This is a genomic window from Faecalicatena orotica (genome assembly GCF_003149245.1).
GTDB classification, from domain to species: domain Bacteria; phylum Bacillota; class Clostridia; order Lachnospirales; family Lachnospiraceae; genus Faecalicatena_A; species Faecalicatena_A orotica.
The window spans coordinates 230,687-288,357 of record NZ_QGDL01000007.1; the positions used below are offsets into that span (position 1 = coordinate 230,687).

At 44.2% G+C, this 57,671-nt stretch carries 53 protein-coding genes, 2 pseudogenes and 1 riboswitch (1 of these 56 cut by a window edge); of the genes and pseudogenes, 43 read left to right on the plus strand and 12 right to left on the minus strand.

The window, feature by feature from the left end; translation table 11 throughout:
- Positions 1 to 100 precede the first annotated feature (100 nt).
- Together A8806_RS12815 and A8806_RS12820 are read left to right on the plus strand one after the other, a co-directional pair.
- Entirely contained in the window at positions 101 to 892 is a 792-nt protein-coding gene (locus A8806_RS12815) for a Cof-type HAD-IIB family hydrolase (RefSeq protein ID WP_109731592.1), read from the plus strand.
- Between the two features lie 38 nt (positions 893 to 930).
- Positions 931 to 1,914 (plus strand): D-isomer specific 2-hydroxyacid dehydrogenase family protein, encoded by a 984-nt coding sequence (locus A8806_RS12820; protein WP_109731593.1) that lies wholly within the window; start codon positions 931 to 933, stop codon positions 1,912 to 1,914.
- Positions 1,915 to 1,964: 50 nt separating this feature from the next.
- Here A8806_RS12820 and aroE read toward each other — a convergent pair whose 3' ends face one another.
- From aroE to A8806_RS12845, 5 genes are all read right to left on the minus strand, one after another.
- Entirely contained in the window at positions 1,965 to 2,795 is an 831-nt protein-coding gene (aroE, locus tag A8806_RS12825) for a shikimate dehydrogenase (RefSeq protein WP_109731594.1), read from the minus strand.
- A 1-nt stretch (position 2,796) separates the two neighbouring features.
- Positions 2,797 to 3,852, minus strand: coding sequence for a 3-dehydroquinate synthase (aroB, locus tag A8806_RS12830; RefSeq protein WP_109731595.1), 1,056 nt, complete (start codon positions 3,850 to 3,852; stop codon positions 2,797 to 2,799).
- Positions 3,853 to 3,941: 89 nt separating this feature from the next.
- The gene (gene aroF, locus A8806_RS12835; protein ID WP_109731596.1) at positions 3,942 to 4,955 is read right to left on the minus strand and encodes a 3-deoxy-7-phosphoheptulonate synthase; all 1,014 of its coding nucleotides are present in this window, start codon (positions 4,953 to 4,955) and stop codon (positions 3,942 to 3,944) included.
- A 140-nt stretch (positions 4,956 to 5,095) separates the two neighbouring features.
- Complete coding sequence (locus tag A8806_RS12840; RefSeq protein WP_109731597.1) at positions 5,096 to 5,335, minus strand: ribonuclease HII; 240 nt, start codon at positions 5,333 to 5,335, stop codon at positions 5,096 to 5,098.
- A gap of 91 nt (positions 5,336 to 5,426) precedes the next feature.
- The gene (locus A8806_RS12845) at positions 5,427 to 6,335 is read right to left on the minus strand and encodes an AraC family transcriptional regulator (protein WP_109731598.1); all 909 of its coding nucleotides are present in this window, start codon (positions 6,333 to 6,335) and stop codon (positions 5,427 to 5,429) included.
- 199 nt (positions 6,336 to 6,534) lie between these two features.
- Here A8806_RS12845 and A8806_RS12850 point away from each other — a divergent pair, with 199 nt between their 5' ends.
- From A8806_RS12850 to A8806_RS12905, 12 genes and pseudogenes are all read left to right on the plus strand, one after another.
- Positions 6,535 to 6,894, plus strand: a complete 360-nt coding sequence (locus A8806_RS12850; protein WP_109731599.1) for a CidA/LrgA family protein — start codon at positions 6,535 to 6,537, stop codon at positions 6,892 to 6,894.
- Positions 6,894 to 7,571 carry an LrgB family protein gene (locus A8806_RS12855; RefSeq protein ID WP_109731600.1) on the plus strand — a complete coding sequence of 226 codons (678 nt, stop codon included), beginning with the start codon at positions 6,894 to 6,896 and terminating at the stop codon, positions 7,569 to 7,571. Before A8806_RS12850 ends, A8806_RS12855 begins: the two co-directional genes overlap by 1 nt.
- A gap of 91 nt (positions 7,572 to 7,662) precedes the next feature.
- Entirely contained in the window at positions 7,663 to 9,231 is a 1,569-nt protein-coding gene (locus A8806_RS12860) for a ClC family H(+)/Cl(-) exchange transporter (protein ID WP_109731601.1), read from the plus strand.
- A 69-nt stretch (positions 9,232 to 9,300) separates the two neighbouring features.
- Positions 9,301 to 9,996 (plus strand): UMP kinase, encoded by a 696-nt coding sequence (gene pyrH / locus A8806_RS12865; protein WP_109731602.1) that lies wholly within the window; start codon positions 9,301 to 9,303, stop codon positions 9,994 to 9,996.
- Between the two features lie 14 nt (positions 9,997 to 10,010).
- On the plus strand, positions 10,011 to 10,562 hold the full coding sequence (gene frr / locus A8806_RS12870) for a ribosome recycling factor (protein WP_109731603.1): 552 nt from the start codon (positions 10,011 to 10,013) through the stop codon (positions 10,560 to 10,562).
- 87 nt (positions 10,563 to 10,649) lie between these two features.
- Complete coding sequence (locus tag A8806_RS12875) at positions 10,650 to 11,366, plus strand: isoprenyl transferase (protein ID WP_109731604.1); 717 nt, start codon at positions 10,650 to 10,652, stop codon at positions 11,364 to 11,366.
- Complete coding sequence (locus tag A8806_RS12880) at positions 11,359 to 12,168, plus strand: phosphatidate cytidylyltransferase (RefSeq protein WP_109731605.1); 810 nt, start codon at positions 11,359 to 11,361, stop codon at positions 12,166 to 12,168. The genes A8806_RS12875 and A8806_RS12880 overlap by 8 nt, the downstream gene beginning before the upstream one ends.
- Before the next feature lie 20 nt (positions 12,169 to 12,188).
- Positions 12,189 to 13,331, plus strand: coding sequence for a 1-deoxy-D-xylulose-5-phosphate reductoisomerase (gene dxr / locus A8806_RS12885; protein WP_109731606.1), 1,143 nt, complete (start codon positions 12,189 to 12,191; stop codon positions 13,329 to 13,331).
- A gap of 3 nt (positions 13,332 to 13,334) precedes the next feature.
- Positions 13,335 to 14,369, plus strand: coding sequence for an RIP metalloprotease RseP (rseP, locus tag A8806_RS12890; RefSeq protein WP_109731607.1), 1,035 nt, complete (start codon positions 13,335 to 13,337; stop codon positions 14,367 to 14,369).
- 86 nt (positions 14,370 to 14,455) lie between these two features.
- Positions 14,456 to 15,133 (plus strand): annotated as a pseudogene (locus A8806_RS12895) (carboxypeptidase-like regulatory domain-containing protein); the annotation flags it as partial.
- 524 nt (positions 15,134 to 15,657) lie between these two features.
- Positions 15,658 to 16,908, plus strand: a complete 1,251-nt coding sequence (locus tag A8806_RS12900; RefSeq protein ID WP_109731609.1) for a reverse transcriptase domain-containing protein — start codon at positions 15,658 to 15,660, stop codon at positions 16,906 to 16,908.
- A gap of 15 nt (positions 16,909 to 16,923) precedes the next feature.
- Positions 16,924 to 17,163 (plus strand): hypothetical protein, encoded by a 240-nt coding sequence (locus A8806_RS12905; RefSeq protein ID WP_109731610.1) that lies wholly within the window; start codon positions 16,924 to 16,926, stop codon positions 17,161 to 17,163.
- A gap of 531 nt (positions 17,164 to 17,694) precedes the next feature.
- Here A8806_RS12905 and A8806_RS12910 read toward each other — a convergent pair.
- Positions 17,695 to 18,039, minus strand: a complete 345-nt coding sequence (locus A8806_RS12910) for a helix-turn-helix domain-containing protein (protein ID WP_109731611.1) — start codon at positions 18,037 to 18,039, stop codon at positions 17,695 to 17,697.
- A 153-nt stretch (positions 18,040 to 18,192) separates the two neighbouring features.
- Here A8806_RS12910 and A8806_RS12915 point away from each other — a divergent pair, with 153 nt between their 5' ends.
- From A8806_RS12915 to A8806_RS12960, 10 genes and pseudogenes are all read left to right on the plus strand, one after another.
- Complete coding sequence (locus A8806_RS12915; RefSeq protein ID WP_109731612.1) at positions 18,193 to 19,047, plus strand: hypothetical protein; 855 nt, start codon at positions 18,193 to 18,195, stop codon at positions 19,045 to 19,047.
- A gap of 9 nt (positions 19,048 to 19,056) precedes the next feature.
- On the plus strand, positions 19,057 to 19,773 hold the full coding sequence (locus tag A8806_RS12920; protein ID WP_146203286.1) for a hypothetical protein: 717 nt from the start codon (positions 19,057 to 19,059) through the stop codon (positions 19,771 to 19,773).
- A gap of 22 nt (positions 19,774 to 19,795) precedes the next feature.
- Entirely contained in the window at positions 19,796 to 21,316 is a 1,521-nt protein-coding gene (locus tag A8806_RS12925; protein WP_109731614.1) for a leucine-rich repeat domain-containing protein, read from the plus strand.
- On the plus strand, positions 21,306 to 21,692 hold the full coding sequence (locus A8806_RS12930) for a hypothetical protein (RefSeq protein WP_109731615.1): 387 nt from the start codon (positions 21,306 to 21,308) through the stop codon (positions 21,690 to 21,692). Before A8806_RS12925 ends, A8806_RS12930 begins: the two co-directional genes overlap by 11 nt.
- A gap of 244 nt (positions 21,693 to 21,936) precedes the next feature.
- On the plus strand, positions 21,937 to 22,527 hold the full coding sequence (locus tag A8806_RS12935; RefSeq protein WP_109731616.1) for a recombinase family protein: 591 nt from the start codon (positions 21,937 to 21,939) through the stop codon (positions 22,525 to 22,527).
- A gap of 68 nt (positions 22,528 to 22,595) precedes the next feature.
- On the plus strand, positions 22,596 to 22,895 hold the full coding sequence (locus A8806_RS12940; protein ID WP_109731617.1) for a nucleotidyltransferase family protein: 300 nt from the start codon (positions 22,596 to 22,598) through the stop codon (positions 22,893 to 22,895).
- Positions 22,879 to 23,274: an HI0074 family nucleotidyltransferase substrate-binding subunit gene (locus A8806_RS12945; protein ID WP_109731618.1), complete on the plus strand. Its 396-nt coding sequence runs from the start codon at positions 22,879 to 22,881 to the stop codon at positions 23,272 to 23,274. Before A8806_RS12940 ends, A8806_RS12945 begins: the two co-directional genes overlap by 17 nt.
- 476 nt (positions 23,275 to 23,750) lie before the next feature.
- A complete protein-coding gene (locus A8806_RS12950; RefSeq protein WP_109731619.1) occupies positions 23,751 to 24,032 on the plus strand; it encodes a hypothetical protein in 282 nt (93 codons plus the stop codon).
- Positions 24,033 to 24,099: 67 nt separating this feature from the next.
- On the plus strand, positions 24,100 to 25,875 hold the full coding sequence (locus tag A8806_RS12955) for a recombinase family protein (protein WP_109731620.1): 1,776 nt from the start codon (positions 24,100 to 24,102) through the stop codon (positions 25,873 to 25,875).
- A pseudogene (locus A8806_RS12960) lies at positions 25,784 to 26,377 on the plus strand (peptidoglycan-binding domain-containing protein); the annotation flags it as partial. The gene A8806_RS12955 and the pseudogene A8806_RS12960, both read left to right, overlap by 92 nt.
- A 113-nt stretch (positions 26,378 to 26,490) precedes the next feature.
- On the opposite strand, the gene A8806_RS26215 reads toward A8806_RS12960, so the two are convergent.
- A complete protein-coding gene (locus tag A8806_RS26215) occupies positions 26,491 to 26,640 on the minus strand; it encodes a hypothetical protein (protein WP_181368702.1) in 150 nt (49 codons plus the stop codon).
- An 84-nt stretch (positions 26,641 to 26,724) separates the two neighbouring features.
- The gene (locus tag A8806_RS26220) at positions 26,725 to 26,901 is read right to left on the minus strand and encodes a hypothetical protein (protein ID WP_181368703.1); all 177 of its coding nucleotides are present in this window, start codon (positions 26,899 to 26,901) and stop codon (positions 26,725 to 26,727) included.
- 272 nt (positions 26,902 to 27,173) lie between these two features.
- Here A8806_RS26220 and A8806_RS12965 point away from each other — a divergent pair, with 272 nt between their 5' ends.
- The 3 genes from A8806_RS12965 (at position 27,174) to carB (ending at position 32,831) form a co-directional block, all read left to right on the plus strand.
- A complete protein-coding gene (locus A8806_RS12965) occupies positions 27,174 to 28,397 on the plus strand; it encodes a transglutaminase domain-containing protein (protein WP_109731622.1) in 1,224 nt (407 codons plus the stop codon).
- Positions 28,398 to 28,557: 160 nt separating this feature from the next.
- Positions 28,558 to 29,628 (plus strand): carbamoyl phosphate synthase small subunit, encoded by a 1,071-nt coding sequence (locus tag A8806_RS12970; RefSeq protein ID WP_109731675.1) that lies wholly within the window; start codon positions 28,558 to 28,560, stop codon positions 29,626 to 29,628.
- Entirely contained in the window at positions 29,628 to 32,831 is a 3,204-nt protein-coding gene (carB, locus tag A8806_RS12975) for a carbamoyl-phosphate synthase large subunit (RefSeq protein ID WP_109731623.1), read from the plus strand. Before A8806_RS12970 ends, carB begins: the two co-directional genes overlap by 1 nt.
- Before the next feature lie 90 nt (positions 32,832 to 32,921).
- Here carB and A8806_RS12980 read toward each other — a convergent pair whose 3' ends face one another.
- Positions 32,922 to 33,929 carry a YeiH family protein gene (locus A8806_RS12980; protein WP_109731624.1) on the minus strand — a complete coding sequence of 336 codons (1,008 nt, stop codon included), beginning with the start codon at positions 33,927 to 33,929 and terminating at the stop codon, positions 32,922 to 32,924.
- 222 nt (positions 33,930 to 34,151) lie between these two features.
- Here A8806_RS12980 and A8806_RS12985 point away from each other — a divergent pair, with 222 nt between their 5' ends.
- Genes A8806_RS12985 through A8806_RS13005 form a run of 5 tightly spaced genes read left to right on the plus strand, consistent with a single transcriptional unit; the run spans position 34,152 to position 42,100 of the window.
- Positions 34,152 to 35,045, plus strand: a complete 894-nt coding sequence (locus A8806_RS12985; protein WP_109731625.1) for a LysR family transcriptional regulator — start codon at positions 34,152 to 34,154, stop codon at positions 35,043 to 35,045.
- A gap of 27 nt (positions 35,046 to 35,072) precedes the next feature.
- The gene (locus tag A8806_RS12990; protein WP_109731626.1) at positions 35,073 to 35,822 is read left to right on the plus strand and encodes an ABC transporter ATP-binding protein; all 750 of its coding nucleotides are present in this window, start codon (positions 35,073 to 35,075) and stop codon (positions 35,820 to 35,822) included.
- Positions 35,809 to 36,732: a SufB/SufD family protein gene (locus A8806_RS12995; protein WP_109731627.1), complete on the plus strand. Its 924-nt coding sequence runs from the start codon at positions 35,809 to 35,811 to the stop codon at positions 36,730 to 36,732. The genes A8806_RS12990 and A8806_RS12995 overlap by 14 nt, the downstream gene beginning before the upstream one ends.
- 46 nt (positions 36,733 to 36,778) lie before the next feature.
- Positions 36,779 to 38,215: a DEAD/DEAH box helicase gene (locus A8806_RS13000; RefSeq protein WP_109731628.1), complete on the plus strand. Its 1,437-nt coding sequence runs from the start codon at positions 36,779 to 36,781 to the stop codon at positions 38,213 to 38,215.
- A gap of 24 nt (positions 38,216 to 38,239) precedes the next feature.
- Positions 38,240 to 42,100, plus strand: coding sequence for a PAS domain-containing protein (locus A8806_RS13005; protein ID WP_109731629.1), 3,861 nt, complete (start codon positions 38,240 to 38,242; stop codon positions 42,098 to 42,100).
- Between the two features lie 40 nt (positions 42,101 to 42,140).
- On the opposite strand, the gene A8806_RS13010 is transcribed toward A8806_RS13005, so the two are convergent.
- Positions 42,141 to 43,844 carry a sensor domain-containing diguanylate cyclase gene (locus tag A8806_RS13010; RefSeq protein ID WP_109731630.1) on the minus strand — a complete coding sequence of 568 codons (1,704 nt, stop codon included), beginning with the start codon at positions 43,842 to 43,844 and terminating at the stop codon, positions 42,141 to 42,143.
- Positions 43,845 to 44,005: 161 nt separating this feature from the next.
- Positions 44,006 to 44,114: riboswitch (TPP riboswitch) on the plus strand.
- A 51-nt stretch (positions 44,115 to 44,165) separates the two neighbouring features.
- On the opposite strand from A8806_RS13010, the gene thiE reads away from it, so the two are divergent.
- The 7 genes from thiE (at position 44,166) to A8806_RS13045 (ending at position 51,184) form a co-directional block, all read left to right on the plus strand.
- On the plus strand, positions 44,166 to 44,843 hold the full coding sequence (thiE, locus tag A8806_RS13015) for a thiamine phosphate synthase (RefSeq protein WP_109731631.1): 678 nt from the start codon (positions 44,166 to 44,168) through the stop codon (positions 44,841 to 44,843).
- A 32-nt stretch (positions 44,844 to 44,875) separates the two neighbouring features.
- Entirely contained in the window at positions 44,876 to 45,682 is an 807-nt protein-coding gene (gene thiD / locus A8806_RS13020; protein ID WP_109731676.1) for a bifunctional hydroxymethylpyrimidine kinase/phosphomethylpyrimidine kinase, read from the plus strand.
- Between the two features lie 52 nt (positions 45,683 to 45,734).
- The gene (locus A8806_RS13025) at positions 45,735 to 46,613 is read left to right on the plus strand and encodes a DMT family transporter (RefSeq protein WP_109731632.1); all 879 of its coding nucleotides are present in this window, start codon (positions 45,735 to 45,737) and stop codon (positions 46,611 to 46,613) included.
- Complete coding sequence (locus tag A8806_RS13030; RefSeq protein ID WP_109731633.1) at positions 46,610 to 47,332, plus strand: FadR/GntR family transcriptional regulator; 723 nt, start codon at positions 46,610 to 46,612, stop codon at positions 47,330 to 47,332. Before A8806_RS13025 ends, A8806_RS13030 begins: the two co-directional genes overlap by 4 nt.
- A 141-nt stretch (positions 47,333 to 47,473) precedes the next feature.
- Positions 47,474 to 48,742, plus strand: coding sequence for an alpha-L-fucosidase (locus A8806_RS13035; RefSeq protein WP_109731634.1), 1,269 nt, complete (start codon positions 47,474 to 47,476; stop codon positions 48,740 to 48,742).
- Between the two features lie 156 nt (positions 48,743 to 48,898).
- Complete coding sequence (gene tdh, locus A8806_RS13040; RefSeq protein ID WP_109731635.1) at positions 48,899 to 49,963, plus strand: L-threonine 3-dehydrogenase; 1,065 nt, start codon at positions 48,899 to 48,901, stop codon at positions 49,961 to 49,963.
- A 21-nt stretch (positions 49,964 to 49,984) separates the two neighbouring features.
- On the plus strand, positions 49,985 to 51,184 hold the full coding sequence (locus A8806_RS13045; protein ID WP_109731636.1) for a glycine C-acetyltransferase: 1,200 nt from the start codon (positions 49,985 to 49,987) through the stop codon (positions 51,182 to 51,184).
- A 155-nt stretch (positions 51,185 to 51,339) separates the two neighbouring features.
- On the opposite strand, the gene pepI is transcribed toward A8806_RS13045, so the two are convergent.
- Both pepI and A8806_RS13055 read right to left on the minus strand, forming a co-directional pair.
- Positions 51,340 to 52,221, minus strand: coding sequence for a proline iminopeptidase (pepI, locus tag A8806_RS13050; RefSeq protein ID WP_109731637.1), 882 nt, complete (start codon positions 52,219 to 52,221; stop codon positions 51,340 to 51,342).
- Positions 52,222 to 52,345: 124 nt separating this feature from the next.
- Entirely contained in the window at positions 52,346 to 53,251 is a 906-nt protein-coding gene (locus A8806_RS13055; RefSeq protein WP_109731638.1) for a LysR family transcriptional regulator, read from the minus strand.
- A gap of 101 nt (positions 53,252 to 53,352) precedes the next feature.
- Here A8806_RS13055 and A8806_RS13060 point away from each other — a divergent pair, with 101 nt between their 5' ends.
- The 4 genes from A8806_RS13060 to A8806_RS13075 form a co-directional block, all read left to right on the plus strand.
- Positions 53,353 to 54,132, plus strand: coding sequence for a class I SAM-dependent methyltransferase (locus tag A8806_RS13060; RefSeq protein ID WP_109731639.1), 780 nt, complete (start codon positions 53,353 to 53,355; stop codon positions 54,130 to 54,132).
- Positions 54,133 to 54,647: 515 nt separating this feature from the next.
- Positions 54,648 to 55,001 carry a hypothetical protein gene (locus tag A8806_RS13065; protein WP_109731640.1) on the plus strand — a complete coding sequence of 118 codons (354 nt, stop codon included), beginning with the start codon at positions 54,648 to 54,650 and terminating at the stop codon, positions 54,999 to 55,001.
- Positions 55,002 to 55,377: 376 nt separating this feature from the next.
- Complete coding sequence (locus A8806_RS13070) at positions 55,378 to 56,394, plus strand: LacI family DNA-binding transcriptional regulator (RefSeq protein WP_109731641.1); 1,017 nt, start codon at positions 55,378 to 55,380, stop codon at positions 56,392 to 56,394.
- Positions 56,395 to 56,544: 150 nt separating this feature from the next.
- Positions 56,545 to 57,671, plus strand: partial view of a sugar ABC transporter ATP-binding protein gene (locus A8806_RS13075; protein WP_330405347.1) — the 5' portion only. Its footprint extends 394 nt past the window's final position; the window shows 1,127 of its 1,521 coding nt (coding positions 1-1,127); the start codon lies at positions 56,545 to 56,547; its stop codon lies beyond the right edge, outside the window.

Sequence of the window (57,671 nt, forward strand, 5' to 3'; positions counted from 1 at the left end):
ATTTTTTGTGCGGTATAGAAATGGATTTTTTACGGAAATAGTGTTAAAGTGGTAGAGTGAGATTAAAAAATGAAAGAAAATAGGATGACAGGAGATATTTATGAAGAAGGCAGCGTTATTTTTTGATATTGACGGTACGATATTAAGTGAGATTACGAAGGAAATACCACAGAGCGCTCTGGATGCCATGCTTGCGGCAAAGAAGGCGGGGCATCTGCTTTTTATTAATACAGGACGAACACTATGCAGTATTCCGGCGCAAATAAAACAGTTTCCGTTTGATGGATTTTTATGCGGGTGCGGAACATATCTGACGTATCAGGATGAGATTCTGTTTGCAAGTTCGATTCCGGAACAAAGAGGGCGCGAAATCATCCGGAAGATGATGGAATGTAAAATTGAAGGGATTATAGAGGCAGTGGACGATGTTTACCTGCCGGAACGGATTTCCCGGTTTGACAGGCTCGAAAGTTCAAAAAGATACTTTCGAAGTGAAGGGCTGGGGATGGAAACGTATCTGGAAACAGGAAATTTTATCTACGACAAGCTGTTTGTCTACGCGGATAAAAAGAGTGATAAGGAGGCATTTTTCAAGTTTATCGAGAAGGACATTGAACCAATTGACCGGGGCGAAAATACTTATGAGTGTATTCAAAAAGGATATTCTAAGGCAACGGCATGTGAGTTTATAATGAATAAATTCAGAATGGAGCGGGAGCAGGCGTATGTGTTCGGTGACAGCACGAATGATATATCTATGTTTGAATATGCAGTGCATACAGTTGCGATGGGGAACCATGCAGAAGAACTGGACCCCTATACAGAATATGTGACGGCAAAAGTGGAAGAAGACGGGATTGCCCGGGCGGTCAGGCACTATGGATTGATGTAGAATACTAGAATCAAACACACTCCAGGGAGGGATAAGAGATGAAGATTTTTGTGTATAATTACAGGGAATTTGATGAAGCAGTGTTTTTTCAGAAATTTTCAAAAGAATATGAGGTGGAGCTTGGCATCTGCCATGATGATCCATGTATGGAGAATGCGCACCTTGCGGCAGGATATGAATATATCAGTATCATAACGACAAAGATCGATGAGGAACTGATGGCGAAGTTCCACGAATTGGGCGTCAGGATGATTTCCACAAGGACGATTGGATATGACCATATCGATCTTGGGGCGGCAAAGAAGTATGGCATGAAGGTAAGCAACGTGTCGTATTCGCCTGAGTGTGTTGCTGATTATACGGTTATGCTGATGCTGATGGCGGTCCGCAAGATGAAACGAATCATGCAGAGAGAGGAGATCAACGACTTTTCCCTTCCCGGGATACAGGGCGTGGAAATGCACAACCTGTCGGTCGGTGTGATCGGTACAGGAAGGATCGGACAGGCAGTGATCCGCGACCTGAGCGGCTTTGGGTGTAAGATATACGCCTATGATCATCATCAAAATGAGAGTGCTGCAAAATATGCAGAATATGTAGATCTGGAGACCCTTTATAGGACATGTGACATGATTACCCTTCACATGCCGTTGAATGATGATAATTTCCATATGATTGATGCAGAGGCAATTAATAAGATGAAGGACGGCGCCGTGCTGATTAACACTGCCAGAGGCGGGCTGGTCGATACAAAGGACCTGATTGACGCGCTGGAATCTGAGAAAATCGGGGCAGCGGCTATGGACGTGATCGAGGATGAGTTCGGTATGTATTATTATGACAGAAAGTCAGATATCCTGAGCAAGCGGGACCTGTATATACTCAGGGGATTCCCGAATGTGATCGTAACCCCGCACATGGCTTTTTATACGGACCAGGCGGTGAGCGATATGGTGAAGCATTCGATAGAGAGCTGTTGTATGAATGAGAAGGGGGTTAAAAATCCCTGGGAGATCGTTTGAAAATTCTGACAATGGCGCGCAAAGGGGTCTGACCCCTTTGCGCGCCATTGTCAGAATTGTTTTGCTAATTCGTCGTGAATATGATTTCCCATATTGTAATCCAGCTTTTTATTAAACCAGATTTCTTCTGATCCAATCGCCTGATCGACTAGCATCATCAGTCCGGTAACGATCTGCAGGCCTTCGTCTTTTGCGATTCTCAAAAATTCTGTTATCAGAGGATTATACACAATATCAGCAGCAGCCTTGAATTGTCTGATAACGGAAGCATCTACCGGGCTCTCACCGGCATTCGGATACATGCCGACAGGGGTGGTATTGATGAGAATGTCCCCCGCAGGAACCTGATCCAGATGACAGGTGTGTATATAAGGGAACAGGTCTTCCAGATATTGTGTTGCCTCATGGTTGCGAGCGGCGACAGTGATGTTGGAGGCCCCCTCCATGTGGAAACCGTAAATCAGGGCTTTTGCGGCGCCGCCGGACCCGAGGATGACAATATCTTTCCCGGACAGGCTGACCCCGGCCTTTTTAAACATGCTGACTACGCCGATGTAGTCTGTGTTATATCCGTAGAAAAGGCCGTCTTTCATAAAAATGGTGTTTACGGCCCCGATTTTTCTGGCATGTGGATCGAGTATGTCCACAAGGTGGTAAGCCACTTCTTTGTAGGGCATGGTTACGTTCATTCCGATGATGTTTTCCTCTTTCATGACGTCCAATATATGAAGGACTTCATTTTCATCCATCTCATATTTCTTGTAGATTCCCCGGATATTCTGTTGTTTCAGTAAGTCATAATGAATCTCGGGGGAAAGGCTGTGCCCTAATTTTTCACCCAGAACCCCGAGACGGAGTATGTTTTCATTTTCTGTATTCATATCAAATCATTCCTGCTGTTTTGAAAAAATCAAGGTTAGTCGGGTAAACATAGCTGTCACCAATGCTATGGAGGAGAACCACATTCAGATGATTATCCAGATTTTTTTTATCCAGTTTTATGGCATCTGTCAGGTCAGACACAGGCAGCCCGCACTGGAAGGGGAGCCCATATGTGTTCAGTACACTTCGTATCCTTTCGGCCTCACCTGGCACGGAAAGTCCGGCTTTCTCAGATAATCTGGTGATCTGGTACATTCCTATAGCAACAGCTTCCCCGTGGCTTTCGCGTTCATAGTGGTAATATTGTTCTATGGTATGCGCCAGTGTGTGTCCAAAATTCAGAAGCATCCGCTCCCCGGTGTCGAACTGGTCATTTTCCACCACGGCACGTTTGATGTCCACGCAGCGGTAAATGATGGAAGAGAGCTGGTCCTTCAAGTCTTCGAAAGAGTGGCGGCTGTTTAATGTCTCAAATAATGCGGCATCCCGGATGCATCCGTATTTGATCACTTCGCCCATGCCGTCAGTAATATAACGTTCCGGCAGAGTATCCAGAACATCCGGATCAATCAGGACAAGTTTTGGATGATAAAAAGCACCGACCAGGTTCTTGCCCTGAGGAAGGTCAACGGCCACTTTCCCCCCGACAGAGGAATCAACCTGTGCAAGGAGGGAGGTCGGAATCTGTACCAGTTTTACACCCCTCAGGAAGCTGGATGCCGCAAAACCTGCCAGATCGCCTATAACGCCGCCGCCCAGTGCAATCACAAGGTCACTTCGCGTAATCTGGTTCTCCAGCATAGCCGTATATATCAGGGGAAGCGTCTTAAAACTTTTTGTCGTTTCACCATGAGGAAGAACAAGATGGCTGCACGCAAAAGACGGCAGTGCCTGAATCAGTTTCTGTCCATACAGGGGAAAGACATGGTCATCCGAAATAATCATGATCCGCTTTCCACGGAAGACCTGTGTGATATATTGTTCCGCTTTCTCAAGAATTCCAGATTCAATATAAATAGGATAGCTGTTTTTATCTAAATTAACTTTTAATTCCACGAATATTCTCCTTTTTATACAAAACGGTGTTCAAAGGGGTCAGACCCCTTTGCAGAAGGGTCTGACCCCAATGGCTCCCTGCAAGTTATTTAAACGATTTTTCCGACCACGGAAGCAATTTGTTTGATTTGTTTCAGCAATTGGTCATAATTTGAGGGCTTTAATGACTGGGCCCCATCGCAAAGTGCACTCTCCGGGTCGTTATGTACTTCGACCATGAGTCCGTCGGCCCCGGCTGCCACAGAAGCCTTTGCCATTGGTTCTACGAGCCACCACTTTCCGCCGGCATGACTTGGATCTATGATGACCGGAAGATGGGTCTTCTTTTTCAGGACAGGGATGCACTGTAAGTCCAGAGTATTCCTTGTATAAGTCTCGAAGGTACGGATTCCGCGTTCACAGAGGATGACGTTCTCGTTACCGGATGCCATGATATATTCAGCGGACATAATCCATTCTTCATAGGTTGCATTTAAACCACGTTTCAGAAGGATTGGGCGGTCGAGCTGCCCGAGCTGTTTGAGCAGGTCAAAGTTCTGCATGTTTCTGGCACCGATCTGGATCAGGTCAACCTTCTCGTTGAACACATCCAGATAGTCAGGAGACATCAACTCTGTTACAATAGGAAGACCGACTTCTTCTCTTACTGCACAGAGGATATCAAGACCTTCCATTCCCAGTCCCTGGAAAGAATACGGGCTGGTCCTTGGTTTGAAGGCACCGCCCCTTAACAGATTGGCACCGGATGCTTTTGCCGCTTTTGCGATCTCCAGAACCTGATCATGGGATTCTACAGAGCAGGGGCCCGCAATCAGGGCAAGGTGGTCGCCGCCCACTTTGACGCCGGATACATCAATGATGGAATCCTCCGGGTGAAAAGCGCGGTTGGCAAGTTTGTAAGGTTCCTGCACGTGCATAACCTTGTCGACGGATGCATCGACTTCAAACAGCTTCGCGTCGATTGCGGTTGTATCCCCAATACAGCCGATAATCGTCATCTCCGCGCCTCTGACGATGTGTGTGTCCAGTCCGCGCTTCTTAATCAGGCTTTCTACACGGTTAACGTTATCTTCCGATGTGTGTGGTTTTAAAACGATGATCATATTTATTTCCTCCCAATTACAATGACTTCGCACTGTAAAATTTTAACTGTTTAAAGTGTGAAAACATATGTATCATAAAACATCCTTCGCAGAATGTCAATAAGTTTGGGGAAATAAAGTAGAAATATTTACCGGTCTCTTCAGCAGTCACCGGAGTAATAGTTTACAACATCTATGTAATCCCTTGGAACCGGGATATCGAGGCAGATTGTTGTGTATCTCTTGTTTTTCTCATGCTCTGACAGCAGGAGCTTCTGGATGCCGTATTTCTTATTGATATCAGTCTTTTTGCCATCCTGCGAGACCATATAGACGGATCCGGTACATGCGTTTACAGTTTCTAAAAATGATTTCATATTAATAATATTCATAATGATCATATTCATATCCTCCTATCCATATCTTTTACTGCAATATCATTATAGTGCATAAAAAAACAGGAAGATATCAAATTACTGTACAATCATATCATTATTCCGCCATTTTCCTGCGGTACTCCATCGGCGTGCAGCCCATGCGTTCACGAAAGACCTTTCCGAAATAACTGCTGCTTCCCAGCCCGCAAAGCTGACAGATCAGGGTAACCGGTTCGTCCGTTCCGGCCAGCATATAGCAGGCCCTCTGCATACGGTATTCCAGAATATATTCTGCGGGGGAAGTGTTCAGGCAGTTTCTGAAAAGCCGGAAGCACTCGCGCTCACTGATAAAAGCAGCTCCGGCAATTTTTGCGACGGTGATTTTATCAGCATAATGTTCGTGAATAAAAATCAGCATGGCCTTAATCTTATCATTCACTCTGTCCGAATGCATGCTCCTTATACCAGAGTCTATCAGCGGGCGGGCCGTATCAAGCAGCTTACACCACATTTCTGAAAGAATGGTGCGAAGATGCAGCTCATAATCATAGCTCTTCTCGTCCAGCGAAAAAGATCCCTTCAGCATTTCAAGCAGGTGGCTGTGTGCCGGGACCTCTGGTGACAGACGAAAGATTTCCATCTGGGAGGCGGAGGTCAGCGGCAGGACGTATTTCTGGTCAATGCGGCTGCCCTTTGATCCGCTGATCAGAACCGGATCGAATAAATGCAGCAGGGCAGTTACATTTGACTTGCTTCCGACACGGGTCATGTGCAGGACGTTGGAGTTGACGAAACCTCCTGAGCCGGCAGGGAAAAGCGTCTTTCCGCCGGGGCTGTTATATTCCACAGTTCCCTGTTCTACATAAAAAAGTTCGACTTCCTTATGCCAGTGCCACGGAGCAGAACCGCCGATGTAGCGGTCCAGTTCAACACGTGATGCAATATAAGGAAAATCTTCTGAAAAATCAGGGAGAACCTCTTCCTGGCTTCCCGGTTTTAATTCGATCCCCCGAATAATTTTCATAGCCATCCCTCCACGATAAATAAATCAGAAAAATAAGTTATTATAGAAAGAATAATCAATCATCATACGAAAAGCAAGCGAAAGTTGACAATTCCTTTCTACAGGTGTATTTTAAGTACTGTTCGTGAACACAGTCATGTACTATATTTACGATCCGCCGGCATCATACTTAAATATAAAACGAAAGAGAGTCTGAGGAATGAAAATTATTAAGCAAATCGGTATTATTTTTACAGTCTGCTGGCTGAGTCAGGTCATAGCACATTTCCTGCCGTTTGATTTTCCCGCCAGTGTGATTGGCATGATATTCCTGTTCCTGTGCCTGATGACAGGGGTGCTGAAGATCAGTCACATTCAGGAAAAATCAGATTTCCTGCTGGGGAATATGGCGTTTTTCTTTGTGCCTGCAGGAGTGAGCATTATGAACTATTTTGACCTGCTTAAAAACAGTGCGGTCAAACTGATTATTATCTGTGTTGTTTCAACAGTAATCACATTTGCGGTGACAGCATTCAGCGTCACATTTACAATAAAACTTATGAACAGGAGGAAGAAGTGATGGAAGCTTTATATACGTCCCCCTATTTTGGCGTGGCGCTCAGTGTCATTACCTTCGGGATTGGGGTGAAGCTGCAGCAGAAAACAAAATCAGCTGTCTGCAATCCACTGATTATTGCGATCGTTCTTACCATTGGAGTACTGCTCGTATTGAGAATTCCTTATGAATCCTACAATAAAGGCGGAGAGATCATCAACATGTTCCTCGCACCGGCCACGGCATGCCTCGCTGTTTCTATCTATACGAAGCTTTCTGTCTTGAAAAAATACTGGCTTCCTATTATAGTAGGATGTATAGCAGGTTCTCTTGCGTCTATGGGAAGCGTATATGTAATGTGCAGACTGTTTCGTCTGGATGAGAGCCTTACGATGTCCATGCTTCCGAAGTCTGTCACGACACCGATTGCGGTTGGCGTGGCGCAGGCCCACGGAGGCGTTATTCCGATTACGGTCGTTGCAGTTATTTTTACAGGCATTCTGGGGAGCATTATGGCCCCCATGCTTATTCGACTGTTCCGTGTGTCCGACCCGGTGGCGGCCGGCCTGGCAATCGGGTCGTGCAGCCATGCCGTAGGAACGTCGAAAGCGATCGAGATCGGGGAAATAGAGGGTGCAATGAGTGGTCTTGCAATCGGCATCTGCGGGATCGTGACGGTTCTGCTCTCCATGTTCATCTGACGATGCCGCGGGGAAAATCCTTTCCCCGGACATCATCGGGTACAGGTATTGTAAAAGCAGGTTTCTAGGAAAAGATTAGGGGGAAAATATTTTGAAGAAGGATACTTCACATACGATTAAGAGGGCGCAGCGTTTTCCTGTGATTCTGATTAGTGAGGGGCTTCTGGTAGGCGCGGTCGGCGGCCTGATCGTGCTGTTGTATCGCGTTGCACTGACTTATGCAGGAATCTGGCTGGAAAAGATTCTTTCCTATGTGAGAGGGAACCCGCTGCGTATTGCGGCTTGGTTTGCGGTACTCATGCTGATGGCATTCATTGTGGGACGGCTTGTAAAATGGGAACCGATGATCTCGGGTAGTGGAATTCCCCAGGTTGAGGGGGAAGTAACAGGGAAACTGGCCCAGAACTGGAAAAAAGTGCTTCCGGCAAAGTTTATCGGTGGTTTTTTATGTCTGTTCGGCGGACTGTCCCTGGGACGGGAAGGCCCGTCTATCCAGCTTGGGGCGATGACCGGGCAGGGAATCTCCAGACTGCTTGACCGGGGGAAGACGGAGGAAAAATACCTGATGACATGCGGCGCCAGTGCAGGACTGGCAGCGGCTTTCCACGCGCCGCTCGCCGGGATGATGTTTGCACTGGAGGAGATCCATAAAGGGTTCTCGATGTCCATCCTGATCTCCGTCATGACGGCGTCTGTGACAGCAGATTATATCTCATCCTATATCATTGGTCTGGACCCGGTGTTCCAGTTTAGGCTTGACTATGTGCTGCCGCAGAGTTATTACTGGATGCTGATCCTTCTGGGAGCCATACTGGGAGTCATGGGGGCATTTTATAACTGGGCCATGTTAAAGGCGCAGGACCTGTATAAAAAGCCGAAATTCCTGAATGAAACAACCCGGCTGATGATCGCGTTTGCCGCGGCAGGGGTGCTGGGGCTTCTCATGCCGTCTGTTTTAGGCAGCGGGCACGAACTGATCGTTTCACTCACGAATGGGGAGATGGTTCTGGGACTGGTTGTCCTGACTTTTATTGTAAAATTCATTTTTTCGGCGGTCAGTTTCGGTTCCGGCGCACCGGGCGGTATTTTCTTCCCACTGCTTATTCTTGGGGCTATGATCGGCGGTATTTTTGCCATGACAGGGGTACAGTTTTTCGGTCTGGACCCGGTATACATCAATAATTTTGTACTGCTCGCGATGGCAGGATATTTTACGGCCATCGTGCGTGCCCCGATCACGGGGATTATTCTCCTGTTTGAGATGTCCGGTTCGGTCAGCCAGATGCTTTCACTTGCGATTGTGTCGGTTACCGCATATATTATCGCGACACTGCTGAAGTCGGAGCCGATCTACGAGAGCCTGCTCGACAGGATTTTGAAGAGCCATAAAAAGAATCAGGCAGGCATCAAAGGGTCCAGCCAGAAGGTATTGAGCAATTTTGTCATCATGAATGGTTCCGTACTGGAAGAAAAAATGGTACAGGACATTACATGGCCGGATAACTGCCTTCTTGTTGCGCTTGAGCGGGGCGGAAAAGAGCTGATACCGAAGGGCAGGACGAAGCTGATGGCGGGGGATACGCTGACAACGATGACAGATGAAAGAGATGCCGGATATGTGCATGACAAAATGGAAAAGTTATGTTATACTTCATTTTAGAATAACTGTAACTGTCCAGAATTATGAACAGCTGCAGACTAACTACAGAATTTGAAGGAGCTAGGACATATGAAAAGAGTATTGTTAAAGCTGAGTGGAGAAGCACTTGCAGGAGATAAGAAGACAGGCTTTGATGAGGCTACCTGCATTGATGTTGCGAAGCAGGTAAAACAGCTTGCCGATGAAGGAATTCAGGTAGCGGTTGTGACCGGCGGGGGCAACTTCTGGAGAGGGCGCACGAGTGAGACAATAGACCGCACGAAGGCGGACCAGATCGGGATGCTTGCCACGGTTATGAACTGTATTTATGTATCAGATATATTCAGGCATGTGGGAATGAAGACAGAGGTTTTCACACCATTTGTATGTGGTGCATTTACATCTCTGTTTTCCAAGGACGCAGCGGTGGCTGCGATGGAAGAGGGAAAGGTTATCTTTTTTGCAGGAGGGACGGGACACCCGTATTTTTCAACAGATACAGGCGCCGTGCTCCGCGCAATCGAGATAGAGGCAGATGCCATGCTTCTTGCTAAGGCGATCGACGGAATCTATGACAGTGATCCAAAGGTAAACCCGGAAGCTAAGAAGTATGATGAGATCTCCATTCAGGAAGTCATTGACCAGAAACTTGCGGCAGTGGATCTGACCGCATCTATTCTCTGTATGGAGAACAAGATGCCGATGCTGGTATTCGGGCTGAATGAAGAGAACAGTATTGCTGAGACGATGAGTGGGACATTTACAGGGACAAAAGTGACAGTATAAGGAGGATATAAGACATGGATGAAAGATTAAACGTATACGAAGAGAAGATGACTAAGACACTGGCAAGTCTGGAGAGCGAACTGGTTACGATCCGGGCCGGACGCGCCAATCCGCACGTACTTGACAAGCTGGTAGTTGACTATTACGGATCACCGACACCGATCCAGCAGGTAGCCAATATTTCTGTACCCGAGGCGCGCCTGATCCAGATTCAGCCGTGGGAAAAGAGCCTGTTAAAGGCGATCGAGAAAGCAATCAATATGTCTGATATCGGGATCAACCCGACGAACGACGGTTCCACGATCAGACTGGTATTCCCGGAACTGACTGAGGAACGCAGAAAAGAACTTGTAAAAGATGTTAAGAAAAAAGGGGAGGCAGCCAAGGTTGCAGTCCGCAACATCCGCCGCGACGGTAATGAAGCCTTTAAGAAGCTCAAAGGCAGCGAGGTTTCCGAAGACGCGATCAAGGATATGGAAGATTCCCTTCAGAAGATGACTGATAAGTTTATCGAAAAGGTTGACAAGGCAATCGATGCAAAATCCAAAGAAGTACTTACTGTTTAGAGAGTAGTCAGAGAATAAGAGGGGCTTGTAATATGCAGCCCCTCTTTTGCTCTTTGAAAAAACATACAGTTTTAGGAGGATATATCAATGAATGTACCGCAGCATGTGGCAATCATACTGGACGGCAACGGCCGGTGGGCAAAGTCCAAGGGGATGCCGAGAAATTACGGTCATGCACAGGGCAGCAAGAATGTAGAGCGCATCTGTGAGGAGGCATGGCGGATGGGGATTAAATATCTGACTGTCTATGCTTTTTCGACAGAGAACTGGAACCGTCCGAAAAGTGAAGTGGATGCTCTTATGAAACTGCTCCGCAATTATATGAAGACCTGTCTGAAGACTGCAGAGAAGAATGACATGAAAATCCGTGTAATCGGGGATGTTACTGCATTGGATGATGACATTAAGGGAAGAATAAAGGAACTGGAAGAAGCGAGTAAAGATAACGGCGGACTGAATTTTACAATTGCGATTAATTATGGAAGCCGTGATGAGATGATACGCGCAGTCAGGAATCTGGCACAGGACTGTGCCGATGGAAAGGTGGATCCGGCGGGCATCGATGAGACGTTTTATGAGACGTATCTGGATACCCACGGGATTCCGGACCCGGACCTGCTGATCAGGACGAGCGGGGAACTCAGGCTTTCAAACTTCCTTCTCTGGCAGCTGGCCTACTCGGAATTTTATTTTACAGATGTTCTGTGGCCGGATTTCACAAAAGAGGAATTGGTCAAAGCTATCGGGCAGTATAATAGCAGAGACAGACGTTACGGAGGGATAAAGGAGGAACGGGATGTTTAAGACACGGTTATTGAGTGGGATACTTCTGGTGATCATTGCTCTTTTTACAGTTATTTCCGGCGGCAGCATCCTTTTTGCGACATTGTTCATCATCAGTCTGATCGGAATGTCAGAACTGTACAAGGTTTTTGATATCCATACAAAAGCACCGGGAATCTGTGGTTATCTGTTTGCGGCGGCATACTATGCGCTCATTTTTCTGAAGCCCGTCCTGCCGGAGACGACAGACTGGTTTTTGCTGCTGTTCATGGCGTTTTTAATCTGCATGATGGGAGTCCTTGTATTTTCTTATCCGAAGTACCGGACAGAACAGATACTGGCCGCATTTTTTGGGTTGTTCTACGTGGCAGTGATGCTGTCCTATATTTACCAGACAAGGATACTTCCGGGAGGCGTCTTTACCGTATGGCTGGTATTCATCTGCTCCTGGGGCTGTGATACCTGTGCATACTGCGTGGGGATGCTCATTGGGAAACATAAGATGGCTCCGAAGTTAAGCCCGAAGAAATCCATTGAGGGCGGTATCGGCGGTATCGCGGGGGCGGCTCTTTTGGGAGTGCTCTATGCGCTGGCTATCAATAAGTGGGGGAATGCCGGAGCCGGTATTGTAAGATATGCCATCATCGGGGCGGCCGGCGGCGCGATCTCACAGGTTGGGGATCTGGCGGCATCCGCGGTCAAGAGGTTCCACGATATTAAAGATTACGGAAAACTGATACCGGGACACGGCGGTATTCTGGACAGATTTGACAGCGTAATATTTACGGCGCCGATCATTTACTATCTGGCAGTGCTGCTGTAGAAGACAAGAGAGGTTTTGAGATGAAAAAGATAGCAATACTTGGCTCCACAGGTTCCATCGGGACCCAGACACTGGAGGTTGTAAGGGAGAACGGGGATATCGAGGTGACTGCGCTGGCTGCGGGAAGCAACATTGCACTTCTGGAACAGCAGATCCGGGAATTTTCCCCGAAGCTTGCGGCGGTATGGTCCGAGGAGAAGGCTCTGGAGCTGAAAGAGAAAGTCCGCGATCTGGACGTGAAGGTCTTATCCGGTATGGACGGACTTCTTGAAACTGCAGTGCAGCCGGATGCGGAGATTCTTGTGACGGCGATCGTGGGGATGATCGGGATTCTGCCGACCATTGAGGCAATCAAGGCAAAAAAAGATATCGCGCTGGCGAATAAGGAAACACTGGTTACGGCCGGTCATATTATTATGCCGCTTGCAAAGGAGTATGGTTCGGCCATACTGCCCGTGGACAGCGAACACAGTGCCATCTTCCAGTCCCTGCAGGGCGGACAGAGGAAGGCGCTGCACAAGATCCTGCTGACGGCATCGGGAGGTTCATTCCGGGGGAAGACAAGGGAAGAACTTGAAAACATTCAGGTTGAGGATGCACTGAAGCACCCGAACTGGGAGATGGGACGGAAGATTACGATTGACTCATCTACAATGGTCAACAAAGGGCTGGAAGTGATTGAGGCGAAGTGGCTCTTTGATGTGTCTGCCGACCAGGTGGAAGTGGTAGTTCAGCCGCAGAGTATCATCCATTCGATGGTGGAATACGAGGACGGGGCAATCATAGCCGAACTGGGAACGCCGGATATGAAGCTTCCGATACAATATGCACTTTATTATCCCGAGAGGAGATACCTGCCGGGTGACAGGCTGGATTTTTCAAGTCTCTCGCAGATTACGTTTGAAAAGCCGGATATGGATACGTTTTATGGACTGAAGCTGGCATTTGAAGCGGGCAGACGGGGAGGTTCACTTCCAACTGTGCTCAATGCCGCTAATGAAAAAGCCGTGGCTATGTTTCTGGACAGGAAGATCCGCTACCTGCAGATTCCTGAAATTATCGGGACTTGTATGGAACATCATAAAATAATTGAGAATCCGTCCGTGGAAGAGATACTAAATACAGAACAGGAAACATATGAATTTATTAAAAACAGGTGGTAGTTTATGGGTATAATCTTAGCAATACTTTTGTTCAGTGCGATTATTATATTCCATGAGCTGGGGCATTTTACCCTGGCAAAGTTAAATGGAATACGCGTGGACGAATTTTCACTGGGACTAGGTCCTACAATCATAGGAAGGGAAATCGGGGGGACAAAGTTTTCATTGAAGCTTCTGCCGTTTGGCGGGGCGTGCATGATGGGTGAAGATGATGTGGATGACCAGTCGGAAGGCAGCTTTAATACGAAGTCTGTCTGGGCCAGAATCTCTGTTATCGCGGCAGGCCCTGTATTCAACTTCATCATGGCTCTGGTATTTTCCATCATCATGGTCGCATGGATCGGATATGATGCACCTGTACTGTCAGGGGTGGATGAAGGGTATTCGGCGATGGAACAGGGAATGAAGGAAGGGGACGTCATTACTGAGATGAACGGTAAGAGCATCCACCTCTGGAAGGAAGTGACCCTGTTTAATCTGATGAATGGAGACAGCGATTCAGTTACTGTAACTTACGAAAGAGACGGTCAGGAACATACTGTCACAGTGGAACCAAGGCAGCTGGAGGGTGATGCTAATAAGAGGCTCGGAATCCGGGGGACCGGAGAGTATACCAAAGCCGGTTTCCTGAAATCCGTGCAGTACGGGGCGTATACGCTGCGCTACTGGGTGGACTATACGTTTGACTGTCTGAAGCTGCTTGTGACGGGTCAGGTGGGCATTAAGCAGATGTCGGGCCCTGTGGGGATCGTCAACGTGGTGGATGGAATCTATAAAGAATCCGCCCCGGCAGGATGGCAGGCCGTGGTGCTGAACCTTCTGAACATCGCGATTCTGCTGTCAGCCAACTTAGGGGTTATGAACCTGCTCCCGCTCCCGGCACTGGACGGCGGAAGGCTTGTGTTCCTGTTTGTGGAAGCTGTGCGGCGCAAAAGAGTGCCCCCCGAGAAAGAGGGTATGGTACATTTTGCGGGATTTGCACTGCTGATGATACTCATGGTTGTAGTTATGTTTAATGATATCCGGAACCTTTTCTGATGAAAGGGCTCCGGATTGTTTGAATTTGTAATCATGGGAAGGGATTCTGCATATATATAATAGAAATGATTTTTGCGAGGAAATCTATGACTTCTATAAAAGCAATGCAGAATAACGCCGTAGATAAAGGACGGCTGCAGATCAATGTGACATCGGACATTACATCTTTTCCTGTATCGGGTGCTAGTATCACGATATCATATACAGGAGTGCCGGACAGTACACTAGAACAGCTGAGCACGGATGCATCGGGTCAGACAGAAGAAGTGGAACTGGCTACGCCGCCTCTTGAATACAGTCTGAATCCATCTATTGAAGAGATGCCATATGCCGAATACACATTTGATGTCAGCGCACCGGGATTTGAACCAGTCAGTATATCAGGCGCAGAGCTTCTGCCGGAAGTGAAGGCAATACAGAATGTAAGGCTGCGTCCGAGCGAACAGCAGCAAAATGAGGAAGTGTTCGTGATTCCCGCACATACCCTGTACGGAGAGTATCCGCCGAAGATAGCGGAGGAGGAGATCAAGCCGATCAATGAGACCGGGGAGATCGTGCTGAGCAGGGTCGTTGTGCCTGAATATATTGTTGTCCACGACGGATCTCCGAGAGACACCACGGCACAGAACTATTATGTAAAATATAAGGACTATATTAAAAATGTCGCATCCAGTGAGATCTACGCAACCTGGCCTGCCGACACCATACGGGCAAACGTGCTGGCTATTATGTCCTTTACATTGAACCGCGTATACACGGAGTGGTCACTCCGTATAAGGTCATTCAGGGTCATAGTAAGGTAGTAAAACAGCCAGAAATAAATACATCTAATGGTCTGGCTTCCTATATGCTCATGCACAGTTGCCGGAATCTGATTATCAATGAATTGATTATCAAGATATTAAGTAAATCTAAATATTCTATCGAATATAAATAAGAATACCCTCTAATTTCTCTTAAAAGGGTATTTTCTTTCAATTTTCACGTTGTGCAATTTTCACAAATATTTATGCGTTTCATGGCAATAAAATCCGTTTTTCAGTTCGTTTAAGCTGTAAAACGGATTATTTTTTGTGCAATATAGTGAAAACATTGAATTATCAGACAATATTTCAAATAGTCAGACTCGTTAACAGTAATGAAAGCAACACGAGCAGGGAGGTGACATGTTTGATTTACAGATGTAATTCACATAATATTATCTCAAATGTACGAGGACCACCGATACGAAATGTATAATCAGCAGACGTTTGAGTAGAACTTTTGAAAGGAGATAAGCAAAAAGAGCATGAAAATGTATACTACTCCTGACAAAGCTAGTCGTTGGGAAGATATTAACTTCAAAATGGCAGAGCAAAAGGTTAAAAAGCTGCAAAAGCGTATTGCTGTGGCTTTTGGGAACGATGATTTTGATAAAGTTGCATTGTTGCAGAATATGATAATACATTCGTTTTATGCTAAAGCCTTAGCGGTGAAAATAGTTACTTCTAATAGAGGCAGATACACTGCCGGAATTGATAATGTTGTATGGATTACTCCTGAGGAGAAATTTGATGCAATATACAATTTATCCCGTAGGGGTTATAAGGCTATGCCATTGAAACGGATATTCATACCGAAGTCCAATGGAGATATGCGACCTCTAAGTATACCTACGATGAAGGACAGAGCTATGCAGACTTTATATAAGTTTGTATTGGAACCAATCGCAGAGTTTACAGGTGATATGGATTCCTATGGCTTTCGTCTGAATCGTTCTGCTAAAGATGCAGTTGTAAGATATATTGATATACTATTGAACTTTCCATATCTTAAATGGGTTATGAAAACAGATATTAAATCATGTTTTGATAATATAAGCCATGAATGGGTGATGAAACATATCCCTATGGATAAAGAAATATTACTTAAATTTCTGAAATGTGGATATATGAGCCATTCGGTATATCATCCGACTGAAAAAGGAGTCCCGCAAGGTGGGAGTATATCTAATGTCATTTGTAATATGGTTCTTGATGGGTTGGAAATTTGCCTTGATGACCACTTTGGCAGTTCTCTATATATGATTCGATATGCTGATGATATTGTCATCGTTGCTGATAGCCAAAAAATTTTGGTACAATCGGTTGTCGCTGTGATTGAGCATTTCTTGTTGGAGCGTGGTTTACAACTCTCACAGGAGAAAACTATGGTTTCCCATGTGGAAAATGGAATCATTTTTCTCGGATTTGAGATATACCGAGAAAATAAAGTAGTAGTCTGTGTACCAGCAAGGAAAAGTGTAACTTCTCTAATGAGTAAAGTGGACTGTATTTTGTCTGCTGTATCAAAGGTATATTTTGATAAGATACCTGATGAAATACTGTGGAAGTTATGTAATTCCTTAAAATTGGTCATAAGGGGGTGGTTAAATTATTATGCAGATATAGTAACTACACAATCTCTTCGTGATGTAAAATATGAACTTGTTTCTCAAGTAAACAAATCAACAGGAGATAACCGCATTGCAGAATTTATAAAAAAACTTTTTAAAAAATAAAAGGGGGACATAATAATGTCAAAAATAATGAAAAAAAATAATGCAAGAGTCGAAGAAAGAGATTTCAGGGATTCCATCGAATTCTGGAGATACAAGGATGAAGTACTTGGTGATATTTTAGAAGCACAAAACTATTTTATGGAAGTGATACTAGCAATTGAAGAAGTTCCATCACTAAGGATATTTGAACATTCATTGGTCTCAGGGTATGATGAACTTATTAAAGCAATATATGATCTTTGCTCCCCTAAATAGAGATTTAACAGCCGTTAAAATCGAAAGCATTACGATTTCAACGGCTGTTTCTTGTAGTGTTTTTGATGTAAAGAATACGTAAGTTCCTTCTGGCTCAAATCACATTTCTTTCGGTATTCTTTTTACCAATTCAGGACTTATCATTCTTTGTTCCCATATGTTCACTACCTTTACACATAGTATTAGCGAGTATTAATATATATCTAATAATATTAGGTGTTGATTTCAGTTAGTAATTGTTTCATAGTAGATATCCCTTTCTCTTAGGCGTAATCTCCTTTTTAACCCTGTTATGCTATTACCTTGGTAATTCTCCACACAAGTAATGTTCTTTTCATCTAGGTTAGATGTCCTTTGTTCTACATGGTAATCTGACAGTTTCAGAATACTTACGCTGAACAAAATGAAAACAGTCTTAGAATGGCTCTGCATATATACAAGGTTTTTATAGGGATTTCTAGATTTTGATGGGTGTTTATCTATAAAACAATGTATAATTATCAACCTATATATTTCGTTTGTGAAAATCTACTATGATGATATTTTTTGTATTTCTTTTTCCTGATGATTTATCCGTACAAAGACTTTGCATTGTTCAATACAAATGTACTTCTGTTCTTCTGTTAAAGAACGAAAAATCCGCAGTAATTCACTTTCTTGATGTGTATTAGTTTTTTTCGTACAGTGATCTAACAGATAATCAATAGAAACATCGAAATACTCTGCTAATAGTTTTAAAGTAGAAAAATCTGGTTCACGTGTATTCTGAACGTAACTTCCCATTGTAGACGGAGCTATGTTTAAATATGTAGCCAATTCTTTTTGCGTCATATTCCGTTCTTCAATCAAAGTACGTAAGTTATTGCCAAAACTCATGTCATTTACCTCCTATCTCTCTCACATTTTAATTGATAGGTATTGTAATTTCCCTAGTAACTACTATACGAGTTGACAAACTACTATACGAGTTATAGAATATAATTAACATATCTTACTTTTTAAAAATCATACAAAAGAGAGGAAATCACAATGAGAGCATACATAGAGAATATTAGCAAAATAGTCGAACAAATGGATATTCAGTTACGAACAAATCTATTAATAAAGGATGGTCAGATTCAAGAGAAAAAATTGTGGGAAAATACGTATATTAAACACCAAAAAGATAGGCGAGATAGAAAAGAGGGATTTTCCATTAGCGACCACATCCGAGGGATGGTGTATGCAATGTTAAGTTCAGGGATTGCATGGGAACGGGTTGAAAATAGTATTGATATATTGACCGGAAAAATAGAAACAATAGATGAAATCTTTCATCAATATAATCCTCAGATACTATTGGAATGTTCTCCAGAAGAATTAAGTGATAAAGTAAAGCATCTTCACTGTGCAAGTCAGAGTACAAAAAAGCAAATGAACGGATTGATACATACAAACATTGAGAAGTTAATGCAGTTAGAAAAAGAATACGATAGTATTGACGGTTTTTATCAAAGATTTATTGATAAAGACAGTTCATACAAAACATTGATAAAAACACTTTCCGATTCCGACAGTGTGAATAAAATGGTAGAAATGGGAGAAGCCTTAAACGCTGAATATTTGCGTAATGTAGGTTATGACATGGCAAAACCTGACAGGCATATCCGAAGAATTTTAGGAAGTAATGTACTAGCTTGTTCAGAACATGAAATAGTTCCATTATTTCAAACCTTTGATATAGTCAAAGATATTGCAGATGAATTAGGAAAATCTGTGGCAGAGGTTGATTATATTCTATGGTCTTACTGCTCAAAAGGTTATGGGGAAGTATGTACAGTAATTAACCCCAAGTGTAGTATATGCGTTGCCAGACAGATTTGTAGAAAACATGTTGAAAAATAAAGGGGGATTATGATGGTTGAAAATAAATATTTATTATACTCTCATTACGGCATAAAAGAAAATGCTACCTGTTCAGAGATCATAGTAAGGGCTGCGAAAAAATCTTATCTGGAATTTTGCAGAAGGGTTTCATTCGAGAAAAATATATCTGTAGATGACAGACGAACGTTTGAGTTTGAAGTTGAGAAGTTACTGGCTAATATGATTCCAAGATTAATAGAAGAAATCGTAAATGAGGATGAAAATCAAGAGTTATTTGACAGAAAACATAATGAAATATGTGAAGCAATCATTAACATATATAGTGGAGTGGGTGGACAATCGTATGGAATAGCGCAAAGATGGCTGAATCTAACATTGATGAATTTAGTTGTTATTTCTTCTAATCTTGAAGCAGATTATCTACATATTAAGAATGCTAGAAAATATTTTCATGTTCCGGTAGAGCAATATTTGTTAGAAGCGGCTACAACCAGATATAAAAATAGATTTCAGCATGGCTTAAATCTGAAATATGCGCCGTTAAAACATGATAAGGCGTATAGTTATCAGATGGATTGGTTCTGTCCGGGGAAAACACAGCCATTTGAATATTGGGAATATCCAGAGTATATAGAATTTCAATATGCTGTAAGAAACAAATTGAAAGAAGTCCCCATAAATCAAAACTATTGTGATTCTCTGGATTGGGCTTTCAAGTCTTTTATAGAAGTGTCGCAAGCTTGAAATAAATAGGAGGTATGTGATATTGAGTGAATTAACTAAGGGAAGAAAAGAAGAGATAAAAAGTTTTATTGTTGAGAATAATGTCAGTACCTTGACAAAAGGTGACGTTGAAATTAATGCAAAAAATTTTCCAGACAAAATATTCAGAGACTATATAACCACAAACTTTGACAAAGATAATAACGGTGTTTTGACACAAGATGAAATCAATTCAATAACGGAATTTAATGTTAAAGATAATTACCAGATTACTAGTTTGGATGGAATCGAGTATTTTCCTGCTCTGACAACTTTAAAATGTGCCAGAACTAAAGTTGCACGATTGGATGTCAGCAGGAATACTTCTTTGGAATATTTAGATTGTTCAGAAACACAAATAGTAGAATTGGATATTAGGGAGAATATATCTTTAAAAGTGTTACGCTGTTTTCTAACCGGAATTAAAAAGTTAGATGTCAGCAGGAATACTTCTTTGGAATATTTAGGCTGTTTCTATACAGAAATTGCAGAGTTGGATATTAGCCGAAATATTTTTTTAAAATGTTTAGAATGTTCTAACACAGCAATTTCAGAACTGGACGTTAGCAAAAATACTATTTTGGAAAATTTAAACTGTGCTAATACAGAAATTACAGAGTTAGATGTCAGCAGAAATATATCTTTGAAAAATTTACACTGTGATGATACAAAAATCACAGAGCTAGATGTCAGTCAAAATACTTCTTTGAAATGGCTAGACTGTTCTCGGACACAAATTGCAGAGCTAGATGTCAGCAAAAATACTTCTTTGGAAGTCCTAAACTGTAGTGGTACAAAAATCATAGCATTGGATGTCAGCAGAAATATATCTTTGGTAGAGTTATACTGTCCAGAAACTGAAATTGCAGAGTTAAATATTCGTAGGAATAATTTTCTGGGATTTTTAAAATGTGGTGATACAAATATAACAGAATTGGATGTTAGCAAGAATACTTCTTTAAAACAGTTAGACTGTTCCTGGACACAAATTGCAGAGCTAGATGTCAGTAGAAATACTTCTTTAAAAAGGTTACAGTGTTCCAATACGAAAATTACAGAGTTAGATGTCAGCAGAAATATATCTTTGAAAAATTTATACTGTGATGATACAAAAATCACAGAGCTAGATGTCAGTCAAAATACTTCTTTGGAATGGCTAGACTGTTCCTGGACAGAAATTGCAGAGCTAGATATCAGCAAAAATACTTCTTTGGAATGTTTAGACTGTAATCATACAAAACTAAAAGAACTAGATAACAGTAGGAATACTTCTTTGGAATGTCTAGACTGTGGTGATACAAAAATCACAGAGCTAAATGTTAGCAAGAATACTTCTTTAAAACAGTTATATTGTTCCTGGACAGAAATTGCAGAGCTAGATATCAGCAAAAATACTTCTTTGGAATGTTTAAAATGTAATAATACAAAACTAAAAGAACTAGATGTCAGTAAGAGTACTTCTTTAAAACAGTTAGACTGTTCCGGTACACAATTAGTTATAAGGGAGTGTAAAAATGAAGAGTAATGTAAAAATGTTTTCCCCCTGTGTTGGAAACTGGTGGTATACGGACAATGGGCAGGTATGGGGAATATATTGTTCTTTGAATGACGCTGTATTAAATGGTTCATACCGTCAATTCAGCATGTCTGACAATCATATGACCCTGTGGAGAAAAGTTGTAGAAGATTATATAGAAAATGAGGAAGAACAAAAACATGTTTATGCTCTTGGATATGATGTATATGAACATGGAAGTGTTGTCTATGATCTAAGAACACAATGCTTTTATATTATTTGCAGTGAAACTATCTATAATAATCTGATAGCGAGAAAGGCAATAAAATCTGCATTTGGTCTCAATGGATGTAATATTGATTTTCAAAGAGTATCTCTCACATAACAAAAAGTAGTTATTATAGACTATTTGAATTTTGCAGATAATTCAACAAACATAATTATTACAAGAAATCTTTCTGCTATAAAAATAAACATCTCTTTTTGTTTATATTTCTTAAGAATCCAGAACAACCGTAATCATATCCGATTGCGGTTGTTTTTTATCCCCTATATATAAAAGAAACAGTTGACCCCTTTTCGTTTATATCTTATAATACGTAAACATTAACTAAAGATGAGGTGGTAAAATGATTTACGGTTATGCCAGATGTTCAACAAATGAGGAATTACAGGATATCCAACGACAGGTTAGGGAATTAAAACAATTAGGTGCTACAGAGGAAACTATATATTTGGAGTATGAAAGCGGAACAAAGACGAACCGGGCGGAACTCTTTAAGTTATTAAATGTAGTGAAACACGGTGATACTATTCTTACCACAGAGGTCAGTCGTATAACCCGTAGTACAAAACAACTTTGTGATATTATAGAACTTGCAAAAGATAAACAGATTAAATTAATTATAGGGAGTTTCGTAGTTGATTGCAGTAAGGAACTTGACCCCATGACAGAGGGAATGTTGAAAATGATGGGAGTATTTGCTGAACTTGAAAGGAATATGATAAGTCAGAGGGTGAAAAGCGGAATGGAAAATGCAAAATCTAAAGGAAAGATTATTGGCAGACCGGTTACTACTGTAGACAATATTCCAAGTGTTTTCTATAAGCATTACCCCAAATACAAAAAAGGTGAAATCAATAAAAAAGATTTCTCACGGCTATGTTCTCTTTCCTATCCTACGATTTACAAATATTTAAGCATGGTAGAGGATGTTTAAAGTGACGCTTGTTGAATTTAGAGGTTCTTTTGTGTATAATAGTAAAAAACAGATAGATTGGAAATGTTATGTGTTCAGAAAAAACAGGAATACGCAAGCAAGTTTTAGAAGAAATTATAGATTTAGCAAAGTTTTATGATCTTTCACGGGTTATATTGTTTGGCTCGAGAGCCAGAGGGGATTATCTGAAAAAAAGTGATATTGATTTAGCGGTAGAGGGGAAGAATATCGTGGACTTTGCATTGGATGTGGATGAGAAAACAGATACCTTGTTGCAATATGACATTGTAGATATGTCAAAAGCAGATGAAGAATTATTGAAAAATATCAGAAAGGATGGAATTACATTATATGAGAAAATTCGATAATTATTGTAGCAATTTGGCTGTTTTGGAGAAAGCATATAAAGAAGATATTCAGAATGAATTTATTGTTTCAGGTATTATAGATAAGTTTTCCGTTCAATTTGAACTTGGATGGAAAGTGTTGAAGGAATTAGTTCTATATGAAGGCAGTTCAATTGGAAAGACAGGCTCACCGAGAGATATTATTAAAGAAGCCTATCGCATATTTGATTTTATGGATGAAACTATTTGGCTTCATATGCTGAAAGACAGAAATGATACAAGCCATGTATATAATGGAAATATGGCAAAAGAACTGGCGGCAAGAATCCTGAAGGAATATATTCCGGTATTTGTGTCAATAAGGGAGAGCATACTAAGCAAATATAAGGATTATTTGTAAAATATATTTGGTGTTATATTACTCAGATTTAAGAATAACATATTTGATGATTATCAACAAAAAACCACTTTGAGATTCGTTTCAAAGTGGTTTTTTGTGCATTATGACGAAATACAAATTTTCAGGTCTTTTTTCTTCTAAATACAAACTTGTACGAATATAACAATGAATACAGTTATTAAGTAAAAAAAGGACGGTGTCATAATATGTTTGATAGTAGTTAATACACAACAGAATTTCAAAACCACAGAAAAAATTATAAGGACCATTTCAGATTGTCTTTCTCCTTGCGGTTCTCCGCAAAACTAAAGGCATCAACAATAATTTTTATTGGAGGTGCTCTATGAAAAGGAATCATTTCAAAAACTTATCTTTATTTCTCCCTTGGAAAGAACATATAATAACATCATATTACTTAAAGGGATTCCGCTTATCACATCATAAGGTATATAGCTGTGCGAGTTTGGAGGTGTGTTATGGATTCTAAAATAACAACTCTCCCCGGAAATCCAGACGAATACTCTGGCTCTGGTATAAATGAATGTGACAAGTCTGCTCGGAATATTTATGTAATAAGCAGTAAACCAACGGAGCAGGCAATGTCAGAATCAATCTATAAGAAGTTAGAAGCAGAAAGAGAGGGATTCAAGGTTATTATTGAATTTCCCGATAATTCGGATGATGAAGCAGTTATACATGAAGAGATTAAACAGATTTTATCAAATCTTCTTCAAGAACAAATGATGAAAATTTCATAACTTATCATAGAGCAGAGGATTTTCCTCTGCTCTATTCAAAAATCATTTAAGAAAGGGTGTAAAAATCATGAAAAAACAACAGGAGAAAAAGGTAGTACGAATATTATTACGTGTAAGTTCAGACCAACAGTTAGAAGCCGATGGTGACTTAGGTATTCAACGAGAGATTGTTATAGAAGATATAAGGCAACATTCTGACTGGATATTGGATTCCAAGGAATATTTTGAGGGAAGTAACAGTGGATATAAAAATTCTATCACTGACAGAGATGTCCTGCAAGAAGCATTAAGAGATGCTGAAAATGGGGAATATGATATATTGGCTGCCTATAAAGATGACCGGCTTGGAAGAAGAATGTTTGAAGTACCTGTCTATATCATGTCGTTAAAAAATTTTGGAGTTGATGTCTATACAGTCAAGGATAAAATGATTACCCCTCAAAACCCAAATGATGTTACAGAACTAATGATGTTGACCATGCGCTATGGGATGGCTCAAAAAAGTAGTTCTGATACTGGTCTCAGGGTAAGAGATACTGCACAGAAATTGGTTCAGCAAGGGAGATTTTTAGGTGGGAAGGCCCCTTATGGTTATAGATTTGAACTTTCCGATATTATAACCAAACGTCAGCGGATGATAAATCAACTTGTTATAGTTCCTGAACAAGCTGAGGTAGTGAAATACATTTATAACCTATCTTTTCACAAAGAGTTTGGTTCTGGAAAAATTGCAAGTACACTGAATGAAGATGATAGATATAGAGCAATGGCGCCAAACGACGTATGGAAAAGTGGAACAATCACCAGTATACTCACAAATCCAATTTATGCAGGTTATCCCACATATAACAGGCGTCAATCTTTAAATGGGAAACATCGCAGTTTAAATAGAGAAGATTGGACCTATTCGGAAATACAAATCGAAGAATATATTATTATAGAACAGGAATTATGGGAAAAGGTTCAAATCAAGAGGACTGAGAGAGCTAAAAAGTATGTCAAAAATCCAAAGAACGAAGGAGCTACTGTAATTTCAAGAAATGACGGAATGCTGGCTCTGATTGATGTAGCTTATTGTGGTTATTGCGGACGTAAAATGACAAATGGAACAAAATATGACTACTGGACAATTAAAGCTACAGGAGAAAGAAGAACATCCAAGAAGGCTATTTATAAGTGTCAGAATGTATGGCAGGGGGTTCCCCATGAACCTTGGAAACAGATTCGGGCAGATAAGGTTGAACCGATTGTGTTTGGAGCCCTTGCAGAATATATTGGCAAGTTACAGGAAAATGAAAATGTATTTGAACAGATTATGGACAACCAAAATAAAGAAAAGAAACAGCAGGAAAGAAAGCTATTGCAGGAGAAGCAGAAGCTTGATACTATTAAAAAGAATATTGATATAATGGAAGATAAAATTCCAGAAGCTATGACAGGTACTTATATCCTATCTCTTGAGGATTTAGTACATAACATAGAAAAACAAAAGCAGAATGAACAGAAACAGGCAGAAATTGTAGAACAGATAGAAACGGAATTACAAAATACTACGGTATCCATTGATGATTGGGAAACCCTCCGAAGTAAAATTCCTACATGGCAGGAAATATTTTTAAGTGCGGATACACCTACAAAGCGTGTTCTTGTTAATAAACTGATTGAGCGTATAGATATGACAGAGGATGAGGTGGTTATCCGGTTTAAAATCAACCTTGATAACTTCCTAACACAATCCCGAATGACCGATAACGAATCGGTACAGGAACAAAGGATACGATTTTACAATTACATCCTCTACTGCATTCGACCACAAATGGATACCGGAAAGAAACGTATTTGATACGATTTCCGTGATTGTAGATGAGTTATTTGCCGACTATCTGTCCCGCCCAAATGTAAGACAGCCGATTCTGACACAGTACTGTGACGGCCGGAGGGTAAGTTGTCCAAACTGGATGACACAATGGGGTTCAAAAGCCCTTGGTGACCAGGGGTATACCCCGATCGAAATTCTCAGATACTATTACGGGGACGACATGTACATCAACACCGCCCAGGAGATATCCGGAATCCCGTCATCATGGCCGGGATATACCCTTGAGATAGGATCCAGTGGCGATAAAGTAAGACAAATGCAGGAACAGTTAAATGTCATAGCAGGGGCATACCCCGCAATTCCGAAAATAGAGGCCGACGGAATATACGGCCCGGCTACGGCAGCATCCGTAGAAGTATTTCAGTCCGTATTCGGATTACCACAGACAGGAACAGTTGATTACCGGACATGGTACAAAATATCCGAGATATACGTTGGAGTATCAAGAATAGCAGAATTAGTGTAAAAGAGTGTTATGGCTTCTTAAACACAACTAAGAAAAAACCTGGAAACGGAACATTTTCAAATCATCCGTTTTCAGGTTTTTTAAATTACACGGCCTGAACATGCGGGAGCGTACTACTCACCGCCAGGCCCCTCCCTTGGCGGCACTTCATCAGGAATGATATTCTTCAGACCATTCTTCCCGGGCAGGTCAATCTCCGGAATATTATCATCATCGTATACATTCGCTTCTGTAGCCTTGGAGGGCAGTTTGATTTCTCTCATAATCATTCACCTTACCTTTTTCATATATTGTGTACAAAAGCAGTGTGAATATGTATAAAAGGGTGAAAAAGTAAAACGATAGTCCTATTTTGCCAAAGAATAAAGCTGCAGAAAATTCTCTCGTTCACTCTTATTCATCCTGACAAATTCTGTGAAATCTACATCTACATAATACATGGGCTGTTCACAGCAAAGAGCGTGCGATTTATTATTGGTATAGTGGTATTTCTTGCATTTTATACAATAAAATACATGCATCATTGGTATCACCCCCTCACAGTATAATAACATAAAAATAACAGAGAGGAAATTAAAAAGTTGTTAAGAAAGGTGGATAATTGACACATTATAGAGAATAAAAAGTGGAAAAATAATAAAAAACTACAAATGGGTACACCACTGAAAGCGTTCTGGTACACCACAAAACTCAATTAGGGACGTAGTAAACTTGAACTTTATTACGTCCTGAACTATAATGATTGCAGGCAGCGTTTTGTTGCGGTGAAGGCGGGGGTCCGGGAAGGGGTAAATATATGGCGAGAAGAAGGAAGAGAAGGAAATGGCCGGTGTTTCTGGCCATATTGATGGTAGTTTGTATTTTTGCGGGCTTGGGGGGAGTTGTAAAGAGGCTTCTCCCGGACATTTTTGCATCTACGGGGGAAGTGATCCAGACGGTCAGGGAGAAGGCATCCGGGACGGCGGGGGTGCCTTTTGAGGCGGTCAGTGTCCAGGAAGAGGATGTTTCAGGCGGGTATTATTACCGGCAGTTGAATGAGGAGGAACAGGCGCTGTATAAAGAGCTGTACCAGGGGCTGATGGATACTTCGGATGTGATATATATGCACACCCCGGATATGGAGGCAGTCAAGACGGTCAGCCGGTACATCCTGTGTGATATGCCCCAGCTGTTCTGGTGCAGCGGGGAGATGCAGATGACAGGTTACGAGGCGTATTCCGAGGTCCGGCCGGTCTATACTTATACGGGCGGGGAAAAGGACCAGAAGCAGGCGGAAATAGATTTGGCCGTGCAGGAATGTTTTACGGGGATCAGCGGGGACATGTCTGAATATGATAAGATCAAATATGTTTTCGAGTATCTCGTGAACACGGTGGATTATAATCTGGATGCTCCGGATAACCAGACGATTTACAGCTCACTGGCAGGCAAATCGTCTGTCTGCGCCGGGTATTCCCGGGGGGCCCAGTACCTGCTTAATAGGCTTGGCATAGAATGTATTTATGTAACAGGAAATATCCCAGGTCAGGGCGCACATGCATGGAATATCGTGAATTGCGGCGGGCAATACTATCAAATGGATGTTACTTTCGGAGACCCTGTTTTTATCGAGGCTGAGGGTGGCAAAGCGCCCCCGGAGCAGAGCATCAATTATGATTATCTGTGCTGCAGCGATGCGGAGATCATGAAGAACCATACGGCGGATACTTTTGTCACATATCCCCAGTGCAATTCGATGGATTTAAATTATTACAGACTGAACGGCATGTATTATGAAACATTTGACCCGGACCAGCTCCTTTTGGACATGAATAATTCTATCTATAATATGGAGAGTTCTTTTACCTGTAAGTTTGCCAGCGACAGTCTCTATGAGGAGGCCCATGACATGGTTCTGGATGACCTGGTGAAGAGGGCCGTGCAGAATCTGCTGGATTATTACGGGCTGGTGTCTGTGCAGTATACGTATATCGAGGATGCGGTAATGGACAAAATAACAATTTACTGGAATTATGAATAGCACGCAGGAACAGCATGGAAATAATCCACGTAAAAAAAATGTTGAAATATGATTTGAATTGTAGTATAATCTTTACAATTTGAGCACATGGGCGCTCTGGACACAAGAAGACTCCACGAGTGCCTTTGTTTTGTAAAATATGAAGGGAATAGGTGAACATATGAAAGCGTTTCTGATATTAGAAGACGGAACCGTGTTTACAGGAATAAGCATAGGTTCGAAGAGAGAGATGATTAGTGAAATCGTGTTTAATACCTCTATGACTGGGTATTTGGAAGTACTGACCGACCCTTCTTACGCGGGACAGGCAGTCGTCATGACCTATCCGCTGATTGGGAATTACGGGATTACGCCCGACATGGAATCTAAAAAAGCATGGCCGGATGGTTATATTGTAAGAGAATTATCCCGTGTGCCGAGCAACTTCCGCTGTGAAGGTACGATACAGGATTTTCTTGAGAAGCAGGACATTCCGGGAATTGCAGATGTAGATACCCGTGCACTCACCAAGATACTGAGAGAAAAGGGTACCATGAATGGGATGATCACGACGAATGAGAATTATGACCTGGAAGAGATCCTTCCGAGATTGAAGGCCTACAAGGTAGGGGATGTTGTTTCCAAAGTGACATGTTCTGAGAAATATGTTCTCGAAGGAAACGGGAAAAAAGTTGCTCTCCTTGATTTAGGCGCAAAGAATAACATTGCCAGCTCTTTAAATAAACGTGGTTGCGAAGTGACTGTTTATCCGGCCCGCACAACTGCTGAAGAAATCATTTCAGCTAATCCTGACGGTATTATGCTTTCGAATGGTCCCGGAGACCCTGCCGACTGCATTTCTATTATCGAAGAAATCAAGAAATTATACAATACAGATATTCCTGTTTTTGCTATTTGTCTGGGACATCAGCTGATGGCTCTTGCTACGGGTGCGTCCACACATAAGCTGAAGTATGGACACAGGGGAGGAAACCACCCGGTGAAAGACCTGAAGACAAACCGCGTGTATATTTCATCCCAGAACCACGGATATGTCGTGGATACAGACAGTGTGGATGAGAATGTGGCCGTGCCGGCATTCACCAATGTAAATGACGGGACAAATGAAGGCCTGGAATATCTGGGAAAGAATATCTTTACCGTACAGTTCCATCCGGAGGCATGCCCGGGACCGCAGGATTCAGGGTACCTTTTTGACAGATTCATAGAAATGATGGGAGGAACGAAATAATGCCAAGAGATAAAAGTATAAAGAAAGTATTAGTCATCGGTTCCGGTCCGATTATTATCGGACAGGCGGCAGAATTTGATTACGCCGGAACACAGGCGTGCCGTTCCCTGAAAGAAGAGGGAATCGAGGTTGTTCTTCTGAACTCCAACCCGGCTACCATCATGACGGATAAGGACATCGCGGACCGTGTATATATCGAACCGCTTACCGTAGAAGTTGTGGAACAGCTGATTAAAAAAGAAAAGCCTGACAGCGTGCTCCCGACACTCGGGGGACAGGCAGGCCTGAACCTTGCTATGGAGCTGGATGAGGCAGGATTTTTTAAAGAAAATAATGTACGCCTGATCGGAACAACATCAGAGACGATCAAGAAGGCCGAAGACCGTCTGGAATTCAAAGCGACAATGGAGAAGATCGGCGAGCCTGTTGCAGCCTCTCTGGTCGTGGAAAATGTCGAGGACGGCCTTGCATTTGCAAATGAGATCGGCTATCCGGTCGTACTGCGTCCTGCCTATACATTAGGAGGAAGCGGCGGCGGTATCGCAGACAACTCTGAACAGCTGGTAGAGATCCTTTCAAACGGACTCCGCCTCTCACGCGTGGGACAGGTTCTGGTAGAGCGCTGCATCGCCGGCTGGAAGGAAATCGAGTATGAAGTGATGCGTGATTCCAATGGAAACTGCATTACCGTTTGTAATATGGAAAATATTGACCCGGTCGGCGTACACACAGGGGACAGTATCGTTGTGGCTCCGTCCCAGACACTGGGGGATAAAGAGTACCAGATGCTGCGTACGTCCGCACTGAACATCATCAGTGAGCTGAATATCACCGGTGGGTGTAACGTACAGTATGCACTTCACCCGGAGAGTTTCGAATACTGTGTTATCGAGGTAAACCCCCGTGTAAGCCGTTCCTCCGCACTGGCATCCAAGGCGACAGGTTATCCGATTGCGAAAGTAGCGGCAAAGATTGCACTGGGATACACGCTGGATGAAATCAAAAACGCGATTACCGGAAAGACATACGCAAGCTTTGAGCCAATGCTGGATTACTGTGTTGTCAAGATCCCGAGGCTTCCATTCGATAAATTTATCAGTGCCAAGAGGACACTGACCACACAGATGAAAGCGACAGGGGAAGTCATGAGTATCTGTGACAACTTCGAGGGCGCATTGATGAAGGCTATCCGATCACTGGAACAGCATGTGGACAGCCTGATGTCATATGATTTCACAGGTCTGAGTGTGGATGGATTGACAGAGGAGCTTGCGATTGTGGATGATATGCGAATCTGGAGAATCGCGGAGGCACTGCGCCGTGGCATCAGCTATGAGACCATTCACGCTATCACGAAGATTGATAACTGGTTTATTGATAAATTAGCCATCCTTGTGGAAATGGAACAGGCCCTGAAAACGCAGGAGCTTACTCCGGAGCTTTTAAAACAGGCGAAGAAGATCGAATTCCCGGACAATGTGATTGCACAACTGACAGGAAAAACAGAGACGCAGATACACAACATGCGCCATGAAAACGGAATCGTGGCTGCTTATAAGATGGTAGACACCTGTGCGGCAGAATTCGCGGCAGCGACACCTTATTACTATTCCGTATATGGAAGAGAGAATGAGGTAGAAGAGACAAGGGACAGGAAGAAGGTGCTTGTACTTGGTTCAGGCCCGATCCGCATCGGCCAGGGAATCGAGTTCGATTTCTGTTCCGTTCACTGTACATGGGCATTTTCGAAAGAAGGTTATGAGACGATCATCGTAAATAATAATCCGGAGACCGTGAGCACTGATTTCGATATCGCTGATAAGCTGTACTTTGAGCCATTGACACCGGAAGATGTCAAGAGCATTGTGGATCTGGAAAAACCGGACGGCGCGGTAGTGCAGTTCGGCGGGCAGACAGCGATCAAGCTGACAGAGAGCCTGATGAAGATGGGCGTTCCGATCCTCGGGACCTCTGCCGAAAATGTAGACAAGGCAGAGGACAGGGAGCTGTTCGATGAGATTCTGGAAGAGTGTCAGATCCCGCGTCCGACAGGCGGAACCGTATATACAGCTGAGGAGGCAAAGGAAGTTGCAAACAGGCTGGGCTATCCGGTACTGGTAAGGCCGTCCTACGTACTTGGCGGTCAGGGAATGCAGATTGCCATCAATGACCATGATATTGATGAATTTATTGGAATCATTAACAGAATTGCACAGGATCATCCGATCCTCGTAGATAAATACCTGCAGGGCAAAGAGATCGAAGTAGATGCCGTATGCGATGGCGAAGACATCCTGATTCCGGGAATCATGGAACACATCGAGCGTGCAGGAATCCATTCCGGTGACAGCATTTCCGTGTATCCGGCACAGAGCTTAAGCAGTGCGGCAAAAGAAAAAATCGCCGAATACACAAGAAGGCTTGCAAAGTCCCTCCACGTGGTCGGACTGATCAACATCCAGTTCATCGTATGCGGGGAAGAGGATGTATACGTGATCGAAGTAAACCCACGTTCCAGCCGTACTGTGCCTTACATCAGCAAGGTGACGGGAATCCCGATCGTACCCCTTGCGACGAAGGTGATTATCGGAAGTAAGATCAGGGATCTGGGATATACACCGGGACTTCAGAGGGAAGCAGATTATGTGGCGGTCAAGATGCCTGTATTCTCCTTTGAGAAGATCCGCGGTGCAGACATCAGTCTCGGACCGGAGATGAAATCAACGGGAGAATGCTTAGGTATCGCAAAGACGTTCGACGAAGCACTATATAAGGCATTCTTAGGAGCAGGAATTAACCTGCCAAAATACAAGAACATGATCATGACCGTGCGTGATGAAGACAAGCCAGAGGCTGTGGAGATCGGACGCAGATTCGAAAAGATCGGGTACCGTATTTTTGCTACGAAGAGTACTGCCAAAGCTTTGAATGAGGGCGGAGTCAAGGCGATTCCGGTCCGCAAGATCGAACAGGAATCCCCGAACCTGCTTGATTTGATCTTAGGACATGAGATCGATCTTGTCATCGACACACCGGCACAGGGCGCGGAACATTCAAGAGACGGATTCGTGATCCGCAGAAATGCAATCGAGACAGGTGTAAATGTACTGACTGCAATGGATACGGCAAGGGCACTGATTACAAGTCTGGAGAATACAGATATCCAAAAACTGACCCTGATTGATATTGCTACCGTACAATAATAAGCAAAAAGATCATGAAGCTGACAGATAAAAAGAAGACCGGATTCAGACAATAACGTCTGATTCCGGCCTTTCTCTTATGCAGAAATTTTACCAGATACCCATGAAATGCTGCATCAGCAGACTGACCCCGGTAATCCCGACCCAGCAGCAGAACCCGGTGAAGATCGGTTTTGCCCCGGTCTTGACGAGCGTGACAATATATGTATTCAGTCCGATTGCTGCCATCGCCATGATGATCAGGAACTTACTCAGTTCTTTTAACGGCGCTGTGACACTGACCGGAAGATGGAATACGGTCGTTACAACAGCCGCAAGGATAAAGAACAGGACAAAATACGGGAACGTTTTTTTGAGACTGAAGGAAGATCCTTCGGTCTTTTTTTCCTTTCTTTCCCCATAGATGGCAAGGGCAAGGGTGATCGGGATAATCGCCAGAGTTCTTGTCATTTTGACGATTGCGGCAGCTTCCAGTGTATGGCTTGCATGAATGCCGTCCCATGCCGCAGCCGCCGCGGTGACGGAAGAGGTGTCATTGATGGCGGTTCCGGCAAAGAGCCCGAAGCCTTCATTGCTCATGTGGAGCAGCCCGCCCAATGTCGGAAAGATCAAAGCGGCCAGTACATTGAACAGAAAGATGACAGAAATAGACTGTGCGACTTCTTCATCTGTTGCGCGGATGACCGGCGCTGTTGCCGCGATGGCCGAACCACCGCAGATTGAGGAGCCGACTCCGACAAGGATGGCATTGTTCGGATCCAGTTTTAAAGCTTTATACAGGATAAAGGCAATAATCAGGGATGTGCTGATTGTGCAGATAATGATGGGCAGTGACTGCCGCCCTTTTGCAAGGATTTCTGTCAGGTTCATGCCGAATCCCAGAAATACGACGGCAGCCTGCAGAATTTTTTTGGAAGTATAGGTGATACCCGGTTGTACGGTATCTTTCTGCCTGATCAGAAGTGTTAAGACCATGCCGATTAATATAGAAAAAACAGGACCTCCGATGACCGGCACCGCTTTTCCTAAAAACCAGGATGGCACCGCAATCATCAGACAAAACAAAAGCCCCGGTCCGTTCTTTTTCAAAAAGTTCATAATAAATATCCTCCATTCCTCTTACTAAGATAACATTTAAATTTCGCGGCAGTTGAGCTGATGGTATACAGTAACCATATGCATAAACTGGATAATTCTGGATGTATCCTGCCGTGTTCTTATAGTAGCATAAAAAAATTATAAAATAAAATTATATATCTTTATTTTATCATAAAAATATATTATGATAGAAATAGAAAAGCAGTGAGACGAGGGGGAACTATGCAGGATTTCCGGATGGAGACATTTTTGACCGTATGCCAGTGCATGAATTTTACAAGGGCGTCAGAAGAACTGAATATCACACAGCCAGCTGTATCGCAGCATATACGGTATCTGGAGAAGCACTATCAGGTCAAGCTGTTCCGCTATGAGGGGAAGAAGCTTAAGATGACTCCGGCCGGAGAGATGCTGCGCAGTGCGGCTATGACTATGATGCATGACGAGATTTCTCTGGAAAACCAGATCCGGCATTTGTCGGAAGGATTTCAGGATATCCGGTTCGGCGCCACGATGACGGTCGGGGAGATCGTTATGGCGCGGATCTTGAAGCGGTATCTCAGCGTGTATCCGGATGCGCATCTCCACATGGAGGTTGCGAATACACAGGAGCTGCTCCACAAACTGGACCACGGAGACATCGATTTTGCAATTGTAGAGGGGTTCTTTAAAAAAAGTGAATATGATTTTCTGCATTATTCAACTGAAGATTACATCGCAGTGTGCAGTCCGTCTTATCCATTTCACAGAAAGGTGAAGAGACTGGAGGACTTGTTTGACGAAAGGCTGCTTCTTAGGGAGCCGGGATCAGGAACACGTGAGGTGTTGGAACGCTATCTTGACTCTAAGAACTTTTGTGTGGAAGATTTCGTGAAAACAGCGGAAATAGGGAGCCTCCATACGATTAAGGAGTTGACAAAAGAGGGCTTAGGGATTACATTTTTATATGAAGTCGCAGTTCGTGAAGAACTGGAAAACGGTGAATTAAAGCAGATTGAACTAAAGGATTTTCAGATCAGCCATGATTTTACATTTATCTGGAGGCGCGGAAGTATCTACGCAGATACTTATCAGGCTTTATTCAGGCGTTTTTCTGAATTGGAAGCCAAACTGTGATTATCATGGAGAAAAGGAAGTGCAAAGATGTTAAAGGTAGAACATTTATCATATGACGTATCCGAAGAAGGCCGGCAGTCTGAGATTCTCTCTGATGTCAGCTTCTCGGTGGAAGACGGAGAGATGCTCGTTATCACCGGCCCGAACGGGGGCGGCAAGTCCACACTGGCTAAGCTTTTGATGGGGATCAACAGGCAGACGGCAGGGAAGATTTATCTGGATGGGACGGATATTACGGACATGTCGGTCAATGAACGGGCAAAAGCAGGCATGGGGTTCGCATTCCAACAGCCGCCGCGTTTCAAGGGGATGACCGTAAGACGGCTTTTATCTCTGGCGGCAGGAACAAAGCTTTCCGAGGATGAGTGCTGTTCACTCTTAAGCAGCGTGGGATTATGTGCGATGGAATATATTGACAGGGAGGCGGATGCGACGCTTTCCGGCGGGGAGATGAAGCGAATCGAGATTGCGACGGTACTCGCAAAGAAACACGACATCTGTATCTTTGATGAGCCTGAGGCAGGAATCGATCTATGGAGCTTCTCCATGCTGATCAAACGTTTTGAGAAGATACACAAAGCCAAGAAGGAGAGCCTGATCCTGATTTCCCATCAGGAGCGTATCATCCAGATGGCTGACCGTATTATGGTCATTTCAGACGGAAAGGTAGAATCTATAGGGGCTGCCAAGACGGTCATGCCGCAGCTTTTCGGGCAGGAGGCAGAGTCATGCACATGCGGCATGCAAAAGGGAGGTGAGATCTGTGAAGCTGAATGAAGTAGCGGAAAACGTACTCAAAGTCATTGATTCTTATGGTTTTAAACAGGAAGGGGCCTTTAACCTCCGCCTGAACGGCATGGCAGTGTGCCACGGTGACAGCCGCCATATCAGGATCGTAAAAAAAGAAGATAAGCCGGGGATTGATATTTATATCAGTGGGGAGGCAGAACAGGAGCAGGTCCACATACCGGTCGTTATGTCCGAGCCGGGCATGAAGGATGTTGTTTATAATGACTTTTATATAGAAGACGGGGCGGACGTCACAATCGTGGCCGGCTGTGGAATCCATAACGACGGATGCAGCGAGAGCCGCCATGACGGAATACACGCCTTCCATGTAGGGAAGAACGCGAATGTGAAATACGTGGAGAACCATTATGCGGAAGGAACGGGAAGCGGGGATAAGGTGCTGAACCCTGTCACCAAGATTTATGTGGGCGAGAATTCAGTATTTACGCTGGAGACCACGCAGATTAAAGGCGTAGATTCCACAGAGCGGGAAAGCTTTATCGAACTGGCAGAGGGAGCGAAGCTGTATGTAACAGAGAAGCTTATGACGCACCGGGCACAGACCGCGGTTTCGAATATGGATGTGCAGTTAAATGGTGAGAACAGTTCAGCCAGAATCGTTTCACGATCCGTTGCGAGGGGGACATCCAGACAGGTATTCCACCCGAAGGCAGTCGGAAATGCCCTGTGCCACGCCCATGTGCAGTGTGATTCCATCATCATGGATCAGGCCCGGATCAGCTCGATCCCGGAAATCAATGCGAATCATGTAGATGCCCAGATCGTGCATGAGGCCGCGATCGGAAGGATCAATAGTGAGCAGCTGACAAAGCTCATGACATTCGGACTGTCAGAGGAAGAGGCAGAGGCGGTAATCATAGAAACATTCCTGAACTGATCCATGCAGGAAGGAGCAGTGCCGGGAATGAAGAAGGAAAAAGTGAATGACAAATGAATTTAACAATTACAGGCTCTCAGAAGATATTCTGGAAGCACTAAGCGGTCTGGGATACAGAGAACCGACCAGAATACAGAGGGAAGTGATTCCGCCTATGCTTGCGGGGAAGAATGTTATCGTAAAAGCCCCCACAGGCAGCGGGAAAACGGCCGCGTTTGCCATCCCTATCTGTGAAGACATTAGGTGGGAGGAAAATGCACCCCAGGCACTGGTACTGGAACCGACCCGTGAGCTGGCAGTTCAGGTCAGCGAGGAACTGTTCCATATCGGAAGAAAAAAGCGTCTGAAGTCAGTGGCAGTGTTCGGCGGTTTTCCCATCGACAAGCAGATCCGGTCGCTGCGCCAGAAGTCCCATATCGTGACAGGGACGCCCGGGCGCATGATGGATCACCTTGAAAGAGGGAGTCTGAAGCTTGCTAAAGTAGAATGGCTTGTAATAGATGAGGCGGACCTGATGCTTGACATGGGATTTATAGATGAAGTGAAGAAGATTCTCTCTCTGGTCCCGGCAGGCTGCAGGGTATCGCTGTTTTCTGCAACACTGAAACCGGAGATTCAGGAACTTGCCGATGGATATATCCCGGATGCAGATCTTGTGTTTCAGGAAGCAGAAAATGAGCAGGAACCAGTAATTACTGAGAAACTGTATGAGACAGACCAGGAACGCAAGTATGAAACCCTGCTTGATGTCCTTATCGACGAGAACCCGCAGAGCTGCATGATTTTCTGCGGTACAAGGGAGATGACAAATGTCCTTTTCCAGAAGCTCCGGAGAAGGCGGATATTCTGTGGGATGCTGCACGGCGAGATGGAGCAGAGGGAGCGCCTGAAGACAGTAGACGCATTTAAGAGGGGTTGTTTTCGTTTTCTGATTGCAACAGATGTGGCGGCAAGGGGGATTGATTTTGAACAGATCACCCATGTGGTGAACTACGATTTCCCGACCGGGAAGGAAACCTATGTGCACCGGATCGGCCGGACAGGCAGAAATGGCAGATGCGGTACGGCCGTCAGCCTTGTGACTGTTGATGACAGAAGGATGCTGGAACAGGTGGAGAAGTATACAGGGAGGGAGCTTCCGGTAATTAAGGCGCCTCTGGCAGGGGAAGAAAAGGAAAAAGCATTCTGGAAATCCCAGCGTATCAAAACAGAAGCAAAGCCCAAAAAAGGAGCTGCCCTGAATGAAGGGATCACCCGCCTGTCAATCGGGGGCGGTCGTAAATCCAAGATGCGTGCCGGAGATATTGTAGGGACGATCTGTAGTATTGAGGGGATGGAGGCGTCCGATATCGGCATTGTGGATATCAGGGAGAGCATAAGCTATGTGGAAGTTCTGAACGGGAAAGGAAATCAGGTGTTAGAATGTCTGCAGGCGAAACCAATCAAGGGGAAGATACGTAAAGTCAGAAAAACAAGGCTGTAGCCAGCCTGAGAAAGAGGTGGGGATATGATCCAGCCGGGAGATGCAGTCAGAGCGGTCAAGAGGTTTTTCGACGCGTATCTGACCCAGAGAGATATAGAAGCAACAATGGACTGCCTGACAGAAGAGGTACAGTGGGTCGGGACAGGCAGGTCGGAAATGGTTTACGGAAGGGAACAGGCAAAGCAGGCTCTGCTTATGGAGTTCTCACAGGCACCGGGATCATGCCATATTGAATATGAAAGTCTGGAAGAGGTCCTGATCTCAGAACGGTGTGCCGCAGTTCTGCTTACAGCATCTGTATATCCGGACGAAATGGACGCGGATATAATCTGGTTCCGGGTCAGTGCGGTCTGTGTGTCACAGAAGGATGAAGAATGCAGGATTGCAGCGGTTCATGCGTCAACCCCTGACAGCCGGCAGGAGGAAGGGGAATTCTTCCCGGCCTCAGGTCTCAGCCGTTTCGAGATGGAATACCAGCTGGGGAGCAGGGCACTTGACATTATAGGAAGGAGCATCCCCGGGGGAATGATGGGTGCCTATATGGAGCCGCCGGATTTCCCTCTTTATTATATCAATGATTTTCTGCTGGATTATCTGGGATATACATATGAAGAGTACACAGAAGCTATTGATGGTAAACTGATTAATTGTGTACACCCGGAGGACCGCGGGCTGGTTGAAAGTATTGTGACAGATGCCTGTCTGGGGGACAGGCCTTATGAAGTGCAGTACCGGATGCGGAAAAAGGACGGCAGTTATATCTGGGTGAATGATGTAGGAAAACTGGGGCGCTCCGAGGACGGGCGTGATATCTGCCTCAGTGTAGTGCGTGACATTACTGTGGAAATAGAGTCGAGGCAGCGCCTTGAGGAGCAGGCAGAAGAACAGAAACGGCAGGCAGGACAGTATGACCATCTGTTCCAGTCAGTCCTGTGCGGGATCGTACAATACCGGCTCACTGACGGCCGGGTGGTTTTCATAAGGGCGAACAGGGAGGCCGTCCGTCTGTTCGGTTATACGGAAGAAGAATTCTGGAAGATCAAAGAGTGGGATCTGGCGGGCCTGGTTGTGGAGGAGGACCGTGACCAGGTTCTCCGGGAGGCACGCGGCCTGCAGAAGCCCGGAGATATGAGGCGGTACGAGTACAGGGTACGCCAGAAGGATGGCACCCCCTGCTGGATCATCGGAAGTGCGGAGGTGCTGGAAGATAAAGAAGGCAATGTATATATCCAGAGTGTATATCTTGATATTGATGCCCGGAAAAAAGCGGAACTGCGCAGCAGCAGGCTGTCGGAGCAGGTAAAAGCCAGCAATGAGATCATCCACCTCGCACTGGAACATACGACCACCTGTGAATTTTATTACTATCCCGAGACAGAAAAATGTGTGGTACCGAAAAGAACATGCGAAATGTACCAGTGTCAGGAGCTTTACGAGAATATGCCTGAGAGTATCGCCAGGGATCTGGTGGACGCAGAATTCAGACCTGCTTTTTATGAGATGTACGAGAAGATTCATAAGGGGGCTAAGACAGCTTCCTGTGAATTCCGGGGGAGGAACGGCTCTTTCTGGTGCAGGGAGACCATGTCTGTAATTATAAGTGAGGAAGACAAAACCCCCAGACTTGTGATTGGGATTGTAGAGGACATCACCCGCCAGAAAGAAGTAGAGGCGGCCCTTCTGGAGACCCGTTCAAGGGACAGCCTTACCGGGCTGTACAAAAAAGAAATCGGCATTGCCTGTGTTCTGGACTTCTTAAACAACAGAGAACCCGGTGACCACGGGGTCATGATGCTGCTTGATATGGACAATTTCAAAGATATCAATCATAAGGAAGGCAGTATTTTTGCAGATGCCATCCTGCAGGAGGTCGCGGACATCCTCCGTGCGGAGAGCGGGCCGGATGATATTCAGGTTCGTCTTGGCGGTGACGAGTTTATGCTTTTTTATAAACACAGCAATAAGTGTGAGGCCACTGTCAACGGCCCGCGCATCGCAGGGTTGGTCCGCAATATCCTGACGAACACGGAAAAAGACGTTCATGTATCAGTCAGCATCGGAATGTGCAGTACCGAAGTCTGTGATGATTACAACGGGCTTTACCGGTGTGCAGAGAGTACCTTGAAATATGTAAAGGAAAATGACAGGGGCAAGGCGGCATGTTATCTGGATACGTCCAATGAACTGGGGGTTTTCTTAACGCAGCTGTACACAGAGGAACATCTGGTAAATGATATTGAGGCGGGAGGGCCTGCTGCTTCAGCCGATCTGGTATCCTTTGCTCTCGATCTGCTGGGAAAGGCGAAGAACCTGAATGACGCTGTTTTCCTGCTGCTAGCGAGAATTGGGAAGACTTATCATTTCGACAGGGTCTCGATTATTGAGGCAAGCAAAGCTTATTTAAGCTATCACTTTTCTTACCAGTGGGCACGTAACAGGGCTGACCTCCAGCTGGGGCAGGATTTTTATGCTTCGGAAGAAGACTTTGATATCTGTGCACATATGTATGATGAGGATGGTCTGGCTCAGGAGAATGTAAGAGAGGGAATTTCCCGTTTTCCATCCTGCCTTCATGCGGGTATCTGGAATTACGGGGAGTATGCGGGTTCAATGAGCTTCGAGGTGGATCAGGAAGGGTATGAGTGGACGAAAGAGCAGAGAAAGCTTTTGAAAGAACTGGTCAAGATTGTCCCGTCGTTTATCATGAAATCAAAAGCAGATGCGGTCAGTCAGGCAAAAACGGATTTCCTTTCCAGAATGTCCCATGAAATCCGGACTCCCATGAACGCGATCAGCGGCATGACAACGATTGCAAAAAGTGTGCTCGGTGACAGGGAAAAGACGCGGGAATGCCTGGAGAAAATCGAATCGGCCAACACGTACCTGATCGAGCTTATTAATGACATACTGGATATGTCACGCATTGAGAGCGGCAAAATGGAATTGGGCTATAGTGCCGTGGATCTGCCCCAACTGCTTATGAATTTGGAGTCCATGTTCCGTGTGCAGGCGGCAGAAAAGCATCTGTCTCTGCTGTTTGAAAATGAATATCGTAAGAGATGCTGTCTGGCAGCGGACAGCCTGCGGCTGAATCAGGTACTGGTCAACATTATCGGAAATGCAATTAAATTTACAGATCAGGGAAGTGTAGTTGTGCGCGTAGAGACACTGGAAGAGGAGCCGAAAGCGGTGCTGCGTTTTTCCGTGACAGATACCGGCATCGGAATAGAAGAGGCAGCGATGTCGCGTATTTTCAATGCCTTTGAACAGGCAGACTCTGCAACGGCGGCTGTGTACGGCGGGACAGGGCTGGGCCTTTCCATATCCAGCCGTCTCATTCAGATGATGGGCGGGACACTGGAAGTACGCAGTGAAGTTGGAAAAGGATCCGAATTTTTCTTTACCCTGATACTGGATTATGCAAAAGAAGAGAAAAAAACGGATGAACAGGATGAGCAGCAGGGTCCGGTTATGGACTTTACTGGATGCCATATTCTTTTAGCAGAAGACAATGAAATGAACAGTGAGATCGCAAAGACCATCCTCGAGATGCATGGATTCACAGTCACCTGTGTATCTGATGGACTTGGGGCGCTGGAGGCATACTGCCGGGCAGAGCCTGGGACGTACGATGCCGTGCTGATGGATATCCGTATGCCTGTAATGGACGGTCTGGAGTCTGCCCGCAGGATCAGGACATCCCGGCGGGCGGATGCCAGATCAATACCGATCATTGCACTTACTGCCAATGCATTTGATGAGGATACGAAAAAATCAATGGACAGCGGTATGGATGGACACTTATCAAAACCGATTGACGTAGATAAGATGATGGAGCTCTTAGGAAGATGCATTTCAAGGAACAAGAAGTTAAATCAGATATAAAACAGGCCCCGGAGCGTATCCGGGGCCTTTGCATTACTGTTTAATTTTCATCAATACACCTGTGTATCTGCTCCCGGTATACTGCCTTATCCTTGTACATTTCCATGTCTGATTTCCTCAACAGCAGATTCATGGCATTCCCACAGGCGGCCTCAGATGATGCATAGCCTGAAGAAACGGAAAAGGAAAATTCACAGGTTTCATTTTCCCTGTCGATCCGGTCTTTTAGTTTCTCAATGAGGCCGGGCAGATCCACACCCGGGGACTGAATGACCACGACAAATTCGTCTCCGCCTATGCGGAAGACCCGTCCCAGTCCCTGAAAAGTATCTGTAATGCACAGGGCCGCCGCCTTTAAGATGATGTCGCCGGCTTTATGTCCGAAGGTATCGTTCGTAACTTTTAAATTATTGAGGTCAAAGGAACAAAGCGAAATAGGAACAGGCGTATCAACCCCCCGCATTTCGTCCATCAGGTTTTCAAACGCAAGACGGTTCTCAACCCCGGTGAGGAAATCTCTATAAGCAAGATCCTTGAGAATCTGGTGCTCTGTGTAATCATGCATGAAGGCTAGCATAACCCGGATACAGATATAAACCATGATTCCGATAAACATTAAAAAGCCATACCGCAGAAACCGGCTGTTGTCCGTCTGGGGCGATATGTAGAACTGAATCAGAGAAAGTAAGGCTGATACGATCAGCACGATCAGAGCTGCCAGCATAGGCCGGGCGTATGGAGACCGGTCCTTCCTGTAACGCTTCAACAGGAATATGAGAAGTACAATTACACTGAATACAATCAGGAAATGTGTAACAGGGAGCATTTCTACAAAACTGAAGATATTGAGTGAAAATAAAACACCCTGTACCATTATATTAAGCAGCAGAAGGAATTGTACTCTGGTCAGTATGCCATATTTATCGGGGCAAAGTTTACCGACAAATGAAAATACAGGAATTGGCAGAGACATAAAGCTATAAAAGGAAAGTACACATACAATGACCGGGTTCTTCCAGAATAACTGCGGTAGCTGGGAATCTGTGAAAACCCAGATTACAGATAATAAAAGAAGAAATGCCAGGGGACGCAGCATGCTGCAGCCCTCCCATCTGCCTCTGTTCTTCTGCCACAGATAAAGGGCCAGCAGGAATATGCCGGTAATGAGCATAAAAAACAGGCTTATAATCAATTCTATATGAGAAAAAAGATAGTCTGTGATGTAAGCGCTCCCCGTGCCAAGTTTAATGGAATTCAAGCCGGTTTGAAGAAGCTTGTAAGGCTGATAGACTTCAATCGAAACGGTCTGTCCGCCCATGTCTGTATTCAGGGGAATCTGGGCAGTAAAATGTCCTGTCATACCTGATGGCGCCTTAATCTTGCCGGCAGAATAGTCATAGATACATAAATCATTGACAAATACTTTGATATAGGTGTAGTTCACTTCAATGAAAAGGCAGTCATAGTCCGTGAGCTCCGGCAGTGTTTTAGAAAATGTCACGGGACCCTGAGAATCTTCTTTCCATTTACTGATCTCGGGAATTGTTGTTATAGTTCCTGAACTGTCGGCAATGTACCAGTCTTCAGAAAAAGAACGAATTCCGGAGTCCTGAAACCGGCTGTATGGTGCATCATTCTGTAAACAGGAGGACACGATTGAAAAAGTATATATAAGAAGGGTGAGCAGGATGACTCCCAAATAGATATGCCCGGACTTATTTACTTTTTGGCCTGGCTCATTCATGAATGCTCCTCCTTTCTACTGCAATTCGCTTTGACTGATATTATATCATACTTTCGAACCGGTGTGAAATGAAAATAGAGGCAGGCAGAGTTTCATAATCTTAAAAAACTATTGAGTCTGTGGTTGAAAATATTGATGGAAAGTGTATAATTAAGAACGATGATATGAAAAAGGGGAGCCTGCGTAAGCAGGCTGAGAGTAAGCTGGTATTGCTTAGACCCGTAACCTGATTTGGATAATGCCAACGTAGGGAGATATGGAAGCAGACTTTGCGGATATACCTGTTTTGGTATATCTGCTTTTTTATTAAGGAGGAATTGTATGAAAAGGATTTTGGGAACAGCTAAAGGGCAGAAGACTAGGTGCCGCAGGGAAAGCATGCTTTTGTACGCGGTGACTGACCGCACATGGCTTGGGGACGCCACGCTTGCAAAACAGGTCGGGGCGGCCATAAAAGGGGGAGTTACTTTTATCCAGTTTCGGGAAAAACATCTGGATAAGGAGGCTTTTATCAGAGAGGCTAAAGAAATAAGGGAGGTCTGTATGAACTATCAGGTCCCCTTTGTGATCAATGACCATGCAGATATTGCAGCTGCGATTGATGCAGACGGCGTGCACGTCGGCCAGAAGGATATAGATGCCCTGGATGCGCGCAGGATACTGGGGGAGGACAAGATCATCGGGGTGACGGCCCGGACTGTGGAACAGGCCCTGCGGGCGCAGGAACACGGGGCAGACTATCTTGGGGTTGGGGCAGTTTTTCAGACAAACACGAAAGCAGATGCCGTAGAGGTGAAAAGAGACACGGTAAAGGCAATCTGTGAAGCCGTGGATATCCCTGTCATTGCAATCGGAGGAATCGGGGAGGACAATGTACTTCAGCTTGCAGGAAACGGGCTGTGTGGAATCGCGGTGGTAAGCGCCTTGTTTGCCCGGCCGGATATTGAACAGGCCGCCAGAAATCTCAAACGGCTGTCTGAAAAGATGGTAAACCAATGAGAAACGGACAGGATAAGAAAGGAAGTACGGCTATGAAGACCGCATTAACAATCGCAGGGAGTGACTGCAGCGGCGGTGCTGGCATACAGGCGGATATTAAGACGATGCTGGCAAACGGGGTATATGCCATGAGTGCGGTCACGGCGCTGACGGCCCAAAATACGACCGGTGTGGCAGGAATTATGGTGGTGGAGACGGAATTTCTGAAGAAACAGATCGACTGCATTTTTACGGACATCCGGCCGGATGCGGTAAAGATCGGGATGGTGCCCACTGCAGGGCTCATAGAAGCAGCAGCAGAAAAACTGAAGGAATACCGGGCCGGTAACATCGTCGCAGACCCTGTCATGATTTCAACAAGCGGGGCAAGGCTGATCGATGAAGACGCAGAAGCTGTTTTAAAAGAAAAGCTGCTCCCTGCGGCAGCACTTGTTACCCCGAATATTCCTGAGGCAGAGGTCCTTTCCGGCCTTACGGTCCGGTCAGAAGAAGACATGGTGCACGCTGCTGGAATCATTTACCACAGGTACGGATGCGCGGTCCTTTTAAAAGGCGGCCACAGGACCTGCGATGCCAATGATCTGCTGTATCAGAAGGACGGGACACGGTGGTTTTTTGGAAAAAGGATTGAAAACCCAAATACACATGGAACAGGATGCACCCTGTCCAGCGCGATAGCCTCAAATCTGGCAAAAGGATATGATCTGGAGACGTCTGTTGAACGGGCAAAAGAATACCTGTCAGGCGCACTTAGGGCCATGCTTGACTTAGGAAAAGGAAGCGGGCCTCTGGACCATGCCTTTGTAATGGGTTGCAGAAATTCAAAAAAGAACATATAATAATATATCGGCTCCGAAAATGCCGGTCAGACTATTGAGTGGGAGACGGTATATGAAGAAAAAATATTTAGGAATTATTTACATTGTATTATCCGCTTTTTGTTTTGCACTTATGAATATGTTCGTACGCCTGTCAGGTGACCTGCCGTCCGTACAGAAAAGCTTTTTCAGAAATCTGGTGGCGCTTGTCTTTGCATTCGCCATCTTAAAAAAGGACAGGGTCTGGTTTTCCGGAAAACGGGAAAATATCAAGTACCTGTTTCTACGCTCCGCAGCAGGGACGGTCGGGATACTCTGCAACTATTATGCGATTGACAGGATGGTCCTGTCAGATGCCTCTATGCTGAATAAGATGTCCCCGTTTTTTGTCATCATCTTCAGTTTCTTTATATTAAAAGAAAAAATAAAACCCCCGCAGATTCTGATTGTGGCCGGGGCGTTTCTGGGAAGCCTTCTGATCATCAGGCCGACGGCACATATTTTCCAGTCCCCGGCGGCACTGGTCGGACTCTTAGGCGGGCTCACGGCCGGACTGGCATACACTTATGTCAGACTGCTGGGTGAGAAAGGGGAGAAGGGACCGTTTGTCGTATTCACCTTCTCCACATTTTCCTGTGTTGTAACGCTGCCGTTCCTCATTTTCCAGTATCATGCGATGAGCGCCATGCAGCTTGTTTATCTGCTGTTTGCCGGTCTTTGTGCGGCAGGCGGGCAGTTCAGCATTACGGCGGCATACTTCCATGCCCCGGCACGGGAGATTTCCGTCTATGATTATTCACAGATTGTATTCTCCGCACTGCTGGGATTCTTCGTGTTCGGACAGATTCCGGACGTGTTAAGCTGGATGGGGTATGCTGTGATCTGTGTGATGGCAGTATTGATGTTCCTGTATAATAACCGTGGGAAAGACGAAGGGAGGACGCATGCATGAAAAATGGGATTTCATTAATTACACCGGTATCCAAAGACCTGCTGTATACCAAGATAGCAGATGCAGTCTCAGACTATATTAAGAATAACCACCTGATGCCGGGGGATAAGCTCCCTTCTGAACGGGAGCTCGCGGCAAGCTTCCAGACCAGCCGCCACACTGTTCGTGAGGCACTGAGGGTTCTTGAGAACCAGGGGATCATCTCTTCACAGATCGGCAGCGGGACCTATGTTGCACACGTCGAGGAGGAATCTTCCCTGTATCTGGAATCTGTTAAGATCAACTATCTGGAAATGCTGAATATTAAAACCGAGCTTGAAAAATACGCTATCAGTCTGGCTGCAGAGCGTGTAGCTGCAAAAGACTTAGAGGAACTGGAGAGCCTGCTTGGCCGGATAGAGGACGGCAGCCAGAGGGGTGTCTTTGAATCTGACACGGATAAACAGTTTCACTACCGTTTATCAGAACTTTCCGGAAATAAGATGCTGGCCCAGATGATTAAAAAAATGATAGAGGCATTTGATGAATATTACAGCATCCTGCCGCAGTCCACACAGCTGTGCTTAAGAACAGTTGCAAGGCATCGGGAACTGCTGGATGCGATCAGCCGGAAGGATACCGAAGCCGCAGCAAAGGCATGTGATGAAATTCTTCTGATCGACCAGACTCTGATCATGGAAAATAGGGGCTCACGGGACAGAAAAATGGAGGAAAAATGAGGGCAAATATGTTGACAAAAGAACAAACAATGAGTATGATAACTTTATAGAACAATTGGTTGGACCACTCAACCGGTATGACAAGTTAGGAGCGCCGCCCGGACATGTAAAACCGGAGTAAGGCGGGCAGAAAGTGGTGAAATGGAGAGAAAGGAAGAAAGCATGAAAGACACGAGGCAGAAATGGTTTAAAGATGCAAAATACGGCCTGTTCATACACTGGGGACTGTATTCCCTTCTGGGAGGGGAGCACAAAGGCCAGAAGACAGAGCATATTGCGGAATGGATCATGAATTATCTTGACATTCCGGCAGAAGAGTACAGGGAGCTTGCGAAGTCGTTTCGCGGGGAGAATTTCTCGGCTGAAGATATTGTAAGGCGTGCGAAGGAAGAATGGGGAATGCAGTATCTGGTGTTCACGTCAAAACATCATGAAGGATTCGCCATGTGGGATTCCAAATGCAGTGATTACAATGTTGTGAAAGCTTCACCGTACGGAAAGGATGTCTTAAAAGAATTCCAGCTTGCATGCAGGAAATACGGCATGAAGTTCTGTCTGTATTATTCTCAGGCACAGGACTGGGATGATCCGGACGGATATGCATACGGCAAAGATAACAGTCATAAGAATTTCAGAAAGTATATGGACAACAAGTGTATTCCCCAGTTAAAGGAACTGCTTACAGAATACGGGGAGATTTCGATACTCTGGTTTGATACTCCTATGGATATGAAAGAAGAAGAATCCCGGGAGCTCATCGAACTTGTAAAATCATACCAGCCTGCATGTATTATCAGTGGCAGAATCGGAAACGGCCTGGGAGAATATCTTTCCACCGGAGATAATTTTATTCCGAGGCTCACATATGAAGGTGACTGGGAAGTACCGGCTACACTGAATGACACATGGGGATTTAACAAAGATGACGAGAACTGGAAAGAGCCGGACGATATCCTGAGGCTCCTCTTAAAGATTGTAAGCAGGGGCGGCAACTATCTGCTGAATATCGGACCGGACGGGACAGGTAAGGTGCCGGAAAGATCCTGTGAGATTCTAAGTGAAGTAGGAAAATATGTCAGGGAGAATGCAGAAGCCATTTTCGGCACGAAACGTGTCGATCTGTACCCGTACGATCTGGAATGGGCCCAGCTTACCCGAAAGGACCATAAACTCTATGTACATGTGTTAAGGCCCCAGATGAGGATTGAACTTCTTAATGTTGCCAACAGGGTAAAGGGTGCATATCTGGTCAGAGATGGGCAGAAGCTTGTATGCCGTGCAAGAAAAATCTGCGAAGGAGACAGTATGGTTGAGGTAGACCTCCCGGCTGACCTGAAACGCGGGAGAAAATACGCGGTATGTATCGAACTGGAGGAAGAGGAACCAATATTCGAACCAATCCGCGGATAGAAAGCGGACAGAATCATTTATCAAGTCTTTCACGGGAAAAAGATTCGTGATATAATATAGGGCGTAGCAAGACTGCCTGAAGGGGATACATAAACGGCAGGATGCCGGAGTATTTTCATAAAAGAGGCAATTTGCAGAAAGAGAGGTGTTTTTCAAATGGAGCAAAATGGAAATCTGATGTGGGCACTGGTCAAGGAAAAGGCGAAGCAGGGTCTGTGGCTCAGACAGCGGGAGATCCCCGCAACAGGGAAGAACGATGTCAAGATTAAGATCCATAAGACTTCAATCTGTGGAACCGACGTACACATTTATAATTGGAACGAGTGGGCACAGAACACAATTCCGATCGGTCTCACGGCCGGACATGAATATGTCGGGGAGATCGTTGAGATCGGGGAGAATGTAGAAGGATTTAAGATCGGCGAGATGGTCTCAGGGGAAGGCCATATCGTATGCGGGAAGTGCAGGAACTGTCTGGCAGGACTGCCGCATCTGTGCAGGAACACGCAGGGCGTAGGCGTGAACCGCGACGGAGCATTTGCCGAGTATCTGGTAATACCGGCGAAGAATGTATGGAGATGCAGTTCATCCATTGAGGAAGAGTTATATTCCTGCTTTGACCCGCTCGGAAACGCAGTACATACTGCTCTGGCGTTCAACATGATTGGGGAAGATGTGTTAATCACAGGAGCCGGACCGATCGGCTGTATGGCGGCAGCAATCAGCAGACATGTAGGAGCCAGACACGTAGTCGTGACCGACATGAACGAATACCGTCTGGAACTTGCGAAAAAGCTTGGTGCAACCAGAACTGTGAACATTGGGAAAGAAAAGCTGGAAGATGTAGAGCATGAACTCGGTATGAAAGAGGGCTTTGATGTAGGGCTTGAGATGTCCGGAAACCAGGCCGGTTTCAATGACATGGTCAACCACATGAAGAACGGCGGAAAGATTGCGCTTCTGGGACTTCAGAAGGCAGATGCCCGCATCAACTGGGAGAAGGTCATTTTCAACGGGCTGACAATCAAAGGAATCTACGGAAGGGAGATGTGGGAGACATGGTATAAGATGACGACCATGCTCCAGAGTGGTCTTGACATCAGCGAGATCATTACACACAGATTCGACATCCGTGATTACGAAAAAGGATTCGAAGCCATGAACAGCGGCAATTCAGGCAAGGTAGTCCTGGACTGGACCCATATTCACGAAGAACGATAATAAAAGAGGGAGATTTTGGAAATGGAACAATGGAAGAACGGCTTATTAGACATTTACAGAAACGAGATCAAAGGAATTACAGACGACGGTCTGTTAAAGAATGAAACTCCCCTCTGCTCACCTCAGGGAAGAGAGATCAGTCTGGAAGACGGCAGAAAAGTAATCAATATGTGCGCCAACAACTATCTTGGACTGGCCGACGACCCGAGGATTATCGAAGCTGCAAAGCAGGCATATGACGAAAGAGGCTACGGCCTGTCATCCGTACGTTTTATCTGCGGAACACAGGACATCCATTTACAGCTGGAAAAGACAATCAGCAATTTCCTTGGAATGGAAGATACGATACTGTACTCCTCCTGTTTTGATGCCAACGGAGGTCTCTTCGAGACGATCCTGACAGCGGACGATGCGGTCATCAGTGACGAGCTGAACCATGCCAGCATTATCGACGGGGTACGTCTGTGCAAGGCAAAACGCTTCCGTTATAAAAACAACAACATGGAAGACCTGGAGGCAAAACTGAAAGAAGCCGATGAAGCGGGCGCGAGAATCAAGCTGATTGCGACAGACGGTGTATTTTCAATGGACGGCATCATTGCCGACTTAAAAGGCGTATGCGAATTAGCAGAGAAATACCATGCACTTGTCATGGTAGATGACAGCCACTCAGCAGGCTTCGTCGGAAAGACAGGACGCGGGACGGCAGAGTACTGCGGGGTGACAGATAAAGTTGATATCATCACGGGAACGCTCGGCAAGGCATTAGGCGGGGCATCAGGCGGATACACAAGCGGAAGAAAAGAGATCATCGACTTACTCCGCCAGAGAAGCCGCCCGTACCTCTTCTCCAATACTCTGGCACCGGCGATCGTAAAGGCAAGTATGGAAGTCTTCAAAATCCTTGAAGCGGATACCTCTTTGAGAGATCATCTGGAAGAAGTCACTGCATACTACCGTGAGAAGCTGACAGAGGCTGGGTTTGACATTATCCCGGGAGTACACCCGATCGTGCCGATTATGCTCTATGACGAGCGCAAGGCAACCGAGATGGCGTCCCGCATGATGGCAAAAGGAGTCTATGTAGTAGCATTCTCTTATCCGGTAGTACCGAAAGGAAAAGCAAGAATCAGGACACAGGTATGCGCGTCTCACACGAAGGAAGATATTGATTACATTGTAAAATCTTTCATAGAAGTAAGAGATGAAATGCAGGCATAATGCGTAACGGTCATGGCCGAAAGTTATCCGGTATTTGTTTAAATGAATAAATACCGGGTATTCTAAAAACAAAGAAAAACGGGAACTTTACACCATATAGTCTTAGGTGAAAGTTCCCGTTCTTTTTTGAAAAGCTGTCCCAATCAGATCACTGATTAGTCGTACTTCTCCATCCATTCGTTAACGAGCTTGCAGTACTTATCATTTTCTTCTACAAAGCACATATGTCTGCATCCGTCAAACAGCTCCCATTTGGAGTTCGGGATCAGGTCATACATTGTCTTTGCTACAAACGGTGTACAAAGGTCATTTGTTCCGTTGATGATCAGGGCAGGTTCTTTGATATCACCAATCTTATCACGGTACTCCCATCCGCCGAGGCTTCCTGTCGGGTTGTACTCATTCGGTCCCCATCCCGCAACATAAGCTTCTGTACCGGATTTCTTCGGGCGGCGCAGGCATTCCGGAGAATCCTCTGTCACTTCACCTGCACAGTGGAGCAGCATGAATCTCTCATTAGCAGCAAGATATGCAGGATCATCGAAATTACCTGTCTCTTCAGCCTTTGCGATCGCATCCTGATCTTCCTGTGACATGAACTTAATCATACGGTGCTGCTCGTGAGCCCACAGCTCAGCAGCCGGAAGTGTACTGGAAAGGATAACTGACTTAACACCTTCTGGTTTGTAATCGCAGAGGTATTCAATTGCCAGCATTCCGCCCCATGACTGTCCTAACAGATGCACTTCGTCCAGTCCGAGATGCTTTCTCAGCTCGATCAGCTCATTGTCCCATGTCTCTGAGCACCAAAGCTCCGGATGTCCGTCCACGTAAGAATTACCGCAGCCGATCTGATCGTAGGAGATGATAGCGCGTCCTTCCTCAGCAAGTCTGTCCAGTACTTCAAAATAGTTGTGTGTGGAGCCAGGACCGCCGTGCAGTAAAACAAGCGGCTTCTTGTTACCTTTGCATTCCCCAACGATGCGGTAGTAAGTCTTGTACCCCAGATACGGCATATAACCTTCAATGACTTTCATATATGTACCCTCCTTGCCGTTTTACGGCTCTTTTTAATACTTCTCCATTATAGCAGACTTGTCTTAGAGTTTCAATTCTACGCATGGGAAATCTTTCACAAAATAACCGGCTGGTTTACTCCTTTCAGATGCACCCGGTAACGTCATCCAGGCTGTTAATACCTGTGTTTATAAATTTCCGGATATTTTCATTAAAAGGTTTTAACCGGTTGTATAGAAAACCTATTTCACGAGGCAGGATTGGATTCGACAGTTTTATTTCTGTTAGAATTCCAGATGTTAACTCAGACATAACAAATTGTTTTACAACGCAAGATATTCCTATGCCCATTTTAGCAAATTCAATCAATACGTCCATTTCATTCGCTTCGAGAATGTGAGATGGATATATATTATTTCGGGCATAATATGCGTTGATATGCCTGCGGGAAATATTATCTTTATTAAGAAGCATGATGTTTCCATATTCAAATATTTCATCATTCCTGCAATTCAATCTGACAAAATATGAGGGAGTACAAACAAATATATATTCAATTTTTCCCAGAGAATAGTAATTGGCATCACCTATATTTTCGGGCTTTGCTGCCAGAGCTAAATCTATGCTGCATTCATTAAGCATTGCACACGCTCCTGCTGAGGAAGTGCAGGTAATAGAAACATCAGTATTTGGATATGAATAGATGAATGCTTTAAGATAAGGAATTAAAAAATATTTACATAATACGTTACTGGAAGCAATTCGTAATTGTCCTGTACTTTCTGGGAATCTGAGGCTGTTTTCTGTATCTGACAGTATATTAAATGCCTTTTTTACACTGTCATATAATATTCGTCCACTCTCTGTCAATTCGACACCTTTTGATTTCCTTATAAATAGCGTGGTATTAAGATTATCTTCAAGTTTTTTTATCGCAATGCTTATAGCAGGCTGGGATATAAATAGTTGATTGGCAGATTTAGAGATACTGCTATTCTCTGCAACAGAAAGAAATATTTTATATTTAGAAAAATTATCAAATGTATCCATATATTCTCCTATAAATTTGATTTATATATTATATAAAAACCATATATTTGAATTATATCATTGTGAATAGTATAATTCAATCAAAACAAGGAGGATGTATTATGGAAATATTTGAATTTGATGGTCAGAAATATAAGCAATCGTCTAAACATCAAAAAGAATGGGGAAAAGAATTGATTTCCCAGTTAGCATTAAAAGGAGATGAAACTATTTTAGATTTAGGTTGTGGAGATGGTATTCTTACAGAACAATTATCATCATTTGTGCCTAATGGAAAAGTTATAGGTATTGATGCTTCCACAGGAATGATTGAAACAGCGAAAGAAATTAAAAAAATCAATCTAGAGTTTATACAGATGGATATTAACAATCTGTCTTTTGCAGATAAATTTGATATTATCTTTTCTAATGCTGCATTGCATTGGATAAAAGACCATAATAAACTTTTAAGAAAAGCTTATAAAGCATTAAAAACGAATGGGGTTATATTATGGGACTTTGGAGCTTCTGGTAATTGTTCTAATTTTTTTGAGGTTGTTCAAAATAAAATAAAAGATGAAAGATATACACAAAATTTTGAAAATTTCGAGTGGCCGTGGTATATGCCATCATTATCTGAATATGAAAATCTGGTTTCTTCGATTGGCTTTTCTGATACTTCAATTTCTGAAATAAATAGAGACAGATTCTTTTCAGATTCTTCTGAAATGATAAAATGGATAGACCAGCCTAGCATTGTTCCGTTTTTACAATATCTTCCAGATGATTTGAAAAATACTTTTCGACAAGAAGTAGTTGAAGAAATGATTAAAAAGACACAACAGAAGGATGGTAGTTGTTTTGAAACATTTCGCAGAATAAGAGTATATGCTGTTAAATAGGGAATGGTGAAAACTTGATTTCCACTGTTGTCCCTGCTTCAATTTGATGCAGGGCATCCAATAGTGGAAATTTTGTCTTGTATAAAACATCATGCAGTGCTATACTGACCTCACATCAAAATCCCAGACCGTTTTATTCATAAAATTCTAAGGTCTGAATGTTATTTTTTACATAGAGTAGAAGATAAATCTGATTTCCTTGGCGGTTCAGCCGGAAATTACCAGTTTTGATGAACTAAAAATTAAATAAGGTGGATCTGGTCAGTGTCCAGACAATGTACTCTGCTTTATGTTATCATATAAAATTTCGGACTTTTTGTATGGTAATACTAGATTGAAACGGTATGGAACTGTATATATAATAAAAATAGAAGAGTACGTCTAACGTGTCATCTGGCATATTCACCGGAAAGAAGGAGGACATTTATGTCAGAAGAAAATCATGTTGCGTATCAGAACAAAGACATGATAGAGGCAAACGAACTGTAGCGGGCCCTTTAACGGCGGAGGAACAGATGCAGTTTATAATCCTCCCGCTGACGCATCGGGGAAAGGAAGAGAAAGAAGCGTGTATCCGGCGCTGCTTCGATCTGGCGAAGCAGGTGGAGGACGAACAGGAGCAGGTATTCATACTCGCTGGTATACTGGTATTTGCAGATAAGGTAATAGATAACGAGGATTCTAAGGAAATGAGGGAATGGATTATGCTGACAAAGGTATCGAAATTATTCGAAGAAGAGAAGATTGAGTATGGGAAAAAAGTGGCTGCGGAGGTTGCAGAGAAGGCAGCTCTAGCAGCTGCGGAGGCGGCAGAGAAGGCCGCTAAGAAGGCAAAAGAGGACTCTGAAAAAGCTGCCAAGAACCGCTAAAGAAAATGAAATCGAGATTGTAAAAAGGATGCTGTTTAATGGGATTTCTCTGGAACAGGTAAAAGCGGTAGTGACTATTTTAACGGAGAAAGAGATAAAGGACTTGCAAAAGGAAATTAATAGTTAAGTTGTGTATAAATGTATGCGCCCCATATACTTGATGTGGGGCGTTACTATTTACAGATGTGCATCTGTCGCAGATACAAATATTAGATAATAACAAAAGTAAAAGAAAAATAACAGAAAATAATACGACAATTTTGTGTATATTTTACAAAAAAGAATCTTAAAGGGGATATGTATTGACAGATAAAATAAAAGGTGTTAATCTCAAATTGTAAACGTTATCAGAAAACGTTTGCAAGAGGAGGAACTTATGAAATCCAGCACGTTAAAGGATATCGCCCAGAAATTAAATATGTCAGTTGCGACAGTATCGAGGGCGGTTAATAATAAAGAGTATGTGAAGGAAGAGACCCGTAAAAGGGTACTTGAAGCACTGGAAGAATATAATTATGTTCCCAACGAAGTAGCACGTTCTTTGAAGCTTCAGTCCACCAAGACTATAGCCGTTATTCTTCCTGATATCTGCGAGGCATTTTTTGGGGAGATTATAAAAGGGATTGACCAGATTGTTTCACCAAAGGGATATACGATTATCGTAGCCGACACAAACGAGAAGAAAGAGAATGAAGAGAAATATCTGTCACTTCTCCAGCAGAAAAGAATAGATGCCCTGGTGTTTGCAACAGTAGATCTTTCAGGATGTAATGTGAAGAAGTACCTTCCCAGCCTTCCTGTAATTTTTATAGATAATATACCGGAACTTCAGGGGATTGACTCGGTTACGATTGATAATGTGCAGGCCAGCAGCATGGCGGTTGATTATCTGTTCGAACAGGGACATGAGCGGATTGCCACGATTATCGGTTCCGTGAAGGAGACGACTGGTTTTGCAAGGCGTGAAGGATATCTGAACGCTCTCAACAGACGGGCGGTGCCTGTGGACGAACATTTGATACAGTATGGGAATTATAAGGAGAATGACGGATTCAGGTGTATGGAAAAGTTAATTCAGAACATTGAGGAGCATCCGTTTACCTCTGTTTATGTAACGTCTGAAAAGATGACCTTTGGGGCTATTAAAGCACTTCGGGAATATGGACTCCGTATCCCCGAAGACATCTCACTGGTCGGCTTTGATGTACAGGATAAAGCTCAGCTGATCAGTCCGAGTATCACGACGATACGGCAGCCTGAGAATCTGATCGGCAGCCGGGTAGGAGAACTGCTTCTTAAGCGTCTGGAGGAAAAGGAAGAGGAGAAGCGGGTGCCGCAGCAGATACTTTTAAGACCGTCTATTGTAGTGGGGCAAAGTGTAAAGAAGATATAACGGTTTCCTGCTTTTGGGCTGATTTAAGAGGTAAGCGAAAGGGATGCCGGAGGACGTTTATGGGGGATCAACTCCATAAACGTTTTCCAGCAAAATTTTTTACCAAAATATGTAAACGTTTGCAGAAATTGAAAAGGAAGGGAAAATGAGGTGAAGAATTTGCAAGAAGAGCTATTAAAGATGGAAGGGATCTGTAAGGCATTTCCCGGGGTCAGGGCACTGGATGAAGCCGCAATCACCGTGAAAAGAGGAGAGATTCATGCATTGATGGGAGAAAACGGTGCAGGCAAGTCAACGCTGATGAAAGTACTAAATGGGCTGCTCACGCCTGACAAGGGGCATATCTGGTTCAACGGAGAGGAGATCCATGTGGAAAATCCGGCCTCGGCACTGAAAAAAGGAATTGCAATGATCTATCAGGAATTGAATCCCGTAAGAGACATGACAGTGGCAGAGAACATATTTCTTGGCAGAGAGTTTACAAGGGGAAAGGGCATTTTTGTGGACAGGAAGAAAGGGGAGGAGGAAGCTGAAGTACTTTTAAAGAAGTTTGAGCTGGATATCAGGCCCGGTGCAAAGATGAGGGGGCTTTCCCTTGCAAAGATGCAGATGATTGAAATTGTGAAGGCTGTTTCATCAGGGGCAAAGCTAATCGTCATGGATGAACCTACCTCTTCACTGACAGATGATGAAATAAGAGTTCTTTTCAAAAAGATTCTGGAGTTAAAAAAGGAACAGGTTTCGATCGTATACATATCACACCGCATGGAAGAAATATTTGAGATCGCGGACACAGTTACTGTCATGCGGGACGGAAAATATATTGATACAAAGAGAGTGGGTGAGATTGATAAAAACACCCTGATCCATATGATGGTTGGACGTGAGCTTTCCAATATCTTTCCAAAAGTACCTGTGGAGATTAAAGAACCTGTGTTAGAAGTGAAACATTTTAATTCCCGGCGTTTTTTTGATATTTCATTTCATGTCAGAAAGGGAGAGATCCTTGGTTTTTACGGATTGGTCGGTGCAGGGAGAAGCGAGGTATTTAAGAGCATATTCGGTATGGACTCCTATGAAAGCGGTGAGATCATTGTAGACGGAAAGACACGGGATATCAAGAATCCCCATCAGGCAATCGAGGCGGGGATTGCGATGGTGACAGAGGACAGGAAAGAGTATGGACTGGTGCTTTGCAGGTCGATCCGGGAAAATATAGCTCTGCCAAATCTGGACAGGTTTGCAGGAAAGCTGTTTCTTGACGGTCGGAAAGAAGA

Bases quoted from the DNA above. Each gene is read 5' to 3' on its own strand.
- A8806_RS12815 (WP_109731592.1), top strand. From the start codon at position 101: ATGAAGAAGGCAGCGTTATTTTTTGATATTGACGGTACGATATTAAGT.
- A8806_RS12820 (WP_109731593.1), top strand. From the start codon at position 931: ATGAAGATTTTTGTGTATAATTACAGGGAATTTGATGAAGCAGTGTTT.
- aroE (WP_109731594.1), bottom strand. From the start codon at position 2,795: ATGAATACAGAAAATGAAAACATACTCCGTCTCGGGGTTCTGGGTGAA.
- aroF (WP_109731596.1), bottom strand. From the start codon at position 4,955: ATGATCATCGTTTTAAAACCACACACATCGGAAGATAACGTTAACCGT.
- A8806_RS12840 (WP_109731597.1), bottom strand. From the start codon at position 5,335: ATGATCATTATGAATATTATTAATATGAAATCATTTTTAGAAACTGTA.
- A8806_RS12845 (WP_109731598.1), bottom strand. From the start codon at position 6,335: ATGAAAATTATTCGGGGGATCGAATTAAAACCGGGAAGCCAGGAAGAG.
- A8806_RS12850 (WP_109731599.1), top strand. From the start codon at position 6,535: ATGAAAATTATTAAGCAAATCGGTATTATTTTTACAGTCTGCTGGCTG.
- A8806_RS12855 (WP_109731600.1), top strand. From the start codon at position 6,894: ATGGAAGCTTTATATACGTCCCCCTATTTTGGCGTGGCGCTCAGTGTC.
- pyrH (WP_109731602.1), top strand. From the start codon at position 9,301: ATGAAAAGAGTATTGTTAAAGCTGAGTGGAGAAGCACTTGCAGGAGAT.
- frr (WP_109731603.1), top strand. From the start codon at position 10,011: ATGGATGAAAGATTAAACGTATACGAAGAGAAGATGACTAAGACACTG.
- A8806_RS12875 (WP_109731604.1), top strand. From the start codon at position 10,650: ATGAATGTACCGCAGCATGTGGCAATCATACTGGACGGCAACGGCCGG.
- A8806_RS12880 (WP_109731605.1), top strand. From the start codon at position 11,359: ATGTTTAAGACACGGTTATTGAGTGGGATACTTCTGGTGATCATTGCT.
- dxr (WP_109731606.1), top strand. From the start codon at position 12,189: ATGAAAAAGATAGCAATACTTGGCTCCACAGGTTCCATCGGGACCCAG.
- rseP (WP_109731607.1), top strand. From the start codon at position 13,335: ATGGGTATAATCTTAGCAATACTTTTGTTCAGTGCGATTATTATATTC.
- A8806_RS12900 (WP_109731609.1), top strand. From the start codon at position 15,658: ATGAAAATGTATACTACTCCTGACAAAGCTAGTCGTTGGGAAGATATT.
- A8806_RS12905 (WP_109731610.1), top strand. From the start codon at position 16,924: ATGTCAAAAATAATGAAAAAAAATAATGCAAGAGTCGAAGAAAGAGAT.
- A8806_RS12910 (WP_109731611.1), bottom strand. From the start codon at position 18,039: ATGAGTTTTGGCAATAACTTACGTACTTTGATTGAAGAACGGAATATG.
- A8806_RS12915 (WP_109731612.1), top strand. From the start codon at position 18,193: ATGAGAGCATACATAGAGAATATTAGCAAAATAGTCGAACAAATGGAT.
- A8806_RS12920 (WP_146203286.1), top strand. From the start codon at position 19,057: ATGATGGTTGAAAATAAATATTTATTATACTCTCATTACGGCATAAAA.
- A8806_RS12930 (WP_109731615.1), top strand. From the start codon at position 21,306: ATGAAGAGTAATGTAAAAATGTTTTCCCCCTGTGTTGGAAACTGGTGG.
- A8806_RS12935 (WP_109731616.1), top strand. From the start codon at position 21,937: ATGATTTACGGTTATGCCAGATGTTCAACAAATGAGGAATTACAGGAT.
- A8806_RS12940 (WP_109731617.1), top strand. From the start codon at position 22,596: ATGTGTTCAGAAAAAACAGGAATACGCAAGCAAGTTTTAGAAGAAATT.
- A8806_RS12945 (WP_109731618.1), top strand. From the start codon at position 22,879: ATGAGAAAATTCGATAATTATTGTAGCAATTTGGCTGTTTTGGAGAAA.
- A8806_RS12950 (WP_109731619.1), top strand. From the start codon at position 23,751: ATGGATTCTAAAATAACAACTCTCCCCGGAAATCCAGACGAATACTCT.
- A8806_RS12955 (WP_109731620.1), top strand. From the start codon at position 24,100: ATGAAAAAACAACAGGAGAAAAAGGTAGTACGAATATTATTACGTGTA.
- A8806_RS26215 (WP_181368702.1), bottom strand. From the start codon at position 26,640: ATGAGAGAAATCAAACTGCCCTCCAAGGCTACAGAAGCGAATGTATAC.
- A8806_RS26220 (WP_181368703.1), bottom strand. From the start codon at position 26,901: ATGATGCATGTATTTTATTGTATAAAATGCAAGAAATACCACTATACC.
- A8806_RS12965 (WP_109731622.1), top strand. From the start codon at position 27,174: ATGGCGAGAAGAAGGAAGAGAAGGAAATGGCCGGTGTTTCTGGCCATA.
- A8806_RS12970 (WP_109731675.1), top strand. From the start codon at position 28,558: ATGAAAGCGTTTCTGATATTAGAAGACGGAACCGTGTTTACAGGAATA.
- carB (WP_109731623.1), top strand. From the start codon at position 29,628: ATGCCAAGAGATAAAAGTATAAAGAAAGTATTAGTCATCGGTTCCGGT.
- A8806_RS12980 (WP_109731624.1), bottom strand. From the start codon at position 33,929: ATGAACTTTTTGAAAAAGAACGGACCGGGGCTTTTGTTTTGTCTGATG.
- A8806_RS12985 (WP_109731625.1), top strand. From the start codon at position 34,152: ATGCAGGATTTCCGGATGGAGACATTTTTGACCGTATGCCAGTGCATG.
- A8806_RS12990 (WP_109731626.1), top strand. From the start codon at position 35,073: ATGTTAAAGGTAGAACATTTATCATATGACGTATCCGAAGAAGGCCGG.
- A8806_RS13000 (WP_109731628.1), top strand. From the start codon at position 36,779: ATGACAAATGAATTTAACAATTACAGGCTCTCAGAAGATATTCTGGAA.
- A8806_RS13005 (WP_109731629.1), top strand. From the start codon at position 38,240: ATGATCCAGCCGGGAGATGCAGTCAGAGCGGTCAAGAGGTTTTTCGAC.
- A8806_RS13010 (WP_109731630.1), bottom strand. From the start codon at position 43,844: ATGAATGAGCCAGGCCAAAAAGTAAATAAGTCCGGGCATATCTATTTG.
- thiE (WP_109731631.1), top strand. From the start codon at position 44,166: ATGAAAAGGATTTTGGGAACAGCTAAAGGGCAGAAGACTAGGTGCCGC.
- thiD (WP_109731676.1), top strand. From the start codon at position 44,876: ATGAAGACCGCATTAACAATCGCAGGGAGTGACTGCAGCGGCGGTGCT.
- A8806_RS13025 (WP_109731632.1), top strand. From the start codon at position 45,735: ATGAAGAAAAAATATTTAGGAATTATTTACATTGTATTATCCGCTTTT.
- A8806_RS13030 (WP_109731633.1), top strand. From the start codon at position 46,610: ATGAAAAATGGGATTTCATTAATTACACCGGTATCCAAAGACCTGCTG.
- A8806_RS13035 (WP_109731634.1), top strand. From the start codon at position 47,474: ATGGAGAGAAAGGAAGAAAGCATGAAAGACACGAGGCAGAAATGGTTT.
- tdh (WP_109731635.1), top strand. From the start codon at position 48,899: ATGGAGCAAAATGGAAATCTGATGTGGGCACTGGTCAAGGAAAAGGCG.
- A8806_RS13045 (WP_109731636.1), top strand. From the start codon at position 49,985: ATGGAACAATGGAAGAACGGCTTATTAGACATTTACAGAAACGAGATC.
- pepI (WP_109731637.1), bottom strand. From the start codon at position 52,221: ATGAAAGTCATTGAAGGTTATATGCCGTATCTGGGGTACAAGACTTAC.
- A8806_RS13055 (WP_109731638.1), bottom strand. From the start codon at position 53,251: ATGGATACATTTGATAATTTTTCTAAATATAAAATATTTCTTTCTGTT.
- A8806_RS13060 (WP_109731639.1), top strand. From the start codon at position 53,353: ATGGAAATATTTGAATTTGATGGTCAGAAATATAAGCAATCGTCTAAA.
- A8806_RS13065 (WP_109731640.1), top strand. From the start codon at position 54,648: ATGCAGTTTATAATCCTCCCGCTGACGCATCGGGGAAAGGAAGAGAAA.
- A8806_RS13070 (WP_109731641.1), top strand. From the start codon at position 55,378: ATGAAATCCAGCACGTTAAAGGATATCGCCCAGAAATTAAATATGTCA.